Genomic DNA, 57,671 nt, shown 5'->3' with positions numbered 1-57,671 from the left:
TTGGCGCTAAAACCAGTGTATTTATCTACAATTCTACCTTCCTTATCAATCAGATATAAAGTAGGAATGCCAATAATCATAAAATCATTTAGTGTTTTGTTTTTATCCGGACTTACCACCTGGGTCCAGGGCATCTTTTCCTCATCCATCGCTTTTCTCCAGGCGGCCATATCAGTATCTACAGAGACACTCAATACCTCAAAACCTCGTTCCTTATACTGAGCATATAATTCCTTAATTTCTGGTATGGCTTTACGGCAGGGTCCGCACCAGCTTGCCCAGAAATCGACCAGCACGTATTTACCTTTGAAACTGTTGACGTCTATTTTATTCCCATTAGGATCATTGTAAACAATGTGTGGAATGGGACTTCCTGTTTTAAGCGCATTGCGAATGGCTGCCCTTTCCAGAAACTCTTTTTTTAACTGCTTTGCTTCTTCCAGTTGAGGATACTGTTCCATCAACTTGGAAAGTTCAGCGGAGAAAAATTCAGACTCTTTATCCGCTGGTAACATGCTCAGTAAATAAACCAAAGCCGGGTTATTCTGATTGGCATTGATCAATTGCTTTAATCTCCAGAGTTCAAATTGAGATTTTTGCATAATCAAACCATTTGTCCTCAGGTAAGTATACCAGATACTATCTTTTTTAATGTAATTTCTCGCAGCATACATTTCTCCAGTCAGCACATCCATTTCCTGATCACCCAGAAACTTTTGATATAGGGCTGTATTGATCAATTGTGTACGAGTTGATTTGCTGGCAACTTCAACAAAACCCGAATTCTTGCTTTTGGTTCTCGCAGTATCATACCCCCTTGCATGAATATTTACATCCTGGTCAGACCAAAAGCTAGCCGTTTGCCACTTTAGGATGTCAAGCTGGTATAAGCCAGACTTTGTTGATTTAACAGTTAAACTGAAACTACCATCTGCATTAACCTTTACAGAATCAATTGCTCGTTTTTCCTTTCCTATGCCCTTATATAACCAAACCCAATTGTATTTTTTGAAAGTCTCCGGATTTAAGATGTTGACTTTCCCTTTAACGGTAATGCCTTTATTAACCTGGCCTACAGTTGATATGGAGCAAAATACCAGCAATAAAACCAACATTGCATATGAGATCTTACTATTCTTGATGTCCAGCATATCAGTTCGTAAAAATAGACTTTAATTTATCATCCAGTTGTTTGCCAGCAGCACCAAGCCATCTGCCAATGACCCTACCTTCTTTATCCAGTAAAATTTGAGTAGGATACCCCTCAACACTATACAACTGAACAACATCTTGCTTCATAGACACTTCATTATTTAAAACATTGGTCCAGTTCAAGCCATCTTTTTCGATGGCTTCCTTCCACATCTGTTCAGCTTGTGCCTGTCCGCTTACTTTCTCACTTGCCACGCCAAGTATTTCAAATCCTTTTGCCGAATATGTTTTATAAAGTTCTTTTAAATGTGGATTAGCTGCGCGACAAGGGCCGCACCAACTTCCCCAGAAATCAAGCAATACATATTTACCTCTAAACTGCGACAAACTTACCAGCTTGCCATTTACATCAGGCTTGGTAAAATCGGGTGCTGGGCCCCCGGCATCCGCAACTTTTAACGCTTCAATTTTCGCGGCAATGCCCTTTGCATAGCGGGTATTTTTGTAAGTGGAAGATAGTGCATGATAAGCAGATTCCAATTCGGTAGTTGTATAGTCTTTGACTGTCATTGATAAATAATAAATACTCGCAAACGCATCAGGGTTTTCCTTAATGAATTTTTTCCTGGATGCTGAAATGGCTTTTCTGTTCTCCAGCATTTTCGGTCCAATTTGGTTCACAGCATCTTTAATGCCCATAATCCTAGATTCAACCATCTCTTTCTGCAAACTCGCCATTTGTTTAATCAGCGGCTCTTCAGCCTTGCGAAACGCTGTAAAGCTATCATTTAGCGCATCGCCAGTTACAGCAGCACGGTTAAGATCTAGTGCTGTCCCCGTGATGGTCAAGCGAGCCCCCTTGCTCAGTACAATATCCAGTGGTATAGGCGGCTGATACATACCCGTTTTACCACCCCCTAAATATAGGTTGCGGTCAACTCCTGTATTCATCGACGTGACAAACGGTTCGTCTCCGGCGGAGCCCGTCAATTCGAACTTGCCATCTTTCGCCTCCACTGTTATCGGCCCTTCAGTTCCTCTTAAAATAATTTTTTCGTTTCCTTGCCCTTCCAGACTTCCTTTAATGGTATAGTTTTGTGCCTGCGCGGAAAAAAATCCAGCAACCAGTACCATTGTAAGTGCGATTTTTTGTTTCATTATAGTTGATCTAAGTTTTGTTTTGTTCATTTTTAAAAGCATTTGAATCTTACAGACTCCATTTGTAAGTCATATCCTTGATTTTCCCGAAGCCTGTGTAAATACGTTCAGTAGCCTTATTAATGCTCCCATTGGTCGGGTCAATGGTATAGGCATAAACTTTACCGACCTTCGTGCCTGCATTCCAGGTACCGATGTACACCACCGTATTTGGCTTGGGTAACAACAGACTGGTTACTGCAGGGTTATAGTAAAATTTCTGAAGGCGTACACAGGTTACTTCTTCATTTACCGGCGCTTCCCATTCTGCTACAGCGCTTGAGCTTTGTTGGTACCTATGCAGGTATACCGTCTTTTCTGTACCCATTAAGGTATAATTTCCGCCAAATGCAGAATTAAGCGTACGTATCGGTGTAGACAATGGAATTCCCGTGATCGGGTATTTGCCAATTGCAATCTGAGTAACTGCTGCATTGGTAAAATTGCTGACCAGCAAGAAACGGTCAGTACTGTTTTTCATTACGGCATATTCATAACCCACATTCGGTGTTCCATTTCCACGTCCCCAATCAAATGCTTCAGGATCTAGGCCAACATTATTGACATCAAATGCGGCAGTCAATGCCTGGGTGGCAAAGCCCTGAACGGCCGTACCATTGGCTGGTATATTTAGAAATTTCTTATTCGTTTTATCATATACTACAGCGTCAAAACTGGCACCAAATGCCGTAGCCGACCATTCGGCCAGATCTCCATAACTGCCATTGTATGCAGCACCAAAGAAATTCACCCTGCTTGTTCCTGAGGTGTTGTAATTGGCCCCGTGCACCCTGTTGTTATATATGACTACCTCCTTTCTACCATTATTCGCCGAAAAAGTTTTAATTTCTCCGCCAGGAATAAAGTTCCAGAATAACTTATCAATTGGATAAAACACCTGAAAAGAAGATTTCTCTACCGCAACAAAGTCTCTGGCAGATGCAATCAATACCTCAGCAGTAGCCAATGTACTTGGCGAATGCATTAGTCCGCGAGGTTCTCCCAGTAATGGATAACCATTCGAATTTTGAAACATATCAGCGAAAGTCCGCGTTTGAACTATGTTTTTCTTCGTCCAATCGTCTACAATTAGTCCCACATCCGTATTCCCATTCTTCTCATAAAGCAACATCCAGCCATCTGAAAGTTGCTCATCCACTTGCACATCGAATTTCATGTATTCTTCTACCTGCGTACTCAGGTTTTTTACGCTTAAGATAACCACCCATCGCCCAGCTGGTTTTGAAATGGACTTACGAAATGTGATGTCATTGGAAATGGTATCCCGCGAATATACCTTTCCTCCAGTTGCCTGGTATATCGACCAGGTAAAAGCCAGTTTGCCCGACACCTGGGCGGTAGAGGTAACTTCTTCCTGATTAAAAAATATTCTGGGGCTAATGACCAGCTCGTCATATCGGTAAATAGAGTAGGCGCTGGAGATATTCCTTTTTGCCGTATCTATCAACACCTTATCTAAAGGTTTATACTCGTAATTCCCTTTATCCTTGTAACATGAAGTACCAAACAAACACACCCATAAAAGTAACCAAGCTATATTATTATAATTTTTCATAATGCTATCTTTAATTTTTATACTGCTTTAGTTTAATTATGGAAAGACGATCGGAATCAGATTTTCATCTAACAGATCTTTATTGTTGTTATTTATTTTGTACTGCTCAAGGGCAATCTTACACTGCATCTGCAATGCCTTCGCATGGACCTCAGTAATGGTGTTCGGAGCCAGATCAGGATTTACAAGTACAGTTCTATAAACCCCAAAATTTGATAAACCAGTTACCTGAATAACAAACTTATATTTCTCGGAACTGTAAGAACCAAAAAAGTTCTTGAGCGGTAAATTTGGTAAAACCGCATTGTCCCAATTATCTGGTTTTGTTACCGCATTCTTAAATGTAATTTTAAGCTTATTATATTCACTTGTACCCGATTGGAATAGATCGGATTGTCTGACACTAAACGACACTTTTAAATCCCTGTTTACAAATAAATCTTTGTTTGCTGGCTTATCTACAAAAAAAGCAAAGTTTCCTGAAGACTTTCCGGCAGGCACCTTATAACTTTTAAAGCTAAAATTTAAAAGCTTTGCATCGGCGTCAGTTGTGTTCAGCTCAAATGTGCGGTCGTAATTAACAGGATAACCTGCGATCCGATAATTGAAGACAATAGAATCTCTATTTGTCGGACTATACGCAAAATTATGCGTAACACTATCCTGAACACTTATAGTGGTACCCAGCCAAATGTTCAACAATGGCGATTCTTCTTCAAAATATTGCAAGTTGTTTTTTTTGCAACCTGATGTTGCCAATAACAACAGCAGGAAAATATATGTATATCTCATTTTGTAAATTTTAACGGTTACTATTACGGTTTCCGGCTTCATATTCAGCAACAGGCAATGGCAATATATAAGCCTTTATGTCTACCATATTTTTGTCCGTACCATTGATAATCGACCTGTTTAACCTTTTATACAGATAAAAAAGCTGCCCTTCACCAAAAAATTCTCTTCTAAATTCTTCGATATATGATGTAGTAGGATTTATAGGCTCAGTGCTTAGGGCTGGTAAACCTCTTGCCTGCCTCACCTTATTGATTGGCTCAATTATACCTTTTCCTTCCGCCAGGTTGCAGCCGGCAAGAATAAACTGCATTTCAGAAATTTTAATTACCACGCTTTTATTTCTGGAATATAGTTCCGAGATCGCTTGTGGCGCGTTGTACTTGCGTAGGTAGTAGTTGCTGGCTTTATCTCCCCCACCGACTTCAAAAAGATAGATATATCGGTAATCTATTGAACCGTCTGGATAATATGCATTTCGCGTAGCAGAGCTTAGGAAAAAAGTATTAATGATATTCGCATCCTTTGACAAATACGCAGTAGAATAGGTATAAAGACTATTGATATTCAAACCAAAAACATGCTCATGAGCTCCGGTCAAATCATTACCAGCTAGCAGGTTTGCCTGCGTAGCATAGCTGAACTTTCCAGATGAAATCACAGCATTTGCGGCCAACCTAGCTTTGTCGTACGCTCCCGTATTATAAAAAAGCCTTGCCAATAACGCTTCAACAGCATAATAGTTTAGATGCAATTGGCGATTCATCAAATAGCCAGTATCTTCAGCTTCCGTGACTGTTCTTCCGGTAAAAATTGGATCTGCTTTTAATAATGCTTTAGCCGCCTCCAGATCCTCACGGATAAAACCATAGGTGTCCCCAACAGTAGATTGTGCTGTCTGCTTTGCACTATATGCGGTTACATAAGGTATTGCCGGCTTACTCCTATCCACGAGGTAGGATACACCGAAAAGCCTGACTAACTCAAAATGTAAAAAAGCACGTAAAGCAAGCGCTTCACCTTTGATAATCGCAAAATTATCACCCGTAAAAATCGATTTTTTAGCATCAATTTCATTTAGGAGATTATTGACATTACTGATTCCCTGATAGAGGCCGTTCCAAACATTATTGATCCTGGCCTGTACATCAGTACTCTGATAATCATATTCGCCTTCTCCATTATAGGTTAAAGGAAACGACGACCACTCATGGGATAAAACACCGATCATACCATATTGCAATTCTTTGCCGTATAATTTCTCAGCTGTCATTAGCGTATAAACTCCAGCAAGTGCTTCCTTAAATCCAGATTCGGTTTTAAATAATTCTGAGGATTTAATTTGAGAATTAGGTTCAACATCCAACCATTTTTTGCAGGAAGACAGGATGATTCCTACAAAACATAGGAGTAATAAATATTTAAATTTTGTATTCATGTCCTTAAATTAAAATGTAGTTTGTAATGAGAAGGAGAATGTTCGTGCGAAGGGATAATCTGTACCACGTTCAATTTTAATTGTAGAAAGTACAAATACTTCATTCATGAGTAATGAACATTTTAAATTTTGAAGCCCGAAGCGCTTCAAATTTTTCCACTTGAAATCGTAATACACATTTACAGATGAAAGTGTAAGATCACTTTTGTTTTCGATGAATCTTGTGGTTGCACGGGTTTGACTCGGTCTGGTATTAATCTTCTTGAATGGAACGCGGTCGCCAACATTTAACCAGGTATTGTTAAACACCCTGGTATCTACATTATTCGCGATGTCTACATTTTCAATGCGATTTGCCAATGTTGAATTGTAGTAATCCTCACCAATAGCATATCTGAATGTTCCACTTAGCCCCCAGCCCCTGTATTCCATGTTGAGGCCAAAATTGCCTCTCAATGCAGGATCTGTAACTCCGGCAACGACCTGATCATTGGGATTCCATTCATATGTTTTAGTTCCATCTTTGGCCACATAAATTTCCCTTCCTGTTGCCGGATCTATACCCAATGATGGCACTGCCCATATTGATGACATTGACTGCCCTTCTTCAAAACGGGTTACCGGAGCATTTGAAGCATTGGCCAGCTGATCTTGTTCTTTATTTAATTGTTTAAGGCCTTCTGAAATTTTAGTAATTTTATTACTGTTGCGGGCGAATGATCCGAAAACTGAGATGTATGACTGCGTTTTTGTATCACGATATAACTGGTAACTTACCGTACCTTCAAAACCCACATTTTGCATTGACCCAAGATTCTCTTTGTAAGTGGTAAATCCAGTTGACGGTGGCAAAGTCAAATCAGTAAGCAGGTTATTCGTATTTGCCAGGTAATAATCAAATCTGATATTCAAACGTTTCATGACACTGATATCTATCCCAATGTTGTTGTCAATTTTTTCCTGCCAGCGAAGATTGTTATTCGCCAATGCAGATAAATAGGTACCGGAAATGTTATCGTAGGTACTATTGGTAAAGAAGGTGTAGGTTGCCATGGCCTGATATGGATTAAAGTTCTGACTACCCGTTGAGCCAATTGAGCCTCTTATTTTCAACATGTCAAATACATTCAGCTTTTTAATAAAACTTTCATGATGCAGGTTCCAGCCAAGACCGACAGACCAAAATGTTCCCCAACGATTATTTGCACCAAAAACAGAAGATGCATTTCTTCTTGCACTTAAATCCACTAAATAACGGTTATCGTAAGCATAGTTCGCAGAGGCCAGGATACCTACCTCCCTTTGAATATTCTCAGAACCACTCGGCACACCGTTAAGTGCATACTGGGCCGCAAATGTGATAAAGTCTACCCGATTATTTAAAAAGCCTTCAGCAGCCATACCATGGGTTAATGCTTGTGTAGAACCAAGGTTTCCACCACCCGTAACCAATAAAAGATGCTTACCCCACATCTTGTTCCAATTGGCAAAAACATCTGAGTTTAAAGTAGTGCTTTTGCCATCTGTCATATTGTAAGTGCCTCGTCTGTAAAAATTTTCTCCGGTCATCTCGTTAAATCGGGTATGATCTCCTGGATAAAATAATTCAGATGCATTGCGGTTTTGGGTAAAACCTACACGGCCCGTTATCCTTAAATCTTTAGACGGTTGCCATTCTGTATAGAAGTTTTCCGTAACTTCTGTATAGGTTGAAAAGTCCTTGGTATTCAGTGTAGCATTATAAAGTGGATTATAGTAATACGTGGTTGGACTAGTCGCGCTGGTAGTAAACTCACCTAGTATTTTATTAATCCTTCCATATTCATCAGTTGGGGCCCAGTAAGGGTTCAACCGCGTATATTCGCCGAATGTGCCGTATGGAGAATTTACAGATTTATTGAAGTTTAAGTTCAAAATATTTCTAAAAATCACCTTGCCGCTTCTGTACGACAGATTGATCGAACCACCAATATTGTCTCTTTTTGAATCTTTCATTACCCCAACAAGGTTGTTGTAGTTCAGGTCAATCCCGTAACGCATATTCGGATCTCCGCCTTCCAGGTAAAGGCCATGTTTAATCCCGAGTCCCACACGCAAAGGCTTTGAAAGCCAATACGTGTTTACCCCACGTGCAATGTCAGACTCAATAACATTGGCCTGCTCAGTCAGAAATTGCTGTGTTAAAGGTGAGGTCGAAGTATACCTCCCAGCATTTCTTTCCACCTGTAGTTTTTCGGAAGCATTAGTCAGGCTATAAGAAGTGAGATCCGGAACTTCAAGATTATAATTGCTGTTGTATGTAATCCGCAGCTTCCCTTCCTTCGGTGCAAGCGTTTCAATGACCAATACACCATTCGCCGCTTTTGAACCATAAATTGCCTTTGCAGATGCATCTCGCAAAATTGTAATAGAAGATACTCTGTTCATGTCCAGGTCATAGATCTTCTGTAAACTGGATTCAAAACCATCAAGTATAAACAAGGGCAAGTTTGGATTGCCTGAATAATCTCCCCTAACATCCTCCAACCCAGCCTGGCCCCGTAACTGAATATCAGGCAATAAATTTGGATTAGATCCTAAAGAAAGATTCTCAGCAATGACAAACGAAGGATCTAAATTCTGTAAACTCTGAAGAACGTTCTTGTTTCCCACCCGCTTCAAATCCTCACCAGTAAACGTGGAAGCGCTACCTGTAAAACTTTCTTTTGATCGTTTTGAATAACCGGTAACAACTACTTCATTCAGTTCATCAGTAGACTCTTTCAACACAACAATTAAAGGCAATTTTAAATCGGATTTCAGCGTAACCTCTTGTCGTTTAAAGCCAATACTCGAAAACACAAGCGTTACGCCTGACTTGTCAGGCGAAAGAATAAATTCTCCGGTATTGTTGGTTGTGGTTGCAATCTTAGGGTTGTCTTTAACTGAGACTTTGACACCCGGAATGGCTTTTTTACTCTCGTCAAGAACCTTTCCGATCACCTTGGGAAGGGCCTGGATTTGAGTTGCCTGTACCTGGCTATACAGCCGTTCAGGCATCCCCAGTAGCCCAAACAGCGCAAGGGTCAGGATGCTCCCGGTGATTCTTTTAGTAAATTTTTTATTCATATGTTGTTGGTTTAGGTTGCTTTTTCAAATGTTTATCTGATTTTCAATAAGCATAGCTCAGCCGGGGCACGTTTTTTAAAACATACAGACCAGATATTAGCTAATGGCTAAAATCAGTTGGTTTAAAACAGGTAAGTGGAAGTTGTTAGTTAAAGCAGATCATGACTTTATTGTCTTTGACAGCATATGAAAACACCATCTTTTCAGACATATCATTGAGTAAATCAGGAAGAGTAATCCCCTCGAATCGAGCGGTATAAGTTTTCGACGTACCAACTCCATTACAAGCTTCCAGTACCACGCCATATTCTTCCCTGAGTAAGGTCGCTAACCTTTGAAAGGTAATGTCATGAACATTGAGATTTAACAATACCACTTTATTAGAATCGATATTGTCCAATAGCTTACCTATTGCCACTCTGTTGATCATGAAATTTTGAAGTTTGGTCGATTTGACGAAAAGAGGTTTTTTCTCCCGATTTACAGTATCTGCCTGAGCTAAAACTGGATTTGGTTTGTTTCTGATGGTTTTTCTTTCATGATGAACTGTAATTTTAGTGTGAATACTTGCATGAAAAGTGTCCATGGAGATTTTGGCCTTCTGATCAACCTGCTCGATTTGCGGAAGCGCGTTGGCAACCTGAAGTTGCGCTGTCTTTGGTGCTTGCGTACCATACTGATAGACACCAAAAACTACAGCCAATACTGCTGCTGCCGAAGCCCACCACTTAAATGCGCCAGACCTTCCGGTTGCTATCACATGACCATCAAGATGTTGATCAACATGATCATCCCATTCGGTTTCCAAAAAATGCTCAAACTCGGTACGATTTCCCGGATCCAATAACCATTCCTCAACAGCCTTTGACTCCGTTGCAGAACATTGTTTCCCGAAATACCTAGTTAATAGCTTTTTGTCCACTTTTCAATTTTATTATACACTATACAGTTGAAACCATGCTTACACCTAAGGTAAAATAAAAAAAAACAATGTAGTTGTCCAAAACCCAAAGTTTTTCAATAGTTTTTTAACTACAGCAGATGAATTATTAATGTGGTTCTCTACTGTACTCTTGGAAATACCAAGCTCCTGCGCGATTTCTTTATTAGAATAACCTTGAATTCTACTCATCTTAAATACTCTGGCACGTTTTTCAGGCAAAGTCTCTAAAATTTCGTCTAATATACTTGTAAGGTCAGATAACGGTGTTTCAAAAACCTGCTGGTTATGCACTCCTGAAAGATCATTGTGCTTTTTAGCGATTATATTTCGTTGTATTCTATTATAAAGATCGTTTTTAGCGATGGTGATGATGTAATTTTTTAAAGGGACATTGGCATCCAGCTTTCCCTTGTTTTCCCAAACTTTAAGAAATGTTTGTTGCAGCGTATCATTGCAGTCTTCCGGATCGATATTAAACTTTGAAATGAAAGATAACAGTACAGGAGAATAGGCGTTAAAAAGTTTCACAAATGCGTCCTCATCCCCGTTGTTCAACCTGGTTATTAACTGCTTTTCGTTGATTAGACCCTTAGACATTCTCCTTCATTAAACTATTAAATACAATGTACCCGTTAATTAATGCCCGTTTAATTACCCCCCATTAATTAGTCCACTAAATTAGTAGATTAAATTGAGATGTTCACAATAAATGACAATTTAACGTTTAATTATGAATAATAAAAAATTTGGTCTTTTTCACAAGGGCTTACCTGGCCTGAGCCAATCCGTAATACGAAACATTGAGTTCCTGATTCGCCTGCTCTGCTTTTTCAATTGGTGCATAATCCGACAAGATGAGTGCCGTTCCTTTTTTTACACAAACATCATGTTCAAAATGAACCGAGGGCATGCCATCCTGTGTTTTTACTGTCCAGCCATCTTCCAATGTATAAATGTGTCTTGTGCCTAAATTGATCATCGGCTCAATCGCCAAAACCATATTTTCCTTCAACAACATCCCAGTTCCTTTACGCCCGTAATTTGGTACCTGCGGGTCCTCATGCATATCCCGGCCCAAGCCGTGACCAACCAGCTCTTTAACCACACCGTAACCTTCTTTTTCATTAAAAACCTGAATGGCGCTTGCAATATCCCCAATACGTTTACCTACTACAGCCTGCTTGATCCCCTCGTATAAAGACTGTTTGGTAACCGCAACCAATTTGAGCACTTTCGGGTCCACTTCTCCAATCACAAAGGTATAGGCATGATCGCCATGAAAACCATTTTTATAAGCACCTACATCCACAGAAATGATATCCCCATCACGTAAGGGCACATCATTCGGGAAACCATGTACCACAGCATCGTTCACTGAGGTGGTAATGTTGTACGGATAACCATGAAAATTTAAAAAGGAAGGAACAGCCTGATGATCTGCAATAAATTCGCCAGCAAGTTTGTCCAGATGCAGGGTTGTCATGCCCGGCTTGATCACCTTAGCCAACTCAGCAATAGTCGTACTTACCAGCAATGCGCTGATCTTCATCAATTCAATCTCTTCCTCTGTTTTATAAATAATCATGGTACAAAGGTAACAAGAGCTGGAAGAAATTAAAAGGGATTCTTTACTACAGCAATTCTTCCGGATCTGCCAGTAGCATTAAAAGCAGCAAGTTTGACTGTCCCTCTGACTTTAACAGGCCCGGTATACAATTTACTTTGCTTTGATGGTGCAGATCCATCTGTAGTATATCTGATACTGAATCCCGGAATTTGAAGATTAGCCAGGACACTTCCATTTTTAACAATGGCACCTGGGGTCGGAATCCGGTAATTGAAACCACCTGCATAATAACTCAAGCGGGGCAATTCTCTTTTTCCGATAACATTTAGAAATTCAGACCATGCTTTCTGATATGCTGTATCAAATTTAGCCGGATCATTTTCAATTGCCCATTGCGGATCCTTAGACCAGGCACGTTCAGCCAACCCAAGCAGTTTAGGTAAAATCAGGTATTCCATCAGTTCGGGTCCTTTAGCCGTCTCACTCCATAGCGCAGCCTGCAAACCAATAATATTTTGCTTCCCTTCTGCTGTCAGCCGCTGCTTGCTCGCCAGAAAATCAGCAGAAAGCAAATTCCCCATCCTATCCGTTTTCGTATTTTTAAAATAATCGTAAGGGATAAAACCAAAAACCTTATCCAGATCTACATAACCTCCCCAGTAATATCCCGGCTCGTCAAAATCTTTCTGATAAGCCATATCAAAATATAGGTTCGTAACGCAGGATAAAATCACTTTATATCCCTTATTTGCCAGTGTATAAGCCAAATCTTCAGCTCCCCAGCCCATCATGTTATTCCAGACATCAAGATGCAGGTCTTTGCCTAACATATCCTCATTAAATACAGTTTCCTTCCTGCCATCTTTCAAAACCTTACGAGTCCCAACCTCTTCCCAGGCCGTCATATATAGGCCATGCGACTTTAAAATATCATTTACCCGACTGTAATAATATACCCAAAGATCATCCGGAGTTTGTATTTCAGGATGTTTCGACATCAACAGCTTTACTGCCGGAGACTTTTCCCAAACACCAGCAGGTACTTCGTCGCCACCATAATGAATGGTTTTAAGCGGAACACCGGCTTCATCATACATCGCCTTAATCTCAGTAGTCAGGGTTTCAATAAAATTGTAAACCGAAGGAAGGGCTACATTCATCACATTGTCATTCCAATATTGAACGGAGCGATAAACGGAACTGTCGCCCGGTTCATGTAACAGATATTTTGGATCATTTCTGGACGCCATAGCCTTGATCGCAGCACGCGCATGACCTGGACTCTCAATTTCAGGAATAACCTGTATGTGCCGGTCTGCTGCATATTTTAAAATTTCGATATAATCTGCACGGGTATAATAACCACTTCCATAAGGATTGTCGGTATAGGGCCCTGAACCTAATGTTGGCTGAAGGTTATGCTCCTCACTCAGGTTATGTCCTCTTTTTCCAGAAACCCGGGTCAGTTCAGGCAACGCCGGAATCTCCAATCGCCAACCTTCATCGTCATTGAGGTGAAAGTGAAAAGTATTCAATTTATACAGGGCCATCAGGTCAAGTAATTTTAGTACCTGTTTTTTAGTTTGGAAATTTCTGGCCACATCCAGCATAAAGGCACGATAACCAAAACGGGGCTGATCAAAAACTTCAACACCTTGAACCCGCACTACGCGTTGTTTTTGCGCATACGCATCAGGAGAAATGAGGCTTTTTAACGATTGTATACCATAGAAAATACCGGTAGGCGTAGCTGCAGCAATACGGATCGATTCATTGCTCACCTGCAACTCATAAGCATTTTCCGGAAGATCTTTCAAAACCAATTGAATCTGACCCGCATGGAGGTTGTCACTTTGTGCTTTAACCAGGATGGCTGATAAGAACTGTTTTAACAAGCCGGCCTCGCGACCAAAAGAAGGATCTGCTAAAATTTTAACCTGGGCACTCAATGCAAAACTTTGCGCATTTTCCTGGTAACGCACTGGCGTAGGAAATATTTTCACTACAGGTTGTTGTGCGCTGATACCTGCATTTTGTGCATAGGTAATTTCCGGTGTTTGAAAAGGAATTTTATCAGCGGCATTACGCATGACTTGCTTCGTTTTGGTAGAAGGAATGGCAACTACAGCTGGCAAAACCTGATACTGATCCGGCGCAACGTCCCAGACCAGGTAAAATCCCGAAGGTGCGTCGGTTTTATTAACAACCCAGTCGCCCGATACAAATGTTGTTCGCAATGATTCCCCTACTTTTAATCCCTTAAAATCAGGCATCGGTTCCAAATAGAAAAAATCACCATTTACAGAAGTAATTTTTAAACCTCCCGAAGCGAGTTGTTTTTTGATGGGTCTGGCAAAATTAAAGTACAGTTTCCAACCCTGCGCAGGGAGCGTAAATGTATTGTGGCTTGAGATCGTCAATACAGACTTCGTTTGTGCGGATCCCAGGTAATTATTTTCAAGAATTTCCCACTGGATGCGAAGATCATTTATCGCTTTTTTTGCTTGTGCTGGTGAGCACAAAGGGCTCACCAGCAATATCGCAAATAAGGAGGCATATAGCGTTTTTATCATACTGTATTAAATAAGGATTATTGTTTATCCCACCAAACTCTGGAGGTCAACAAATCACCACCGGGTACAGAATTGTGTGCTTTATTGTAATTTTCGGTATTTGATCCCGCCTCAACCAGTGGATAAGGAAAGCGTCTTGGAATCGTTCCACCAGTAGAGTTTCCTGGATAAACGACAGGAGTTAAAACCGGAAAACCGGTCCTTCTCCAGTTTGCCCAGGCCTCATAAAAATCAAGCATGGTACTGGTCAAAATCCAATACTGTGTATTGATCTGTTCCAGACCTTTTGAAATGTCATAAGGGTTGGCAGTTAAATAATTCTCCGCAGCCTGCGTTGACACACCAGCAATTGGATCATATTGACTTAAATAAGTCATGGCTGCAACAACGCCATCGTGATAATGGGCTGCTGCACTTCCAGCAATGCCAAAACGTTGCGCGGCATCTGCCAATAGCAGTTCAGACTCGGCGTAAGTCAATATAAAAGTAGGGCCGGTTCTTTTGATCAAAGCCGGACTTGGGGAAGAGTAATCCACAAAAGCAGTAAAGCTAGGATCTAAGGTAATGCTTAAACCAGGAGTTACGCTTAAGTCCTTGCCATTTGGCATCCCTTTCTGTACCGCTGCATTGTAAACCAGGTTAGGATTCTGATCCTTAGTCTTATCGTCAAGATACAATTTCGTTACCGCAACAACGCTCAAACGTGGATCATTGCTCCCCTTTAACTTATCAATAAATGTTTTAGACCAGCGTGTATAAAAGTTTTCCTGGCCCCCATCGCCAAGCAAAATCTGGCTATTTCTGTTTAAAGTAGTCCTGCCCCCACCTTCGCTGCCCAATACAAAGGCATTATCACTGTTACTGGTCATGGTATTACCAATGGCTTTTTGAACATAAGTCTGCGCAGTGGTCGGATCGATTTTGCTCAGGCGCATGGCAATGCGCAGCAGCAATGTATTTCCAAAACGTTTCCATTTGGCAATGTCACCGCCATAAAACAGGTCGCCCGTCACTTTATCACCGGCAGGATCTAATTTACCTACCGCATCGCTTACCTCTTTCAATAAATCATTATAAATGTCCTGTTGCTTGTCATACACCGGAAAAAAAGCCTTATTGTAAAAGCCCTGTCCAGCCTGGAAATACGGCACATCACCATAAAGATCTGTAATGCGCTGGAAAATGAGTGCTTTGGTAATCCTGGCCACCTGCTGAACGTTGTTGTACTGTGGCTTGCTCCTGGTAGACTCGACCACGTCAACAATCGGACGGACCTGCTCCGGGTAAGCACCATCTCCTGCGGTTGGCGTGCTCCCAGAAAACCCCCAGTAAGCAGCCGTATAACTGGCATTTAACACATATTTATCTCCTGCATTCCAATAACCGATCACAGAAGAAAAGGCCTGCATCATGGTTGAGCAGTGAATTAAATTGGCCCGCCAGGTATCATAACTAAAATCCATACTTCCCGTATATCCCAATTGAGCGCTTGAAAGCACAAAGTTCGGATCAAAATTGGATGGATTGTAAGTGGAAGGATCAGTATTGATTTCTTCGAAGTTCTTTCTGCAACCCATGCTAATCAATAGGCAAACAGATAATATGAGGATGTATTTTGAAGTCTTTTTCATCTTAATGAGCTTAATCGTGTACACTGAATTAGAATTTAACACTTAGGTTCAAACCGAAGGTTCTGCTTGGTGGAACACCACCCAATTCCAGCCCCTTGGTTAGCGGACTATAGTCAGATTCAGGATCGATATTATCCGTTTTCTTACTGATGTAAAATAAGTTGCGACCGACAAAACTTAAGGTTGCGCCCTGGATCACATTATTGAACATTTTGCCAGGGAAAGTATAACCCAGCATCACCTGACGGAACTTGATGAAATCGGCATTTTGTACAAATACACTCGATACATTATTAGCCACTGCAGTATAATAGGTTGCTGCATTGGCACCTAAAGCATCCCGGTTCTCCAGCGTAGCCTTGTGCAAACCAAGGATATACCCGTAATAATCAGTAGCAGAAAAGATCTTGCCACCGAATTTCCCGTCAATCAGGAATGAAAAATTGAAGTTTTTATATTTAAATTCATTGTTCCAGCCGGCAACATATTTAGCATAAGCAGAACCGTAAGGTTTCAAATCACCCTGAAGTGGAGCACCAGTCGCATCTTTCAGAATATTGCCCTGATCGTCACGTTTATAATCTAAAGCCATTACCTGCGAGGCCGGCAAACCAACCACCATTTGAGTAAAGCCATTACCTGTTCTGGATGTGGCACCCGGTAAAGATTTCTGACCTTCGGCCAAAGCAACTACCGTATTGTTATTGATCGACCCATTCAGCGAGGTTGTCCATTGGAAGTTATCTGTTTTAACAGGCAGCCCCGAAATCAAGGCTTCTAAGCCCCTGTTTCTCAATTGCCCGATATTCAAAATCGCACCCACATACCCCGAAGTTACCGAAGTAGGGGCCTGAACAATCTCATCTTTGGAATTTTTATTATACCAGGTCAGGTCCAGACTCAGGCGATCCTTAAAAAAGCGCAGTTCCGTACCAATTTCAAATTCGGAGGCAATAGAAGAAACCAGGGCATCATTTGGAATGGCCTGGTTGGCAATTAAGCCAAGTGGCCTGCCGTTTAATGTCGCATTGTTAAAATTATAGGCCAGTTGTGTCTGGTAAGGGATCGTAGCCTGTCCAACCTGTGCAAAACCGGCCCTCAGTTTTCCAAAGCTCAGCCAGTCTTTACTCATCAGTTCAGAGAACACAAATGATCCGTTTATTGAAGGATATAGTGCATTCAAAGCATTGTCTTTACCTGGTGTTGCCAGTGTAGAAAACCAGTCGTTGCGGATAGATCCATTTAAAAACAGAAAGCTTTTATAACTTAAATCCAAGGTACCATAAATGGATAACACCTCACTGTTTGAAGGCAGATAAGTTGGTGTAGCCTGAGCAGTAGCATTCGTAATCACATATACATAGGGCACGGCAAATGTAGTTCCATTTAAAATGGTTTGTTCCGATTGTGTTTTGCGGAAACTACCTCCAATATTGGGCGTAATGGTTAGGTCATTCACTTTAAATGATTTCCCCAGGAGTACATCCGTATTTAAATCTGAGAATTTAGTGGTTGATTCAGACATCGATCCCAATGGACGATAGGCTGTTCCTGTTGGCACCACTGAAGTATAACGGTCCGTATAACCATCTCTTCCCGCGCGCCCCTGGATAAAGGCGCCGTTGTCAAAATTATAACGTAAACTGATTGATGATAAGAAACGTTCCCTTTTTGTATTGTTGATGAAATTATTTGCTGCAAACCATGGATTCGTCGCAAAGGTATTTCCAGAATATCCGTACTCAGAGCCATCGTCATTAACCCCCTTTTTCAAAGTCAGCACATCCACACTGGTCGGCAGAAGGGTCACGTTGTAACTGGAGTTACCAGCACCATCACTTACAAAAGGCCTGTTTTTTGCCTGCTCTAAAATGTAATTTGCCCTGGCATCAATGGTCAGGTGTGTATTGATGTTGTAATTCCCGTTCAGGTTAAACGATTGTCTGTTTAAACCTGATCCTGGCGTAATTGCCCTATTGGTCAGGTCACTGGCGGAGAAACGAATGGATCCACCATCAAAACTTTTATTTAAAGCCAGGGTATTGGTTGCCGTACCACCTGTTCTGAAAAAGTTATCGATGTTATTGCTTTGCGCAGTATATGGTCTTGCAACGCCATCAAATTGAATGACAGACGATCCATCTAATCTGGCACCCCAGCTCGACTGTCCGCTTGAGAATGCAGCCAGTTGATTAGCTGGTTTGATGCCATTTGCACCCTGACCATATACATATTGCCAATCCGTTGGATCAAACACTTTTTCCATGACATAATTGGAATTGAATTCGATGCTATTTCCTTTACCACTTTTTGTCGTGATTAAAATTACCCCTGCTTTTCCGCGATAACCGTATAAAGCCGATGCTGCTGCACCCTTTAATACAGAAATGGTTTCGATATCGTCCGGGTTGATATTGCCAATGGCATCACCCAGATCAGGGGCATTGTCATATTGATTTCCCTTTAAGCTGTTGGGCTGGCTTTCCATCGGAATACCATTGATGACATACAAAGGCTGGTTGGTTTGCGAAATACTGGATACCCCACGGATAATGACATTGCTGGATGCGCCAACGCCGCCAGCTACCGAACTTACGTTTAATCCGGCAACTTTACCAACCAATGAATTCATCACATTGTTATCCCTGGCCTGGGTCAGGCTCTCCCCTTTAACCTCAGTTACAGAATAACCCAGGGCCTTACGTTCCTTTTTTACGCCCAGGGCAGTCACCACCACCTCGCTAAGCAATTTTGAATCTTCGTCCAAAAGCACGCTCAGCGCTGCTGGAGAAGATATGGTAACTTCTTTCTTGTTGAATCCGAGATAACTAAATTCCAGCACATCACCCAGGTTTGCTTCAATCACAAATTGACCATTGGTATTGGTTGATGTTGCATTTTTGGTTCCTTTAACCAATACGCTCACACCAGAAATCGGTTGCCCAGTAGCGTCCCTTACATTGCCGCTGATTTTTATCGGCTTACCCAGTTCCGCGGTACCCAGGCTTAATGCTGGCATGACCTCCGCATTTTGAGCCACACCAATATAGTTTCCTACCAATTTAAATTGCAAACCAGTATAGCCTTTCAATTGGTTTAACAACGCTGGGAGCTGCTGCTTTTTGATATTTAAAGTGAGTGCAGGCAGTGCATTTAAAATCTGCTCATCGTACACAAAAGTGACGTTTGCCTGCTGCTCAATCTTTTTAAAAACTTGCTTCAGGCTTGCTTTAACTACCTTAAAATTCATTTCCTGGCCCTTGGTAGCCTTAGCTACCAGCAATGTGCTGAAGCACATTTGTATGCCGACAATAATTGTAGAAATGCGCATGCATTTTCGGAATATAGGCAAGACTTTGCCATAAAAATTTATCATATTTGTTCTGGGTTTAATTTGGTTTAAACTTGTAGCCTGCTGTTTATGGGTCTCAAGCATGTATGCAGAGGCTAGACATTTCCGGGGACACCTGGTGTTCCCGGTTCTTTCAATCGCTTAGCTGCTAAGCAAAATCTTCTTTATCGTGTTACGCTAATACTGTCATTGGCCATTTGATATTTAAAATGTTTGGTATAACCTAAAATCTGCATCACGGTATCCAAATGCTGATTACTTAACGTAATAGACACCGGCTCGCTGAGCAAAAACTTGTCTTCAACTGTTATTTTAGTATTGTATTTTTGCTCCAGAACTTTGAAAACGTTACCCAAAGTCTCCTGCTCAAAAACCAATTTACTTTTGCACCATACATTTACTGCAATTTCCCGGGTTGGAACTTTGATGAGTTTTTGATCAATATTTTGTAAAACAACCTCTTGTTTAGGCAATAACATCACGGCAGCTGTTTTCTTATCATCTTTTAGGGTGATACCAACCTTTCCAGTCACCACACTCACCTTCGTCATGCCTTCTTTTTGATAAGCCTGCACATCGAACGAAGTGCCCAGTACAGTGACATTCAGCTTCTCTGTTTTGACAACAAAGGGATGTTTATCGCGATGCTTGATCTCAAAATAAGCACGACCTTCTACCAACTCTACACTACGTGTTCCTGAAGCAAACTTTTTTGGGTACCTAAATACAGACCCCGCATTGAGCCAGACTTTCGAACTATCGGGCAACACAATCAAAAAGATTCTCTTTTCGGGCACACATACCATTTTTGGTTCAGCGGCTTGCTTATTGGCAAAAAACTGCCAGGTAAAAAAGACCGTACCAAGTACTGCTGCTGCTGAAATCCACCTCAGCAGGAGTCTTTTTGTTTGATGGCCCTTAACACCTCCGATATTTTCATCGTCCCGCATTTGCAATTGCAGCGCGCCTAAAATCCGCCTGCCTGTTTCTTCTTCGGTTTGCGGCGACGCTGTATTTACATATTCATCGGCTCCATCGTACGAGGTATCATACCATTGATTTAGTATTTCTTTTTCTTCCTCTGTGCAGTTACCCTGCAAATACTTTTGAGCCAGAAGCTGTAGTTCCTGTTTGTTCATGGTTAATTAACCTGGTTTAAATATATAGAGTATAAAAGCGCTGAAACACCCTTGATTTATTTTCAAATATTTTATCAAAGGCGCGCTACATGCTTTTATCCAGGAATAAACTTTCGGAAATCAGCATATAATTGGCCTGAACGGCTCAGGATCTGAACATCAGGAAAAGAAAAACCAGGTATCCGAATTTGGTCACCTCTTTAACACTGGCTTTGATGATTTTCATCGATTTTGTCAAATGTGCTTCAATGGTTTTTTTAGGAATATCGAGTTCCGCAGAGATGTCCTGCATCGAGCGGTCCTGTATCTTATTGTATTGAAAGATCAATCTCGTTTTCTCCGGCAGCTTTTCAGCAATAGAATTGATCATTTCAAGTAGAATCTTATTATCCAGGTCAATTTCTGTAGCAGCAACGAGGCTGAGGATCTGATCGGAATCTTCCTCCCTTACAAATTTCCTTTCCCTGGCCAGGTGACTAAAAACAGCATAACGTGTCATGGAAGACAGGTATTGGTTCAGGCACTGAATATTTAACACAGTGCGTTTCTTCCAGATTACCAGAAAAACTTCCTGAACGATTTCTTCCGCAGCGCAGGTATCTTTCAGTAACCGGTGGGCAACATAATACAATTTCTTCCAATAACGATTGTAGATTTCAGTAAAAGCAAGCTCATCCCCGTTTTTCAACAGGCAAAGTAAATCTTCGTCGTTTTTTGATTGAAAGCTGTGCAAGTTGGTTAGAATTAGAAAAACGAATTTAATATAAAAACTAAGAATTACCCCATGCTCCAACTAAATATATTAAATTGCCAAACAAATCCATGTCCCTTTTAGTTGTGTTTTTATGTCTACTATTGCTCCTGCAGGATACGTATTCTTCCTGGTCATCGCCCTCTCTTTCACCACCGCCTATTTCTGGCTTGCAGCGAAGAAAAAGGCCCGTGTTTTATTTGTTTTTTTAGCAGGATCAGCCCTAACCTTTGCCTTGTTGATGCCAGCCATGATCAGTTTACAGCTATTTGAAGCAGGCAATCAAATCATACGCATCGCCATAGTAGCCTGTTGGCTGTTTTTAATCGCTATTGTCATTGCCATTCAACGATCAAAAAAAGTGAACCTGGGCTGGTCAATTCTCATCAATCTTTTTTTAATGATTGGTGGATTGATGCTCGTAGGTTTAATGGCCGGCATGGGCTATTTTGTATACCTGCGCTTGTTTACCCATGAACGTGATGATGCCCCCATGTGGTCAGTATTCCTCTGCATATTCTTTCTCGGTGTGCTCATCCTGGCTATCGCTGGTCAGCTCTTAAACAGCGGAAAAAGAAACAAAGAAGGTAAAACAGAATTTAACAAACTGAAAGAAGCACTATTGATGCCTGAAATTGTTTTGTGGCTGGACTTATCCGGACAAAACTTAACCTCAGTACCTGCAGACGTGCTTAAATTCAGCAATCTGACCAACCTTGACCTGAGCAACAATCAAATCAACCAGCTGCCGAATGACCTGGCAAGATTGACACATCTGGCGACCATCAAATTGTCCGGAAATCCAATATCCGACCAGGAACGTAGCATCATCCGAAAAATGTTCCCGCCCGAAACACAAATTATTTTCAGGTCTTAACTCATCGTCCCTCAAAAATGAATGAAGTTTTCAATTTCTTAAACCAGCAGGACATCAATGCCCCAATACTCATCTTTTTGATGTTATTCAGTTGTGGCATTGCATTATTTCACACCTTAATCTTTAGTAGCTTATATAACCTATCCATCCGTCCAAAGTGGCTTTTCTTTGCCCTTAACCCCATACTTATAGGGCTCGGTTATTTATATCGACCGGGTTACTCCTTGTTGGCTTTTGCCTTCCTTTTTGCTTCTGTATTTTTATTTGGGCTCATTGGAATGATTTATTCCGGCATCATACAGTCCAGACAAGATAAAATAGATCAGAAAAAATTTGATGCCCGGTATCATGTTCCAAAGTCAAACAAACTTAAAAACCTGGCCATGAGCCTTGGTTTTCTGGCAATGATTGGTTTGGGAATCTGGCTACACTCAATAGGCAAACTATCTTTATTGCTGGTTATTATTCCTGTGCTGATTGTTCTGGATGCTATTTTTCTGCCTACCAGAAGAAGCAAATTTTATAAATTTCAAGCCATTTTACCCACTTCAAAGATGAATGGCATCGCTATGGGTCTGGTAGAAGTAGTCGGAGATCTGATCGAGATCAACCCGATACTATCTCCGCATTTCAATACACCTTGTATAGGATATGCCATCCGAATTGAAAAAAGAAGTCAGGATAGCGATGGAAAAACCACCTGGAGCACCATTTTAAGAGATTCTAAAACCGGCAATTTTAAAATCAAAGACGATACTGGTACGGTTATGGTTAATGGTGAAGGATTGGAATATTATTTTGACCGCGTGGATAAAGAAACCGAAAGTGGCGATAAACGTTATTATGAAACCTATCTTAAACACGATGATTATATTTTTTTAATTGGCAAGGCAAATAGTCTGAATGGCGACACCGTAATTGAGCGTGACGATTATCATAAAGTATTTGGAGCAGCCCTGCCACATGAGATCGCCATAAAAAACAAATTCGCACCACTTTACAAATCATTCTTTACCACTTTATTTTTCATCACCCTATTGATCATTTACATTGTTATAACTTAAAAAACCTATGACCGCACAAAATATCGCACTGATCATTGCCCTGATACTCATTATAGTTACTTTAAGCTATTTTATCGGCATCTATAACAAACTCGTCATGCTGAAGAACAACATTGAAAAAGCCTTCATGAATATTGACGTCATCCTTATGCAACGCGCGCAGGAAATACCAGAGCTGGTTAAGGTTGCCTCGAAATACATGAACTATGAGAAATCTATCCTGACGGATTTGACAAACCTGCGGACAGCATTTTTAAACGCAACGACCATCGACGAGAAAATCAAAAATGCAAGTGAGTTTAGTAAAGCCACCAAATCCCTCTTCGCAGTTTCAGAGCAATATCCTGAACTTGCTTCCAATAACAATTTTGTCGAATTGCAAAAACGCGTTTCCCAACTGGAAGATAAAATTGCCGATCGCAGGGAATTTTTCAATGACAGCGTAAACCTGTATAATATCGGGATTCAGGAATTCCCAAATTCTATACTGGCCGCATTAATTGGCTATAAACAACGCAACTTATTCAACGTATTACCTGAAGAGAAAGCTTACAATGGGGTTCAATTTTAACCAGTTTTTTGGTTACGAAAAAGTAATCAATCAAAACCCGGACCTTGTACTGATTTACGGCTTCGGCTCAATGATCTTTGGCATTATGGCCCTAACACTGCTCGCCATCATTTGTCGGAAGTTAAGTCTCATTGCATTTATAGATCATTTCCTGGCACCATTAATTTGCGCCTTCGGCCTATCCTTAATGATTGCCATCCTACCCACAGTGATTTTCAAGGTTGTAGCCAATGACCTATCCGGTGTAAAACTGGTTTACATCTGGATGGCCATTTTTCTGGGGATGGTATTTTTCTGCTTCCTCAACTATCCGATGATCAAAAAAAGAATGACAACAGGAGCTTAATGTAAAACGGCTGATCATTTCTGCAATGATCAGCCGTTTGATTTATTTTACCCGGGTAAACTTATAAGTTATCCCATAATAAGGTGTGTAATCCGGCCGAGGCCATCCCTCTTCTTTATAAAACTTACTAAAAAAATCCGTCGGAATATACTCATGGAAATAAATGAGCATATTGTCATCGTCCAGCTTTTCCAAGCCGACAAATACGTTTCCTTTCAGCAGCTTAGTGGCAGAGAAAAGCGTATTCACATCTTTTATGATGAAATAAGGGATATCGTAAGAAGTGAAAGTAGAATAATCTTCAAAATCACGTTCAATATGATCAAAAACTACAGCATGTGCTGGTCCGGTAAAAAAGTTTTTCAGGTTACCTTTTAAATAAGGAACAATTTTATCGGTATTGCCATCTTCTAGAAATTCCAGATAATCTGACGCATCAATTTTATTAGGTAAGGAACTGATGTAATCGGAATCGTCAAAAACCTGCGAAAACACATCCATATTGGTAATGCCAACCGGTTTCCATTTACCCAGCAAGTCCCCAAATTTCAATTGTGAGATGTTACAACTGAAGGTCTTAAAAGTACCGACATAATATAGATCAGGATCTACAGTTGGTGTTCCCAATTCAAAATAAGCCTTTTTAGCACCGTCGTTACCCAATGCCACAAATTCTATGGTCACACTACCGCTTCGGTCTCCCGCCTTAATTCTGACACTCTTAGCATTCCCCTCAACCGTAAAGTTTTTACCCAATACCGCAGTACTTTTGGCCAAAATTGAAAAAGGAATATCTATATCTTTGGAAGCCCGGAATCCAGAGCCAGTCACTTCTCCTTTTAAATCTACGGTTAGCTTCATTTTACCCAACAACGTCCCTACAGACTTCGAGAAAGAATACATGATTTTCTCTTTGACCTCTACGATGACAATAGTTTGTTTTTTTTCTCCATTCACATAGCCACCAACTGACGGCAAATCGATTTTGATTTCGCGTTCCGGACTTAGGTTGTTTTTAGGGGTGATGATAATTTTAGCCGTTGTTTGTCCGGGCTCAAATACAAAGTCACTAGCGGACAGTTGATAATCTTCATTCAGCACAGCTGATCCGGAAATTTTGGCTGGGACTACCAATTTTGTTGTTGGTGCAACCGATGCCCGCAACTCTACCTCCAGTGGCGAGGATGCTTTCATTACATATAATGAACGCCCAAAATTAAGCGAAGCTTTTGACAGGTCCTGATCTTTCTTTTTACATGAAAAAAGGAAGCAAAGAGAAAACAGGGCAGCAAATAAGTATATTGATCTTTTCATTAGATTTCTATTTAAATTCCGGTAGCATCATTGTACTCTTCCAGGCGTTTATTAATCACATCTCTATCTTCTGTTGTTAGCATAGGTGCTTTTGGCAAGAGAAACTCGCTATTTAACGTCCCTGTTTTCGGGGCCAGTTCCTGACCTTTACTACAGGAATGCAAAGTCGCAACAGTCATTAATGCAACAATTAACCAAACATTTCTTTTCATAAGTATATTTCCTTTAAGCCCATTCTGGCCTTTGTCATTTCTATTTTTCATTTTAATAGCCCTCATTTTGAATGATTAAACCTGGATTCAAATCCACATCCTTTTTATAGATCGGATAGGTATACAGGAACTTTTGGGTGGTATATTTCCTTCCCTCAAAAGGCACCCAAAACTCCGGACGCCCATTACGTTTCAGCTCAAACCAGCGATCCCCTTCCATATATAGCTCTTTTCTGCGTTCACATAATATGGCCGACATCAGTTTAGTTAAGGGTTTCCCAGTCGCATCAACTGTGATGAGTTGGGGATAAACATTCGGCAGGTTCAGTTCGGTATAAGCAACATAGTCTTTCGTGATCCGCCTGGCACGCAGGCTATTCAAATAATTTAAAGCCTGGGCATTGTCTCCTTTATGCGCATAAGCTTCTGCCAGAATCAGGCACATCTCTTCACTTTTAACACTGGCAATCAGATTTTTCGTATTGAATCTTTTCTTGTCAAAAACATTGGCATAGCGGATGTCATTACCTTTCTCGGCAAATGTACCAACCAGTTCCTTGCTCGCCGGTCGGGTAAGCATATCAATCTTAGCACTAGTCAGCACAAAAGCGCCATCTCTTGAATCAACCGTATAAGACCTGATGATCACATTTTCGGTGGGCATCAATTTCGCATTGATCATAGCAACATACTGATCCGCAGCAGTCATTGGATACGCCTTCAATACCTCATCTGCATATTTAATGGCATTGTCCCAATCCTGGGCCCAGAAATAGGTTTTAGCCATATAAGCCTTAACCACATTAGCGGTAAACAGGTAATCCTTATCCGTAACATTATAACTCAAAGCCTCTGTAAAACTCTTAGCAATGAAATCAACCGTAGCTCTTAGGTTGGCACGCGCTGGCTTCGCTTCCATATTAAATTCATCCACCAGGGGCAAGCCTAATGTAGATTCAGCCTTATTCTGTTCATAAGGTTGACAAAAACGCAACATCAGGTTGAAATAATTTACACCACGCATGGCATAAGCAGTACCTAGAATCTTTTTAGCAAGTTCCGAGTCCCGATCTTTCATATCGCTAATGATGATGTTGTAATCTTTGATCTTTTTAAAGGCCTCGGCATATTCATTCTGAATTGAATTGACCTTAAAACCCACATACACCGGCGCACCACTATTCACGGTATTCGATAAAGCAGCGTCCAGGTTATCAGAGAAAAACTCTCTAAGAATTACACTTTCAGAATTTCCAATGACCACCTCATCAGTTCCCTTATCTATCCCGTTCAATTGATTCTGTAACAGAATGCCATATTGCTCTGGTGTTTCCGGGATGACATTACCTTTGGGTTTCACATCCAGGTATTGCTTGCAAGAGCAAACAAATACCAGTAAGCACCATAATAAACCTATTTTTAAATTCTTCATCTTAATAAAATTAGAAACCAACATTAACACCAAAACTTACAGAACGTGATATCGGATAAGTTGCCCCCGGAGTTTCGGGATCCATACCATCATAATTCGTAAACGTAAAAAAATTGTTTAGGGATAGCGAAAAGCCTACGGTAGACAGGCTGACTTTCTTTAACATTTTTGCTGGCAGGCTGTAGCCTAAAATGATACTTCTGATCCTTAGGTAGGAAAGATCTTTCAAGAACGCCCCTCTTGTAATTTCAGAATCCATCGGATTATAATATCCAAAGTCATACTTCTGGCCAAATGCATCCCAGACTCTTGGATAAGTCCCGGAAGTATTGGTACTGGTCCAACGGTCTGCGGCGTTACGCCTTACATTTAGGTATTGCGCATACAAATCGTTCTGGTAGATTTGAGGACTCTCGTTCAATGTACCTCGTTTTGCTTTATCATAAGATACCGGTGGCACAATATACTCGAAGCTCTTCGCTCCCCAGGAATAAGCACCTCCGATATTCAGTGTAAACGCTTTATAACTGGCACCAATGTTAAAACCACCAGTATATGGCGCAATCGCTGTACCCAAATAGTATCTGTAATTGTCTGATTTATTCAAATCTGTTGAAGTATTAATCACCGCATCCGGACGAAGCTGGTATTGATAAAGTCCCGTCTCAGGGTCAATACCAGTATACATCCCGCTAAATACTGGACTTAAAGGGTACCCCTTCCAGGTATTGGAAAGACTCATACTCGCGTAAGGCGCATTAAACCTGGTCACTTTATTCAAGTTATAGGCAAAGTTAAGCGATAAATTAAGTTTAAAATCTTTAGTCAGGATAGGTTTCCCTCCTAATGTAAACTCCAGCCCTTTATTTTCCAGACTCGCGGTATTATACCTCTGATCAATAAACCCTGTAGTCGATAAAGTCTGTGCTTTAGTTACCAAATCATCGCTCTTACGGTAGTAAGCCTCAAACAGCCCTGTTATACGGTCATTGAAAAAACCAAAATCCAATGATCCCTTCACGTCATAGGTCTTTTCCCATCTTAACAATGGATTGGGTGCCCCAAGAACATCTCCAATCCGATACGTATTTCCATTGATGTTACGTACATCATTGGAATACCCCAAAACCAATTGCGGCGTAACGGCTTTACTGATGTTACCAGTATATCCTGTAGCCAAGCGCAGTGTTAAACGATTTATAGTCGGCTTTAAAGACTCCATGAAATGTTCCTGAGCGATGTGCCACCCAAAACCGGCAGACCAGGTTGGGTTAAATTGCTTATCGCTACCAAAATAGGAACTTCCATCAGCGCGAACCGATAAATTGAAAATGTATTTATCCTGGATGCCATATTCTGTAGCTGCATAGAAGGAGATGAACTTATCTTCTCCAAACAAATCTCCCGACGCACGGTCTATCGCCGCAAGATAGCTCTGCAACACGTCATAATCAATCAACTTATTGTCCGTGGGTGCCGGAAGTGGCGTATTTGTGTTTCCTGTGATCGGATCGTATCCGAATCTTTTGCTGTAAAATCCTTTAGTATTAGAACCACGCATTTCTGAACCCGCGTAAGCGGTGAAAGCATTATTTTGACCGAAATAGTCTTTATAAGAAAACTGTGCCCGCCCCATATATTCGGAAGAACTGTTATCCGTCTGATTGATACTGGCATATTGCTTTCTGGTATCCACATCCAACGACAAGCGGTTATCGAAAGCAGCCTTGGTATTTGCTCCATAAATTTCATTCACAGAATTGTTGGTGTACTTATAAGAAAACAAAGACTCAAAAGTGATTTGCTTCGTTATTTTCAAGTCAAGGCCCGTGGAAAGTAAAGTTTGATTTTTCTTACTGATGCTGCTGGTCTCGTTCATCTCCCTCACGATGTTAAATCCAACATCCGGAACCAAATTTCTGATAATGGTAGAAGTAGGATCATTCGCTCTGTTCAAAGAGTAATAGGTTTCATCAGCGCGATAGCTTCCATCGCTATTGTATACACTTTCATAAGGATTGACAAAATATGCATACTTGAAAGGATCTACGGAACCCAATGCTGGTGCTTTAGATTTCACACTGTAGTAGTCGATGCCGATTTTGATTTTCACCGCCTCAACTGGATTGATATCCAGGTTAGTCTTAAAGTTATAACGGTTATAGTCGTTGTTTTTAAGTAAGCCTGCATTATTGGTATAACCAAAAGAGGTGTAATAGGTATATTTATCTGCACCACCACTTAAAGACAAATGTTGGGTATTCGAAAATGAATTGCGGAAAAGCAAGTCATAGCCATTTTCATTGGATTGTGCATATTTTGCCAGTTCGGCATCTTGCTGGGCAGCAGTCATACCTGCATATTTACCCCTACCGGCACGGATTAAACCCGTAATCCCTATTACCGGAAATTTAATGCCCGGGTCTTTTTTAGACAATTCAAAATTTGGAGCAGAGAATTCATCCCACAAACCTTGTTCATAGGCTATTTTCTCCGAAGCGTTCATCAATCCTGCATCGCGTTGCGGAGAAGTTGAAGATGAAAAAAGGCTTGAATAATTTAAACGCATCTTACCCGGTTTACCACGTTTGGTAGTCACCACAATGACACCGCCAGCCGCTCTAGATCCATAAATCGCTGCAGCAGATGCGTCTTTCAAAATCGTGATGCTTTCAATGTCATTGGGATTGATCCCGGCAACACCAGTTAAAAAAACATTATCCAGACTTCCCGCTTTAATTTCACTGGACGAAGGGATATTGGGTGCATTGTCCTGAAGTGGAACACCGTCAATTACCCATAGGGGCTCAGCGTCTCCTGAAAGGGTATTGGTTCCACGAATTCTGATCTTTTGCGCCGTGCCGGGTTGTCCCGACTGCGCAGAAACCACGACTCCGGCAACCTGTCCTTTTAATAAATCATCCACATTTGGAAAAGGCTTATTGGCGAAAACTGTAGAGTCTAACACAGCATACGATCCGGCCATCATTTTCTTACTCGTTTTGTTATAGCCGGTAATTACCACATCGTTGGCTAAAATACTTTTAGAGATCATTTTAACATTGACGAATTTGGAATTGGCTTTAACCACAACCTCCTGGGTTTCCATACCTACAAAGGTAAAAACCAGCGTAGCCCCGCTTTCCGGGATACTGATGTTGAAATGACCTTCGCCATTGGTGGTAGCCACCACTTTATTTTGTGGTTTCAATACCACGTTAACGCCCGCCAGGGGGAGATTGTTCTCATCGACGACTCTACCCCGAAGATCCACCGCCTGAAATCGGGCAATTAAATCCTCCACAAAGCTGGGCTCTTTCTTTTTAACCAGCACTGTTTTATGATCCACGCTGAACTCCAGTGGCTGATTTTTGAAAATCTGATCCAGCACAGCTTTTAAGTCTGCATCTTTAACGCGAATACTCACAGTAGCCGCATGTTGCAAAATGGAATTGGTGACCACAAAGCTATAGCCGGTCTGATCACTGATCTGATCAAAAATGGTCAACAATTTAGCGTCCTTCACGGACAGCGAGATCTTTTGTGCATATGTTCCGGCACTGACCTGCATAATTACTGCGAATAAGAGCAGAGTGGTTAACTTCATAACTCTCCATATTTTATACTGCCCATGCGTTCCGCATAGCATTTGGGTGCAAATTTTGTACATTTGTTTAGGTTCGGTTTAGCTGTTTGCTTTGTATTTTCCAGATCGCGGCATCCAGCAATTATTGATATTTATATAAATGATGACCTTCCTGATGGACCAGTTCGATTGCTGTCGGACTGGTTTCATTTAGTCATTGGTCAGGTAGTTGTTATTTCATGATGGTCACCCTCCTTCCTGCTACCTTAAACTTAACTGCTTTTGAATAACTGAGCATATTCAGCACTTCGCTGATTTTGATGTTTCTTGAAATATTGCCACTAAATTTTTCCTCCGATACTGGCCCCTCGAAAACCACCTCTATGTTGTACCAACGGGCCAGGGTTATCATCACTTCGTCAATCTGCACTGCATTGAAACGGAAATAACCATTTTTCCAGGCCACAGCTTCTTTTAGGTTAGCAGGTTCAATCCTAAGGTGATGGTTGGCATCCAGAATTGCTTTCTGACCAGGCTTCAGGTTATCGCTAAGTCCTGTACCAGAGACGTGTACGCTGCCCTCCAAAAGGGTTGTAGTACTGATCCCGGTATCCGTATAACTGTTTATGTTAAAATGGGTACCCAATACTTCTACCTCTTGTCTGGCTGTTTTTACGATGAAAGGGTGCTTGCGGTCTTTGGCAACCTCAAAATAAGCCTCTCCCGTCAATTCCACTACCCTATTGCCTGCTGAATTGGAAAACGTTGCCGGAAATTTCAATGAACTGGCTGCGTTAAGCCAAACGTTAGTCCCGTCTGACAGGACCACCTGATAAGTTCCGCCTCTCGGGGTATTCAAACTCAGTGCTTCAGTGCTTTCCATTTCTTTTTTGGAAGCTGTATGTGGTACTGCCGTACCATCGTTGTAAGCAAATGAGGCCGCGCCAACAACAAGCCCGGTTTTCTGATCGCTTAAATCAATAGTCTGCCCGTTAGCTAAGGTTAATCTTGCGGTATTTTTGCCGGGCGCAATGTCATTGATGATCTGATTCGATCCGGATTGTCCCTTTCCAGACTCCGTATGGTAAAACCAGATGCCGGCGCTAAGTACAATGAAAAAAGAAGCAGCTACGGCCATACGTGGCCACAACGTCCTTTTAACAGGCTGTGCGGGAACTCCGGTAATGCGATTGAAAATCTCCTCCGAACGATTCCCCTCCAGATCCTTCATTTCATGATCGGGCATGGTATAATAACTGGCATCCACAATCTCCTGAATATCCTTTTGAAGACCAGTATTGGTCAACACCAATGCCCACTCTTCCTGTTCTTCAGCACTTGCAGTGCCATTCAAATACTGCTGGTACAAATATGCAATTCGTTGCTTTTCCATTTTTACTTAACCTGATGCCTTGGATGATTCCCTTCTATCAGCTGATTTATTACATAGACGTTCAAAGCCCAGGCTTCGGAGTAGTGACTTTAAAAATATTTTTTCTCAGCACCCAGGCCTATAAGAATCCAGTCATGATGGTCAGTGCAACAATCGCCAGATCGGTATTGTTGTGCATATAGGTCCGCAAAAAACGCAATGCCTGCTGCATGTGCGTTTTTACTGTTAAAGGCGAAATATTCAGTTTTAAAGCGACCTCTTCATATTTTAAACCCTCCTGCTTACAAAGCTGATAAACCAGTCGTTGCTGAGCCGGAAGTAAAAGGATCCCCCTTTCCAGCAATTGCCGGGTATCCTGTAATAAAATAGCTTCTTCAGTTTCATTGTGCGCCTCCGACCAGGACAACTTCCGGTCCGATCTTCGCTCGCGCTCCAGTCGCCGAAGGATATCCAGCGATTTGTTCCGCGATAAGGTGACCAAATATGCCTCCAGATGGTTAACCGTTTTCAGTTCTTCCCCCATCAGCCATATTTTAAGAAAAGTTTCCTGCACCACTTCCTCTGCCAGTTGAACAGACTTCAATAGGCGTAAAGAGAAATTATAAATTCTTTTATGATAGCAGGTATAAACCTGCCTGAATGCCTCCTGATCTCTTCTGGCAATTCTCCCCAATACTTCTGCTTCATTATGTAGGGATTCCACTGCCATTTAAATTAGTCCTGTCACTGAAAAATCAGCTTATTTTTTAAAGCAATAATAACTAAAAATTTCAAGACCATCCCCATTCAAATCCCGGCTGCAAGTCGGATCATCACGATCAACAGTAATATAGTCCCAAACTATTAAACTGAAGCCGCTTTTTTTGATCGGAACAATGGTAGGGTAAACCAAAACGTACAACCTTTACCGACTTTACTTTCCACTCCAATTTTACCATGATGCCTGTTGACAATGTCAGCGCTGATGTATAAACCTAAACCCAATCCGGATGCTTTGTGTTTATCGGCACGATAATACCGGTCGAACAGATAGGCGATTTTATCTTCCGGGATTCCTCCACCTTCATCGCTTACAGACAATTTAGCCATGTCATTTAACCTTTCCACATGGATGCGGATGATTTTAGATTCCGGCGCATATTTAATCGCATTATTGACAATATTCGTAATGACCTGTTCAACGCGGATCGCATCTGCATCGACCTGTATCGTTTCATCTCCGCTAATTTCAAACCGGACAGACTCAGGTTTAAGGCTACTCTGACAGCAATCTTCAACCAGACTAAACAAATTAAGCGCTGTTTTCTTCAATGGAACACCGCCATCATTGAGTTGTCCGGGATCCAGCAAATCTGTGATTAATCCACTCACTTTATCTGCGCTTCTTCCAGCCACATCAATCAGGTTCTGCATCTTTTCAGAGGCGTTGTGCTTCATTCTGTCCAGCAATTGCATAGAGGCCTTTAAAGAGGCCACTGGCGTTTTCAGTTCATGACTGGCAATATTGATCAGATCATCTTTTTTCTGCTGCAGCAATTTGAGCTCATGGATGTCTGTAGCCGTACCTATCCAAAGCAATACCTGCCCGGCCTCATCTTTAATGGGCTGCATATGGATTAAATACCAGCGGTACTCCCCGTTGGCACCCTTATTACGGATTTCATAATTTCCACTCTCTTCACATGCCAGTATCGCATGAAACTGATCCTGGTGATATTGCAGATCTTCAGGGTGTATCACCTGTTCCAGATCCAGATTAAGTTCCTCATTAAAGTCTATACCTGTGTACGCATACCACTGTTCATTGTAAAAATTAACTCTCCCATCAACCGTATTGGTCCAGGCTATTTGCGGAATTGCGTTTAGCAACAAGCGAAAACGTTTTTCATTTTCTTCCACTTCCAGCCTGATCTGTACCATATCCGTCACTTCGTACACAAAAACCAGCAAGCCATCAGTTTTACCTGCAGCATCGAAACGTGCCTGATAAATAAAGTTAAAATACCTGTCCTCCAAAACCCCTTCCGTATTGACCAGGGGAATCAACCATTCGTTCCCTTGGAAGTGTTTTCCAGTTTGGAATACTTCGCGCAGGATGGCCCATATTTGCTGTTCTCTAATCTCCGGAAAGCCTTCTAAAACCGTTTTGCCTAAAAGTTTACGTTCTGGAAAAAGCTGTTGAAAAGATGGGTTAACCAGTTCCAGTATAAAATCCGGTCCATCCAGAACACAAATTCCTGCAGGGGCCTGCATCAAAAATCGGCGTAAACGATCGCGCTGTTGTTCAATTTCAGACCAGTGACCAGAACCGTTCTCCCTCTCGCCCATGTTTTCCAGTTTACGATTCAACGCATCAAGATCTTCCTGGGTCTGTACCAGTTCATCCGTCACCGCCTCCAGTTCTTCGTTCGCGGCTTCCAGTTCTTCGTTGCCCAGTTCAATCCGTTCATTAGTTTCTGCCAATTGTTCTCCAAGTGGCGTTTCCATCACTGGCACCACCTGGTCCAAATGCTGAATCGGATCAATTTGATTGATCGGGTGCCAAATGAGCATGAAATGCATGAACACTTCCGCATCACCTACAGGTACAATTTCAATATGGAATTGCCCGGATAGGTCTTCAGAACCCGGGTATACATAGTCCGGAAATTTCATAACAGGAATCTGTATGGCTTGTCTATTCGTTTTAGCCAGCTTGAGGCTGTTGAGCAGCATCGCTAAATCTTCTTCATTTTCTCCAAAGACTTTTTCCATAGCCTGATGCATAGAAACACCTTCCAGCGACTGTTTGGCAATATCCTTATGGAATTTGTTTTGTGCGATAATGTCAAAATCAAGGTCTTTGACTTCAACAATAATCATAGGAAGTGTCGCGCAATTAAACACAGACCGAAATAACTGTTCTTTGGTTAAAATCATTAAGGTAGGAAGATTATAATTTTGCAAAGGTAAGCAACCTAAAGTAAAGGAAAAGTAAAACTATAATGGTTAACAAACAGTTAATACTGTAATATAAGCGACAAATGCTATATTAAACGTTTTCACCCAAAATAGTTTTCACCCGCAAATTAATTTATGATATGATGATGAAAAGACTACCTCTTCCATTATGGACCATTGCCACCCCCATTTTAGCCTGGATTGCTTACTTTGGAAATTCACTTAACCTGGGCAATTTTTATATTATTATTCTTGCCGCTGTGCTCATCGGAAGCGTTTTAGCAGCGGTACACCATGCCGAAGTAGTCGCCCACCGTGTTGGAGAACCTTTTGGAACACTGCTCCTTGCACTTGCCATTACCGTGATCGAAGTTGCATTGATTGTCTCCCTTATGCTCACAGGCGGACCAGAAACCGGTGCCCTGGCCCGTGATACCGTATTTGCAGCGGTCATGATTATACTCAATGGAATCATCGGGATTTGCCTGCTCACAGGCGGTATAAAATTTAAAGAACAAACCTTCAGCTTACAAGGCGTAAGTGCCGCACTGGTTACGCTAACCTCCATTTTGGTCTTGACCTTAATCCTGCCCAACTTTACGACCAGTAAATCAGGGCCGGAATACAGCCCGGTACAACTGATCTTTGTAGCCATCGTATGCCTCGTTTTATATGGTGCATTTGTACTCGTTCAGGCCATCAGGCACCGTGATTATTTTCTGCCACCTGATGCAGATGGCAATGAAGAAATCCATGCAGATCCCCCGACAGCCAAAGTAGCGCTATGGAGCGGAATTTTACTATTGGTTTGTTTAGGCATCGTTGTTCTGCTGGCTAAAGCACTTGCTCCGGATATAGAAGATGCCGTAATTCAGGCAGGAGCCCCAAAATCATTGGTTGGTGTAATTATCGCAGCAGTTGTGTTGCTACCAGAAGGACTGGCTGCCTATCGTGCAGCAAAAAAGAATAGGTTACAAACCAGTCTTAACCTGGCATTGGGCTCAGCCCTGGCCAGTATTGGTCTGACTATTCCTGCTGTTGCCATTGTATCCATCGTCACCGGAATGAGCATTACCCTCGGTATAGACACCAAGGACATGGTTTTATTGCTGCTTTCACAGTTTACCATTATGCTTTCGCTCGCTACCGGACGTACCAACCTATTACAGGGTGTTGTATTGCTGGTGATCTTTATGGTGTACCTGTTTACAATTGTAGCCCCCTAGCCTTACAGCTGGTCGCGCATTTGAAACCTTTTGGTATCGCCAGATCCTTCCATCTCATAGATCTGAAGATCAAAATAACTTGCGGCAGCAATTAAATGATCAAAAATATCGGCCATGATGTGCTCATAATCCACCCATTTGGTGGTTCCGGTAAACACATAAAGCTCCAGGGGTAAGCCTGTAGCTGTGGGTGCCAGTTGCCGCACCATCATGGTCATCTTTTTATGCGTGCCCGAATGGCTGGCCAGGTAGTTGTCAATGTATTTACGGAACAGACCCGCATTGGTCAGGTTCCTGCCGTTGATCAATAAACTTTTATCCACCCCATTACGTGCATTACTCCGATCAATGTCTTTCTGCCGGTGTTCAATATAGCTGGTCAGCGACTGGATTTTTTTAAATTCTTCAGCTTCCGCAGGTGTAATGAAACGAATGGTAGATTGTTTAATGTTGATGGCCCGTTTGATTCTGCGCCCTCCGGTTTCCTGCATGCCCCGCCAGTTCTGAAAGGAATCTGAAATGAGTGCATACGTTGGGATTGTGGTAATCGTTTTATCAAAATTCTGCACTTTTACCGTGGTCAGGTTAATCTGGATCACATCACCATCAGCACCATATTTTGCCATGGTGATCCAATCCCCAACCCGGACCATATCGTTCGAGGTTACCTGAATACTAGCCACGAAACCCATAATTGTATCTTTAAACATCAACAGCAATACTGCTGATATAGCCCCCATGGCAGTAAAAAAAGCAATCGGAGATTTCCCGGTTAAATTGGAAAAAATGATCACTGAACCAATGACAAAGCATACAATTCGAATCACCTGCAGATAGCTATCCAGGGGCTTCCCCCGGAAAGCAGGCTTTGTCCTCACCGAATCAACACTGGCCCGTATGACTGACATGATCATCCAGATGACAATGATCACCATAAATACATCGGCAAAGGTTTCCAAAGGCTTTACCCAATGTATAAAATCGGCAAATACAATGGGAATGCCTACTTTAATGATGATTAAGGGTGCAGCCAGGGCCAAAAAATGCGGAAACCGGTTTTCAAGCAGCTGCCGGAAAAACTCTATATCCGTTTTTTTGACCAGCCTGATCAATGAAATTCTTAAAATACGGCGTACCAGGTATTGAACAATATAGATCAATATCACTGTAAGCGTGCACAAAATGAATGCATTGACATATCTGGCTACCTCATCAGACAGTCCATATTCAACCAGGTATTTTTTAATTTCCATATGCAGTATTTTGAATTTCAGGTGACCAGGATGAGCCTGGTTTATTCGTAATAGCAGATGTAAGCTACATCAGCATCGCAACGCACTTCAAAGCTGCTGTTGGCAGCAACATCAAATTGCTCCCGGGCTTTGTACGCTTTAAACCCGGCATCGTCCAGTTTGGCATGCAACACCCCGGAAACCACAACCATTACTTCTGCAGAGGCAGTAGAAAAAGTATAATTTCCTTTTTTCATTACACCAACAGTGGCTTTACCTTTTTCGGTTTCCAGACCCAGGCTTTGTACATTACCTTCAAAATAGACATTGTGGGACACAACTTGATTACTCATGGTTCTTTTGTTTAAGATTAGATCTCAAATATATCAACTATCATGCTTTGGTCAATCTATAGCGCAGATTAAAATCTTCATTTTATAACTTGTACTTTAGATTTCTAAAATTAAAACAGATGAAGAGCATAATTTTAAAGGATTTTGGTAGTGTAGATAACCTGACGATAACGGACCTCCCCATCCCCTCCTTACAGGAAGGCGAAGTATTGATCCGGACAAAAGCGATCAGTATCAACCCAATAGATTTGAAAACGCGTGCCGGCCGGGGTGCTTCAGCAGCCTTCAAAGACACCGATCCGATCATCCTGGGCTGGGATGTCTCCGGTATCGTCGAAACTTCAAAATCCGATCTGTTTAAAACTGGTGATGCCGTATTTGGCATGGTTAATTTTCCGGGACAAGGCAAAGCTTATGCTGAATATGTTGCCGCTCCCGCCAGTCATCTGGCTTTGAAACCTGACAACATCAGTCATGAAGCAGCTGCAGCGTCCAGCCTCGCAGCGCTAACCGTTTGGCAAATCCTGAAAAGTTATGCTAAAATTAAAAAAGGCGACCGTGTCCTTATCCATGCAGCAGCAGGAGGTGTAGGTCATTATGCTGTTCAAATGGCAAAATATCTGGGTGCCCATGTAATCGGGACTTCATCCGCAGCCAAAAAAGATTTTGTGCTGAGTTTAGGTGCTGATGAACACATTGATTACCAGAAACAGCCTTTAGAAGAAGCGACAAAAGATATCGATTTTGTTCTGGATAGTCTCGGTGGCGAAAGCATCGACCATTCCCTGAATGTGATGAAAAAGGGTGGTACCATTGTGAGCATTCCTTCCGGATTAAATGAGCAGGTTGGTGAAAAGGCTGCCGCCAAAGGCATGCATGGCTTTGCAACCAAGGCCTATTCAAGCGGTACCGATATGCAGGAAATCGCTGAACTGCTGAAAAATGGCCAGGTGAAGTCACACATCTCTCAAACCTTTAAGCTGGAACAAATGCGCGAAGCCCATTTGTCATTGGAAACTGGAAAAACACAAGGAAAGATTGTCCTGACTTTTTAGATCCTTAACTTTGCCTTCGCATTCAAGGGGTTAATAGTTTTTAGGGTTAATATGCAGTCAGATATACAAGCGGACACTTCTTCTTCGAAGGTCCCTTTAACAATAGCAAGTTTCGTTACTTTTACTTTTTTAGGTTATTTCACAATTGGTCTGGCCCTGGCCGTTTTGCCAGTGTTCATCACCAGGCAACTGGGATTCAGTACCATGATTGCTGGTATTGCCATCAGTATACAATACATTACCACATTTCTTTCCCGGGGCTATGCCGGAGGAATTGTCGATAAAAAAGGGCCTAAGCCTGCAGTGATCATGGGTATGATCGGTTTCGCCGCAAGTGGAATACTGCTGTTTATCGCTTACCTCTTTAAAGATGTTCCTGCCCTGAGCTTAGGCATTTTAGTCGTTACCCGCTTAATGACGGGTTTTGCAGAGGGATTGATCGGCGCGAGTCCGGTAAACTGGGCCATCATTGTGGTGGGCGATCACCATACGGCAAAGGCCATATCTTATAATGGCATCGCCAATTACGGGGCCATCGCGGCCGGAGCCCCATTAGGGGTAATTTTAAGTAACAGCTTTGGTTTGGGCAGCATTGGTTTCGTGATTTTAGCCGTCGGCATTATCGGTTATTTTTATGCCAGGACAAAAGTTGCAGTTAAAGGAAACAGTACTGCGCCACGCCAGCCATTTCTTAAAGTATTGAAAACGGTATCTCCCTATGGTATTTGCCTGGCCCTGGGCGGACTCGGATTCGGTACCATTTCAACCTTCATCACGTTGTACTACACTTCTCTAAACTGGGATGGGGCGGTTTTATGCCTGTCTGTTTTTAGCGTACTCTTTATCCTGGGACGCCTATTTTTTGGCGGATCCATTGACAAGAACGGTGGTATGAAAACCGCAATATTATGCCTTGCACTTGAAACGGTAGGCTTATTAATTTTATGGTTAGCCAATACACCGCACCTGGCTTTAGTCGGTGCAGGAATTGCAGGTCTTGGATTCTCGCTGGTATTTCCGGCCCTGGGCGTTGAGGCCGTTAAGCGCGTACCGGCATCCAATAAAGGAGCAGCCCTGGGCGGCTATGGCTTGTTCATCGACATTTCCTTAGGTCTTACGGGGCCTTTGGTTGGTGGTGTGGCCAGCCATTTCGGCATGATGTATATTTTTCCATTTAGCATGGGCGCTGTATTCATAGGCTTTATTTTAGCTGGACTGCTTGCTTACCGGCAGCAGCCACTGAACGATTCCGACGTTCAGACATCACAACGATCAACAACGCAATAAAACTCCAGACCAACATCTGGGTGGTAGAAAAATCCCAGCCACCGAGCTTCCAGCTCAGAAGTCCAAAATAAGTACCTATGGCTGCACCAATAAAATAAGTGGTCATATATATGGTATTTAAACGGCTGTGGGCATGCTCATGTAAACTGTATATCCGCGTAAAATTGGTGATTTGGGTAGCCTGCACACCGATGTCCAGGAAAAAGATACTGATGATCAACGCCGCAATGGAAAAAGGAAGTAGCTTGATCAGTAAAACACTACCGATAATCATGGAGATGGTGATCAACAAAGACTTATACGTATTCCCCTTATCTGCCAGCTTACCAAAATAAGGAGCAACCAGTGCACCTCCAATAGCAATGAGGCCAAATAAGCCAATGGTTCCGGCTTGATAATTCAATGGCGCAGCACTTAAGTGAAAGGTTAAGGTAGTCCAGAAAGAGCAGAACACACCAAAAGTAAAAGCGCCTAACAAAGCAGATTGCCGCAATACACTGTATTCTTTAACCAAGGATAGCGTAGATTTTAAAAGACTGCCATAGCTGCCTTTAAATTTCGGTTTAACTTCGGGCAGGTACAACTTCATCAAAATAGCCATGGTCAATACCATCACTGCAGAGATTCCGTAAACATAACGCCAGCCCAGCCATTGGGCGATGAGTCCGCTAATTACCCGGGCCCCCAATATACCAACCAGAATCCCACTGAATACCTTGCCTACCGTTTTACCCCGATTGACGCTATCGAGGGTAGCCGCCATGGGCAGAATAATCTGTGCAGGGACAGAAAATAAACCGATAAAAAAGCTGAGCGCACATATCGCCCATAAGGAAGAAACATAGCTGACTAAAATTAAGCTGAGTACCAGAAGGCCGCACAACAATAAAATCAGGTTCTTCCGATTTAGTTTATCGCCTAAAGGCAGCAAAAAGAACATCCCCAGGCCATACCCAAATTGGGCCAGCATGGAAATACGCCCCACCTCACTTTCCGTGGCATGCACGGATAAGCCAATTTCTTTTAAAATGGGTTGGTTGTAATAAATATTGGCGACAATCACGCCTGCCGAAACTGCCATCAAGGGAATAATGGCCGGGTGCATTTTTTTCTGTTCCTGATTCAAAGTCATCTGTTGTTATTTCCCGTACAAACCTACAGTCAATCGCAGATTTCAAATTGTACATTTTAACGATATATTTGTAAAAACTAATTCATTGGAACGATTCATTCAACACGACCCGCTTTTCATCAGGCATTTCAAAACCTTGCATTGGCCGTTCCCCATGCACAACCACAACCATTTCGAATTGATGTTTTTGCATTCGGGTGCTGGTTTTCATGAGCTCAACGGCGAGCGGAAGCCCTATCTGGCACCATGTCTGTTTTTTCTGGCCCCTGCTGATTACCACATTTTTAACGTCGTAGAAGAAACAGAATTCAGCGTCTTGAAATTCAGCAACAGTTATCTTGCTGGCGGGAACAATACTTCAGTAAATCAGGACTGGAATAAGTTGTTAGATCAATTGCTTGCGATTAGTGCTGTACAAGGCGCTTCCCTGGTTAAACCCAGCAGCGATCTGGATAAAATTGAGCAATTGATGCGCTTAATCGTCCTGGAATGGCAGGAATCTTTTAGCGCAGCGAATGAAGTGGTGCTGTCTCTAATCCGCGCTGTTTTTGCGTTAATCAAAAAGAATGCCTTTAGTCAGCACTTACCAGAACGACTACAGCCCGGCAACCTGTTTCTTTCCATCATGGATTATGTCCATCGCCACATTCATCAACCAGAGCAGCTACGGTTGGATGCCTTATCCACTCATTTCAACTTTTCGGCGAACCACCTGAGCGCCCTGTTTAAAAAGCAAATGGGTGTTTCGATCAAAAGTTATATTGACGACTATAAGTTTAAACTCATTGAAAACAGGTTAAAATTCAGCGACCTGATGATCAAGGAGATCAGTCTTGAATTTGGTTTTTCCGATTTGAGCCATTTCAACAAGTTCTTAAAAACACATGGCAATTTGGGGCCAAAAATTATCCGGCAGCAGAATAACCTACTGCATTAACTTGCCGTATGCCCTATTCATGAAGCATTGTTTACAGAAAAATGCTAAATTGAGCCTAAATTGCCTACCCCATGGAAGCACATGACGTTAAAATATCCCGTAAGAAGCCGATTTTCCCGGTTTCTGCAGCCTTACAAAAATACCTGCGGACTTACCAACGGGAATCAAAATTACCCATCACCTACCATGATCTGCTCCAATTTGATGAATCTTATCCGATCATGGACAAATACGGAAAGGATTCGCTGTGGGAAGGGCCAATTTATGCCAATGACCGGATAGAAGACTTACACAACGGTCTTAAAGTCATCTATGCCAACCTGAAAGCCTCGGGTAACCTTCGTATTGTACAGCATAAGTACATCGATAAAATTGAATACTGCACTTTTGGAAATACCAATCCTTTTCGCATTCGGATCGTCAACCGTTTAAATGATGTGTACGATTACTTTTACGTAAAAAAAGCAGATGCTTCGCGCATCTATGGCTTAGAACTGGAGGAAATTCTTTCACCCAATCAAGTCAATTACCTGGTAGACCGTGAAACCTTAATTGAAGAGCACATTGCCGGAATCCCCGGCGATGTTTTTACCAAAACCTATCTGCACAACCCGGAGTATAACCCTACCCGTATTGCCAAAGAATTTGTAAAGTTTAATGAACGTTGCCTGATCATGTTGTTGGGCGATATGCGTGCTTACAACTTCGTAGTGCAGATTACGCCAGATTTTGACGACATCCAATTCAGGATCCGCGCCATAGACTTTGACCAGCAATTTTACGAAGGAAACATCAAGGTATACTTACCACAATTTTTTAAGGAGAACTTCCCTTATGTAAAGTTGTGTATGGAACACCTAACAGACAAAACCTATCTGCAATATCAACAGGAGGAGAAATCAGCTTTATTACACCGCGTAAGGAGTGAGCGTCACCGTCTGGCCGACCTACGCGATGTGTCGAATACAGAAATACTGACTACTCCGGAAAACATTGAACAACTCAAAGCCGGAATGGCTGCATATTTTGCAGATCCCGGCTATATGGAATGTCAAACCATGACGGACATGATTGAACTGAACATCAAGAACATCATCCGTCAGGTTAAACTGTAATTATTTTAAAGCGGCTTTGATTAGCGGTTCGTATTCGTCGGTTGATGCACTTGGCGCATGGCTGACGATAACCTTTCCATTTTTATCGATTAAAATGTAACGCGGAATTCCTGTAATCGCATAATCGGTTTGAAAATTATTGCTCAACCCTTTTGGCGCATACAGATCCAGTCCGTTCATTCCCTTTGTTTTTAGAAAATCTGTCCATTTGGTTCTGGATTTCTCCTCATCGATGGAAATGCTCATGAAAACGATATTGGTATTGTTTTTATATTTTTCACGAAGCGCGAGGAATTTAGGCAGGGACTGCATACAAGGAACACACCAGGTAGCCCAAACATCAATGGCCACAATTTTACCCCTAAGGTCAGCCAGCTTATGCATTTTCCCCGCAGCATCCGGCAATTCGAAATCAGGCGCAGTCATTCTTGCCGCTGCAGCAAGATATTTCTGTTCTTCTGCATTGATCGTTTCGATTACTTTTGGATCGGTGATTTTAGTTCTGGCCAGTACAATTGCTTGTCTGATTTCGTCATCCAAACCCAAGATCGACAGGTGATAAATGATCGCCTGTGCCACCTCCGCAGACATCACCCGTTCATTGCTGACATGGTTCAACAACCAGGTAATGCGCTTTGCCGAAGCATTGTCTGCAATCGCATAGTCGTTCCGGTCTGCACCCGCCCGGATTTGCATCAACTTATAATAATTTGCGGCCCCACCTCTGACAGCGATTTGCTTAAGCCCATTCCAGCCAATGCTGTTCAGATTAACCCGGTCCAGTACTCTGTAAAAAGCATCATCTGGCTTTACCGATTTTGCCCGTGCTAAATACCTGAGCCTCGATTCTACAGACCTCATGTCATTTAAAAACGAAGCAATTTCCTGCAGGTCTTTATCCCTCGTGGTTTTTAATATGTAGACTTTGTTCTCCTTATCCAGTGATTCAATTGCTTTAAAAAATATACTAGAAGTATCTCCCCCGTATTTCTTACTGAAATCCGTCCACCTGATGTAAAGTTCGGCAATCAAAAAGTTCTCCTTACTCCGCTTGCCGGCAACAGCCAATTCGTTACTCGCCGTTAAGGCATCAGAACTTACCATTGCCCCATTTTTTTGTTCGGGAAGCGTGATTTCTACCGTTTCATCCGGATACAGATAAAAGGGAATGTTACTGATCCAATAAACGAGTGGCTTTTTGGCATCAATCTCCAGGTTAAAACTCCCTGTTTCATCCAATTCAATCGATTTTTGCAGTACAGGGCCCTTGGCATCATAGGCATCAATGAAGAAACCTGCAGACTTTCCGTTCGCCCCAATCCTTTTCCCTTTAATGGTGAGTGCCTCAGCTTCAAAAACGAAACATAAAAAGGCTATGATTAATAATAAACAGTAAATACGCATCAGACACTTAATTTTTTAAGGGTAATTATTTGGACAGTTTGACCTCTTTTTACTTCCAGCTTCAGATCAGCTTTATTCAGGGTCTTTAACTCTTTTACAATGTCATTGAGTACCGCAGGAGCATTTCCATTGACCTTAAGGATCTGATCGTCATTTCTTAAACCAGCCAGATAGGCCTTTCCCATAGTATTTAAGTTGCTGACCACAAACTGCTCTGCCCCAAGCCATGACAAGCCCAGTCCCAGTTGGTATACAGGTACAAATGGATCGTTAAAAGTTCCATTAGGGCTCATTGAAACGACGGATTGCTGATTGTTAAACAGCATATTGAAACGGTCTAAAATACCCATACCCAATAAGCCAGCTTCCCTTTGGGCAGTCAATTGTGATTCGGGCTCTGCAGAAACAGAAGCCTGAGGATTGTTTAAAGTATAACCTCCCAATTTTACCCCTTTGATTTTTCCGGTCATGCTTTCGCTCTGATGGCCTGCCAGGTCAAGTGATTTGCTGCTCATTACCTGTTGCAAACCATCCTTTATTTTATACTTAAAATTGTAAAATCCGTTGACAGCTAATCCTGCACCAGCACCTGTGTCAAATAAATACTCCCCAATGTGACTTTCTCCCTCCGTGAATATATTCAATTTAATTTTCGGTGTCCCGCTGCTAAACCGCATCTTAAATTGCGCTGATTGCCCGGGTTTCCAATCTAAATTCCCACCATTGTAAATGTTGAGCTGATTCTGATCCAGGTCTACTTCTACCAACAGGTCCCGAAGCAGGTCCTGACCAATGATCCCCGCTACAGGCAAGCCAAAAATGCGCGTAAAGCCAGACATGTCAGAGGTAATGCCATTCACCGCTTTCACATTGACACCCCCCACCGTAAACACTGGATCAATAAAAGTCTGAAAACTACCGATTCCACTGGAAGAACCAACTTTTAATTTATCCGTTTCCGTTTTTAAGCCCAGCTCTGCGGCTGTTTTAGTGTCAACAACTGTAATGGCTGCACCAGTATCAAAAAGGAAATTCAGGTCGCGACTCCCATTTACTTTGACTTTAATAAACATCATTCCTGCAGAACGGGTAATGGTTACATGGATTGCGCTTGTAGGCTTAGCCAACTCATAAGCTACCGGATCCGGGTTTTCCAGCAATTGGTCAAAAATCCCCAATCGTTCTATTTCCAGGTATTCATTCAGCTTTACTTTTCCGACCAAAGCATTTCCACCTGCCATGGTAAGTTTTATACTGGCATATACCTTACCGTTTTTCTGTTCAATATCAGCAAATTTAACATCTTCAAATTTGGCTTGCGACAAGAGTTGGGGCACGACCTTGTCGGTCTGATCAGCAGGATACTTACCCACCCTAAACTGACTACTCAACAGAACCTTTAACGATTTATACTCACCCTTCTGCAATTTCTCGCCCAGCTGCTTCAGTACATATTCGATTTGCACCATGGGTTGTTCCTTACTCCATACAGCAGTGTACTGAAACAGGAAGAGCGCAGCAACAAATATTAGTTTTTTCATATGATTTATCATTCCTGACAATTATTTAGACATCTTTTCTGCAAGTTTCAGGGCTTCATAGGCATTCACAATGCCACCGCTTACTGAAATCTGGCCCAGTTCTTTGCCCGCAGCATTACCTTCCGGAACTTTGGTTACCGTTTGCATCAATATGGCTTTAAGCTGTACCGCTGTCAATTTCGGATAATACGATTTAATCAATGCAGCTATTGCTGCCACAATTGGCGATGCCATACTGGTACCATGAATTTTACCGTACATGCCTGCTACCGGAGTTATGGTCGTATAAATATTAAAACCCGGAGCAAATAAATCAACAGACTTTTTTCCATAATTAGAGAAGCCCATAATCTTACCCTTCAAATCAGTTGCTCCAACCGTGATCACATGCTTAGCTTCTTTACCATTTAAATAAAACTGCGTCGGATAAAAAGGTCTTACATCTGTATTTTGAGTCACATTACCTGCTCCCCTAACCATCAGCACGCCTTTTTTCTCTGCATATTGAATGGCTTCATCCACCATTTGCTTTTTAGGCGAAATGCTTTTTCCAAAACTCATATTGATGATATCCGCACCATTGTCAACCGCATAGCGGATGCCATTTGCCACATCCTCATCGTATTCATCACCAGCAGGCAAGACCACACGAATCATCATGATCTCCACATCATCGACAATCCCGGTTGCGCCAATATCGTTGTGACGATTGGCGGCAATGATCCCCGCCACTGCAGTTCCATGATCCACTGATGCAAAATTCAGGAAACCATTGCCATAAAAACGACCTTCACGATTAGGCAAACCTTCATAAATCAAGGCCCTGTAGTCTCCCTGAGCACTTTCCAGGTAGTCCTGATAATTGCGTTCCGCAGATTTTGTCATGCTGCGTTTTAAAGACTGGATCAGTTTACTTACTGAATCTGTCGGTTTCCATTCCTGGCCTCGTCCCAGATTGTTCAGACTCATCATCAACAAGTTTTCTGCTTTTTCTGCTGCAGGAGGCTGGTATTGGTCAATGTCTGCTATAGTAGGAAAATGACCTGCACCGTTTTTCTCCATACCCGATTGAATGTTATCCAGCGCCTTCATCGTACCCGGAAGTCTTCTTAAATTTTCTTCAGCCACCCCCAGGTAAGATTCTTTTCTGGCCAGATTGAAATATTTTTTTTCGTCTGGAGTTAATTTAGCAGTGTCCTTTCCTTTATACCATTGTGAAAGCCGATAATACTCACGATCAGCCTCTTTAACGCTTTTCATGACATTCTTTTTCGGGTCTTTGTTACCTAAAAAATTCCAGCCATGTATGTCATCGACATAACCGTTATGATCATCATCAATGCCATTTCCGGCAATTTCTTTGGGATTGGTCCATATTTTCCCTTGCAAATCGGGGTGGTTCAAAGCAATTCCTACATCCATAATGGCAACCAGGACTTTTTTCTTTGGTGTTTTACCTTTTAACAGCGCTTCGTAGGCTTTATTTACACCTGTTCCATAAATGCCTTCTTTGTCGTACGACATCAGGTGCCAGGATTCAGGAGTATCATCGGCCTTACCAGGCGTCATTGTTCCTTTTCTAAGCGTTGGTGCCTGGGCATAAACCAATGCGGGGGCGATCAGGCCAAGCAGGAATACAAATTTTATTAATTTCATCAGGGTTTAATTTGAGCAGCTAGTTTTAAAGCTTCGTATACATTGACAATTCCTGCACTTACTGATTCTTCTGCAAGTGACTTTCCTTTTGCAGCAGGCACAACTGGTTTTGTGACAGATTGCATCAGGACATCCTTCAATTGGACGGCGGTAAGATTTGGATAATAAGAAAGCATCAGGGCTGCAGCACCTGCAACAACCGGTGAGGCCATACTGGTACCTTCTTTAAAAGCATATTTCCCGCCAGCAACTGAGGAATAGATTTTAACACCTGGTGCAAAGACATCTACTGATTTCAGACCATAATTGCTAAAACCAGCCTTATTGCCCGTCATATCCGTAGCACCAACGGTAATTACGTTTTTAGCTACAGTTCCATCTGCTAAAAACTGGCTCGGATAAAAAGGCGTCACATCGATGTTGGCACCATCGTTTCCAGCTCCTCTAACCAGCAATACATTTTTTTGTGCAGCATATTTTATGGCATCGTCTACCAGTTTCTTTTGCGGAGACAGGTATTTGCCAAAACTCATGTTGATGATTTTAGCGCCGTTGTCTACTGCATACCTGATGGCATTGGCAATGTCCTGATCGTATTCATCCCCACCAGCAAGTAATACCCTTAAGCCCATAATTTCGGCGCTCGGGGCAATCCCCTGTAATTCGCCATCTGGCTGAGGTGTTGCAGCAATAATTCCTGCAACATGGGTACCATGATCTGGCGAACCCACATTCAGGTTGCTGTTGCCATAGTGATTACCTGTTGTATTTGGTTGTCCGGCATAGATCACCTCACGGTAATTCCTTGCAGCAATCAGCCATGCATTTGGATAATCTTCTTCAAAACCATTCTTTAGAAAATCCACTGAGTTGTAAAGTTTAGTTGCTGAACTGGTATTGTCCATTCCCGAAGCACTTCCACGAGTTTGCAAGTACCATAAGGCCAGATTAAATCCCGGATCATTCTTAGGAGGAACAATGGCATATACATCAGCAAACGTTACCGCTCTATCTTTGATCTGGGCTGTAAGTGCATCCAGTACTCTTTTAATATCTTTTAACAAATTAACCCGCATCGAAGAATTGGGATCTTTTTTATACAAGGCAGAATATTTTCTAACCAGATCAAGGTATGCCCTTTCATTTCCTTTCAGTAAGGTAGTATCTCGACCTTTGTAAAATTTGGTTAAACGCACATATTCACGGTCAGCTTCCAGATTTCCTTCCTCCACATTGACATCTGCTTTTTTTCCACCCAGGAAATTCCAGCCGTGTACATCATCGATATAGCCGTTCTTATCATCGTCCATTCCGTTACCCGGAATTTCCTTTTTGTTCGTCCAAAGGACTCCTTTTAAAGCTGGGTGATTGGTATCTATACCGACATCCAAAACGGCTACAATCACCTTACTTGCTGTTTTTCCTTTCAGCAATTCTTGGTAAGCTTGTTTTGCCTGGATACCGTAAACGGTATCTTTTGCAAAACCTTTTAAATACCAGTCTTTAGGGGTTAAGTCTGCTTTAACCTGCTGTCTTTCTTTTGTTTCGGCTTTCACTTTCAGTCCGCTAGCTACCTGCGCCTGAACAAGCGCAGGTAGGCAAAACAGACCAATGTATATCAGGGATCCTCTCATCGCTCGTATAGCTTAGATTACACCTGCATTTCCTATTGCCTGCAAGTCAATGTTGTATTTCGTTTTATAATAATTGACAATGAAATTGTATTTCTTCTTGATCAATCCTGCAGTATCATTAGTTGGGCTTAATATTGATGCATCAAGCTCCGCCTTTGTTTTAGAAGTGATTAATCCAACATAAGACAAGAAGTCTTTATTTAGTTTATTATCCCCAATGGCTACTACATAATTCACATACCCCAATGCATAGTAATTTGTAAATGTGGCTGCAGTTGTATAATTCGTAACTGCAGCGAAATCGGCTGGTACATCCAATTTTCCCCGGCTTAATATAAAATTGAAAAACTCAGCATGTAAACTATTCACATAAGTCTTCTTTTGTGGGTCAGTCATGCTATCAAAAGCCGCCGAAAAGTTGTTCAGTGTCATTTGATTAAAATTCGACAATACATTGTAGTTACTTGTAGGGGAAGCTTTAAGTCTTAGTTTCTGCCCCAATAGCACTTTAAAGGGCAAATTATTTTTTAAAAATTCATCAGAATAATAATTTAGCCAGTTCCTTTTAATAAAGTTTAGAACCTTACCTACGTAGGCCTCATCAGCCTCATCAACAAGATAAGATTCGTTAAAGCCTCCCGCCCCATAAACAGGATTCGCGGCAAAGTCTATGGCACTAAATTTATACAGAAAATAGCTTCCATATTTTTTATTTAGGTCTACCAGTTCCGGATCGTAATCATGATTACCTTGAGGCAATTGATATTGAATGGTTATTTCAGAAGGCTCAAGGGCAGCTTCCTTTTTCTTACAACCGGTGAGCGATAAACCAAATAGTATAATCAGGGTTAAATAATTTAAGATCTTCATCGTATCTAATGTTAAGATTATGGATTTTGAACAAGACTAGGATTGCGCTTTAATGCTTCTGCGGGTACATCCAGGGTATAACGACTATCATTCTGATTAAGCGTTACCGTTTGTACCACACCCGTTACCACCTGAATGGTATGGGTCATTTCGGACATTCCCCAACGACGTAAATCAAACCAGCGATGATCCTCTAAGCAAAGTTCACGTCTGCGTTCAGCTTTATAAAAAGTAAATAGGGCCTGGGGATCCGTTATAGTAATTGGTGCATAATTTGCTATTTTTATTCGATTAGAACGTAAATAATTGATATCAGCTAAAGCTTTGGTAAGGGCTGATCCATCACCTGCAATGGCTTTTTGAATATAAGCCTCGGCACGGTTCAGATAAGCTTCTGCCGTTCTGAAAGCTTTTCCATTACTGATTGTTGTATTTGCCGTAGAATACTTAGCAGAACCTGATTTATAACTCACAATTGCGCTTCCATCAATAAATGCAGTATTTCTAAAGCTATAAGTTAATCGCAGATCGGCTACCTCATAAGTATTAATGAAAGACTCAGAAACTGTAAATCCGGCTTTCGCTGCTACTCCTGCCGCTCCAGCCAAAGGCATTACAGTGAGCTCTGAGGAACTTCCATATCCCCATATTACCTCGGGGGAGGTCGCACCATAGGAAATTGGAAAAAGTGTCCCAATAACGGAGTTATATTGCTGAAGTGTAGGTTTCGCCTGTATAACCAGGTCTGAATACTTCAAACTTTCATCCCAGTTGCCCATATAAAGATAAACCCTGGATAACAATAGCTTAGCAGCCGTGGCATTAAATTTATAGACGTGATTGCTTTGCCCATTGGCATCCAATAGCGGCACTGCGGTCAACAAATCTTTTTCTATTTGTGCATACACTTCCTTAACGGTTGCTCTTGGCATCGGAGCATCCGAAACATCAGCGGTTAAGAGTATAGGGACACCTAAATCTGTTGTAGGATTTGTTGCAGTGCTGTAATAAGGTTTACCAAAAAGGTTAACCAATACAAAATAATAATAAGATCTTAAAGCTAAAGCCTGACCACGTAAATTGTCTTTCTCTGCTTGTGTTCCTTCTACCCCTTCCACATAATCCAAAACGACATTACAACCTTTAATTCTGTTATAATAATTGTACCAGGTATTATTCCCCGTTGGAGCCACCTCCACCAATTTGTCGATCATCTTTCGATCCCAGGTAAATACCGGGGCGTACTTATTCAAACCAGTAACAATGGTTGCATTCGCATTATAGTTCGATTGAATGTCATCTGTTAATAAATCTAGATAATCATTCAACGGTGCTGTTGTAGTTAAAGCGTAGGCTTCACCGGTCATCAACTGATTTAATGCTGCAGTGGTCGTAGGGCGAACCAAGTCTTGACTACTTTCTTCCAGAAAGCCTTTTTTGCAGGAAACGGCGTTTATTGTTAAGCAAATAAGCGCAAGTATTTTAAAATATTTTTTCATAATCTGCTTATTATAAACCGATGTTTAGTGATAATGAATAGGTGCGGGGAATAGGCAAGCTATTTCCGTTAACTTCTGGATCCTGACCATTTAAGCGTTTATCCGCGACGTAAAAAAGGTTGGTTGCAGAGAACATGAGCTGACATGATTTAAATCCATATTTTTGAATTTGTTTAGCAGGCACGATATAGCCTAGCGAAACATTTCTCAAACGTGCAAAACTGGCATCAACAACCCGGGCAGTAGAGTAATCATACATCGTTCTTAAATATGGTGTTTGAGAAGTTCCAGGAATTGACATGCTTGTGGAGGAAATGGGACCCGCGCTTGGTAGTGAAGGAATATTCGTGTACACTTCATCTCCAGGCTGACGCCACCTGTTTACCAATTCTCCGGAAAGATTCTGGAATGGATATGGTGCAGAACTTGCTGAAGTCGCTGTTGGATACAAAGCAGCCAATCTTTTCACATTTCCTGTGCTGATATATACGAAAGTGTTCAATGTAAACGATTTATATCTGAAGTTATTGGTCAATCCTCCAGTGAATTTTGGATCCAATTGGCCTGAATAGACCATTCCTTTAGTGATATCTGTTGCAGCCCCAGGATTTTTGCCAACGTCCAGTCCGTTAAATATCGGATTTCCATTGTTTGGATCCAGACCTGCGAAATCGAAAGAAAAAATAGCAGATGAAGGATAACCTTCTTTATACAAACCTCCAGAAGCTGCTGTTTGCCAATCATTCAATGAAACAGCACCTGAACGGAGTACATTTGTCGTTGTTTTCGAAGTATTGAAGCCAATATTCCAATTAAAATCAGCATTTCTGATTGCACCAATATTTATCGACACCTCAAAACCTTTGTTATTTACATTCCCAGCGTTGATCGGCATGGTTAATAATCCATATTCCAGCGGAATGGTTTTTTGAACAATTACATCGTAACCTTTCTTAATGAAATAATCAAAAGTCCCTGAAATGCGATTGCGAAAAAAAGCAAAGTCTAAACCGATATTGGTTGTTTTGTTCCTTTCCCACCTAAGGTCTTTATAAGCTAAACTTTTGATATAAAGTGCGGGATCTCCAGATACTGGATTGATGGATGTACCATCTGTTGGTATCCGGGCTACCAGATCCGGGCTAAAGTTTTCAGCGACATTACCCTGGAAACCATAACTCAACCTGGCCGATAATTGGTTCAGCCAGGAAAAGTTATCAAACCATTTTTCTTCGGCAATGTTCCATTTTCCACCGAGAGACCAGATTGGCAAAAACCTGTGATTGGAGTATTGACCAAAACGGTTAGATGCATCGGTACGGATATTCGCATTCAATACATATTTCTGATTAAAATTATAAGTAGCTGTACCGAAATAAGACAAGTAGTTAGATAGTCTATCCGTAATTACCGGAATCATGTTTGCATACAATGTATTAGGTAACGCCCCACCTACTCCAGTATAACTTAATGGAATCTGCACAAAAGATTGGCCACGATCTGGTAAATATCCGTAGTTAGTTTGATTTAAGCCATCATATTTTGAACTTCTGATTTCCTGACCAACCATTACGCTTAATCCGTCTTTACCCGATCGTAGCCGCTTGCTGTAAGCCAAACTATTTCGAAATGTAACCGATTGATTGCTTACTGAAAATGCATTGTACACACCACCAACTGGAAGCGGTGAGGAAAGATAAGCTACAGAGCCAGGTACAGCTGTCCCATATTCATAACCACGCGTAGTAGTGATGTAATTTGATAGCTCCGTAGCGTAGGTAGTGGCTAGCGTTTGGTTATATCCGAAACCCAACAAAGATTGGAATGTGAAATCCTTGAGGAATTTATATTCAAGGTTCGCAGCCATATTAATGGTATTCATTTTATTCGTATTCCCCGTTTGGGACAATTCGTTTAAAACATTGTATTTGTAAGACCCAGATCGTGTATTGGGTGCAGCATAAAAATATGGAGTGCCATCTTCATTAAATGCAGAGATTGTTCTACTGGTATTAAAAGCATAATTGAAAGGATCAACCTGATAAAAGCCTTGGGTATTGCTTTTTGACCCATTCAACTTCATTCCTATACGCAAGTTATCGGTTAAACTACTGTTGATATTTACAGATGCAGTATACCTTTTTTGCTCATTACCTTTGGTATTTCCCCTATCATTCATATAGCCCAAAGAGCCATAATAAGTTGTTTGATCTGACCCACCTGAAATACTCAAACTGTGTGTCTGGCTAAAAGGAGCTTGAAATAATAAATCAAACCAATCGGTGTTGTTCGTTTCTAATTTATTTACCCTTGAAACAAACTGGTCTTGTGTAATGGTCTTGTCAAACAAATTGGCAAGTAAGCCTTCGTAGGAAATTGGATCAGGAGTTACTGCAAATTGTAAACCCCGCGCATATATTTCTTTAGATACATCAATTCTCTCTTTAGAATTCATCAGGTTAAACTGACCATAATTTGGTTTTTGAGCAGTGGTTAAATTGGTCGAATAACCAATGGTTGGCTTACCTGACTTACCTTTCTTCGTGGTAATCACAATTACACCATTGGCTGCTTTGACACCATAAATCGCTGTAGATGAAGCATCTTTCAACACGGTAATATCCTCAATATCATCCACGTTCAAGAAAGCAACAGTGCTTCCTACCAGATTTTTAATCGCATCATTAGACGTCTGTGAACTAATTGAGTTCAATTGCTGGTAATCGAAAGGAATAGGATCTTCCTGGATAATACCATCAACCACCCATACGGGCTCCTGACTACCCAATAAGGTTGACGTTCCCCTAACCCTTACTTTAGGTTTTGAACCTACTAAACCTGAAGAATTGGTCACAGCAACCCCAGCCAATTGTCCCTGCAATAATTTATCGATCTGATTGGTTCCTGCAATTTTGATATCTTCCAGTTTCACTGTAGCTGTAGCGCCCACCAAATCTCGTCTGGAAATGTTCTGATAACCCGTAACCACCACCTCATTCATCATGCTGTTGTCTTCCTGCATGGTTACGTTTCTGGTCACCAGCTTCACATCCCCAACTGCTGTTAGCGGCAATGTATGCGGTTTCATCCCAATAAAGCTGAATTTAATGGTAGCACCTTTATCTACCGAGATCACATACTCCCCATTACTGTTGGAAGTTGTTCCCGTTTTGGATTGGGGTTCTACAATGTTCACCCCTGGAATGGGTAAACCTTTATCATCGGTTACTTTCCCTGAAACCTTGATTTTCAATGTCGGGCTACCAATCTGCGTAACCGGCAGACTGATGACCACTACATTTTTTTCGATACTGAACTTCATTCCTGTTCCTTCCAGGATGAGGTTAAGCACTTCACTGATTGTTTTGTCCTTTACTGAGAGCGTTACCGAGGCGAATTTGTTCAATTCATCTTCGTTGTAAAAGAACTCCATGCTGGTTTGCTTTTGCAAAGCCTGTACAGCAGCAGATCTTTTGGCATTTTTAAGGTTTAAGGAAACCTTTTGAGTTTGTGCATGGGCTGTCAAACTGATTACACTGCATACAAGTGCAAGTAAAAAACAGCTAAGCCACGCTTTTGGTAAAATTCTCATCATTCTTGCTTAGGTTGTTGGTTAACGATTGATATATTATTGGTTTTTAGGGATTTCTTTGATGTAAATGGTCTGGTTCCTGACCTCAATATTTACAGAATTGGTTTTTTCTATGATGCTGAGCAGGGTTCCGACCTCGTTGTATTTTCTTAACTTTCCGCCGAAGTGCACTTGTTTTAGCCTTTCGGATTCAAACACAATATTGTAGTCGTACCAGCGGCCCAATTGTTCCATCACGTCTTTCAATTCGCTGCTCTGGAAAATCATCCAGCCATCTTTCCAGGCCACATCCGCTTCTACGTCAATGTTTTCTTTACTGAGGTTTGCAGATTGTACATTGAAAGTCGCTTGCTGGTCGGGCAATAGATCCAGGCTTTTACTACCTGCGTTGATTTGCACATGTCCTTCAACAAGGGTTGTTTTGATGTTTTTTGAATAAGTATTCACGTTAAATGAGGTACCCAATACTTTGATGGCCATGCTGCCAGAATGCACGATGAAAGGCACTTCTTTATTTTTACTCACTTTAAAATAAGCCTCACCACCCTCCAGATAAACTTCCCTGGTCGTTGCGCCGTTAAAGTTCACCGGGAAGCGCAGTTTACTTTCTGCGTTTACCCATACCTGGGTTCCATCAGCAAGAACCAGTTTATATTCGCCACCTCTAGGCACCCTGAGTTCATTGAATTGTGTTGACGCTTGTATTGTTTGGTTGGCGGTATATTTTAAGGCGGTTGAATCCAGGTTTTCTACATTTGCACCCTGTACATTTTTAAGTTTGCTGAGCGCAGTCTGCTGATTCAAGCCCAGCTCTTCTCCATTAGCCAATACCAGCGTTGCCCGTTTGTGATCCGTAGCGGCTAGTTTAGAAAAATCATTTGCAGTAGTACCAGGTTGTTTATTGCTCCAGTAATAAAGGGCGGCAATGGCGAAAACTGGAATGAGCGCTGCCGCAGCATACCTGATCCAGGAAGGATACAGTTTCTTTGTTAGCGGTTGTAGATTCAGCTCTTTCCAGGCCTGATCTTCATCGACCTGGTTCATGAGGTTTACGGATCTGAACAGCAAGCCGTCATTTTCCAGGTTGTCGATCAATTCAAGTTCTTCAGGAGAGAGCGTCTCCAAAAGCATTTTCATGCGGGCAGAATCCAGCGAGATGCCTTTTTCTTTTGCACGTAAGATTTGTTCCCAATTTGTTTGATTTGACTCCATAATAGGTGATTGTTACTATTATGTTATCAAAAAATCAATTTAGGGTGACAGCAGGAAGAAATTTTATTTAATTATTTCAGAAAACAGGATAGAAAATACAATTACACTCAATGGATCGTCAGCAACCTGGGCTTTTAAGGCAGCATAAGCACGTTTCATTTGGGTTTTTACGGTGTTCACAGAAATGTCGTATTTTTCTGCGATTTGTGCATAAGACAAGCCATCCACTACATATGCCAGAAATACTTTTTTGCGATCTGCAGGTAATTGATCCACCATTTGCATCACGCGGATATCGATGTGTTCTCTTTGTAATAGTTCTTCTTCGTTATCCTGATAAACCTCATCCAATTCTGCTTCTGTAAAGATCTGTAGCTTGTCTTGTTCTTTTTTATCTCTTTTTAGGTACAGCAGACTCAGGTTGCGAACAGCCCCGGAAGCATATGACCGGAAAGAGGCTTGAATGTTGACCTCATTTCGTCTTTGCCAGAGGTTCATGAAAAATTCCTGCACCAGGTCTTTGGCCACATCTTCATCTTTTACGATCTGGAAAGATGTAAGACACAGGAATTTGTAGTTCGCTTTGAAAAAGGCCTCAAATTCAGAGATATCAAGTGGGCTGTTCATTTGACATACAATATTAGTGAATTTTCTTGCCTTTGATTAAGAATTAAGAAATCTCTACCATAAAAAGACTGAGATAAGCGTTGATCTTACCGAGGATTTGGGATTTTTATTGGAGGCTTTAGTAACGTATATGCCAAGATTGATATGGACCTGATATGCCCCGTATTTGGAAGCACTTTTCTTTCGAATTAGTCGAAGGAGAGTCGGACGAGAGTCGAACAAAAGCCGACGTAGTTAATAGCATGGTATCACGTGCATAAGGGGTGCAATTCAGGGCCGAAAAAATTTGATTGTTGAGCTGGAAACGGGTTATTTTCAGTTTAAAATCAACTGCGAATAGCCTAT

The 57,671-nt window shown here is 41.7% G+C and carries 42 protein-coding genes (1 of these 42 running past the window's edge); 9 read left to right on the top strand and 33 right to left on the bottom strand.

From position 1 onward, the window contains the following. The 14 genes from IM797_RS08645 to IM797_RS08580 form a co-directional block, all read right to left on the bottom strand. On the bottom strand, positions 1–1,115 hold the 5' portion of the coding sequence (locus IM797_RS08645) for a TlpA disulfide reductase family protein (protein ID WP_194126721.1). It extends 34 nt beyond the left edge of the window; 1,115 of the gene's 1,149 nt are visible here — the first part of the coding sequence; the start codon lies at positions 1,113–1,115; its stop codon lies beyond the left edge, outside the window. Positions 1,116–1,152: 37 nt separating this feature from the next. After that, positions 1,153–2,310, bottom strand: coding sequence for a TlpA disulfide reductase family protein (locus IM797_RS08640; RefSeq protein WP_194126720.1), 1,158 nt, complete (start codon positions 2,308–2,310; stop codon positions 1,153–1,155). Positions 2,311–2,359: 49 nt separating this feature from the next. Continuing rightward, positions 2,360–3,925: a PKD-like family lipoprotein gene (locus IM797_RS08635; RefSeq protein ID WP_194126719.1), complete on the bottom strand. Its 1,566-nt coding sequence runs from the start codon at positions 3,923–3,925 to the stop codon at positions 2,360–2,362. A gap of 36 nt (positions 3,926–3,961) precedes the next feature. Continuing rightward, positions 3,962–4,717, bottom strand: a complete 756-nt coding sequence (locus IM797_RS08630) for a DUF4843 domain-containing protein (protein ID WP_194126718.1) — start codon at positions 4,715–4,717, stop codon at positions 3,962–3,964. A 10-nt stretch (positions 4,718–4,727) separates the two neighbouring features. Further along, positions 4,728–6,155, bottom strand: a complete 1,428-nt coding sequence (locus tag IM797_RS08625; RefSeq protein WP_194126717.1) for a RagB/SusD family nutrient uptake outer membrane protein — start codon at positions 6,153–6,155, stop codon at positions 4,728–4,730. Positions 6,156–6,164: 9 nt separating this feature from the next. After that, positions 6,165–9,263: a SusC/RagA family TonB-linked outer membrane protein gene (locus IM797_RS08620; RefSeq protein WP_194126716.1), complete on the bottom strand. Its 3,099-nt coding sequence runs from the start codon at positions 9,261–9,263 to the stop codon at positions 6,165–6,167. A 145-nt stretch (positions 9,264–9,408) separates the two neighbouring features. After that, positions 9,409–10,185, bottom strand: a complete 777-nt coding sequence (locus IM797_RS08615; RefSeq protein WP_194126715.1) for a hypothetical protein — start codon at positions 10,183–10,185, stop codon at positions 9,409–9,411. Positions 10,186–10,230: 45 nt separating this feature from the next. Beyond that, positions 10,231–10,803: a sigma-70 family RNA polymerase sigma factor gene (locus tag IM797_RS08610; RefSeq protein ID WP_194126714.1), complete on the bottom strand. Its 573-nt coding sequence runs from the start codon at positions 10,801–10,803 to the stop codon at positions 10,231–10,233. Positions 10,804–10,972: 169 nt separating this feature from the next. Beyond that, positions 10,973–11,791 carry a type I methionyl aminopeptidase gene (gene map, locus IM797_RS08605; protein ID WP_194126713.1) on the bottom strand — a complete coding sequence of 273 codons (819 nt, stop codon included), beginning with the start codon at positions 11,789–11,791 and terminating at the stop codon, positions 10,973–10,975. 29 nt (positions 11,792–11,820) lie between these two features. Next, positions 11,821–14,346 (bottom strand): family 20 glycosylhydrolase, encoded by a 2,526-nt coding sequence (locus IM797_RS08600; RefSeq protein WP_194126712.1) that lies wholly within the window; start codon positions 14,344–14,346, stop codon positions 11,821–11,823. 17 nt (positions 14,347–14,363) lie between these two features. Then, positions 14,364–15,977, bottom strand: coding sequence for a SusD/RagB family nutrient-binding outer membrane lipoprotein (locus tag IM797_RS08595; protein WP_194126711.1), 1,614 nt, complete (start codon positions 15,975–15,977; stop codon positions 14,364–14,366). Positions 15,978–16,005: 28 nt separating this feature from the next. Continuing rightward, on the bottom strand, positions 16,006–19,353 hold the full coding sequence (locus tag IM797_RS08590; RefSeq protein WP_194126710.1) for a SusC/RagA family TonB-linked outer membrane protein: 3,348 nt from the start codon (positions 19,351–19,353) through the stop codon (positions 16,006–16,008). A 140-nt stretch (positions 19,354–19,493) separates the two neighbouring features. Next, complete coding sequence (locus IM797_RS08585; RefSeq protein ID WP_194126709.1) at positions 19,494–20,468, bottom strand: FecR family protein; 975 nt, start codon at positions 20,466–20,468, stop codon at positions 19,494–19,496. Positions 20,469–20,613: 145 nt separating this feature from the next. Then, a complete protein-coding gene (locus tag IM797_RS08580; protein ID WP_194126708.1) occupies positions 20,614–21,201 on the bottom strand; it encodes an RNA polymerase sigma factor in 588 nt (195 codons plus the stop codon). A 112-nt stretch (positions 21,202–21,313) separates the two neighbouring features. Here IM797_RS08580 and IM797_RS08575 point away from each other — a divergent pair, with 112 nt between their 5' ends. From IM797_RS08575 to IM797_RS08560, 4 genes are read left to right on the top strand one after another with little or no spacing between them, the layout of a single operon-like run. Then, positions 21,314–22,096: a hypothetical protein gene (locus IM797_RS08575; protein ID WP_194126707.1), complete on the top strand. Its 783-nt coding sequence runs from the start codon at positions 21,314–21,316 to the stop codon at positions 22,094–22,096. A 17-nt stretch (positions 22,097–22,113) separates the two neighbouring features. Next, the gene (locus IM797_RS08570; protein ID WP_194126706.1) at positions 22,114–23,160 is read left to right on the top strand and encodes a hypothetical protein; all 1,047 of its coding nucleotides are present in this window, start codon (positions 22,114–22,116) and stop codon (positions 23,158–23,160) included. Between the two features lie 7 nt (positions 23,161–23,167). Next, a complete protein-coding gene (locus IM797_RS08565) occupies positions 23,168–23,731 on the top strand; it encodes a LemA family protein (RefSeq protein WP_194126705.1) in 564 nt (187 codons plus the stop codon). Beyond that, complete coding sequence (locus tag IM797_RS08560; protein WP_194126704.1) at positions 23,715–24,077, top strand: hypothetical protein; 363 nt, start codon at positions 23,715–23,717, stop codon at positions 24,075–24,077. The genes IM797_RS08565 and IM797_RS08560 overlap by 17 nt, the downstream gene beginning before the upstream one ends. Positions 24,078–24,119: 42 nt before the next feature. Here IM797_RS08560 and IM797_RS08555 read toward each other — a convergent pair whose 3' ends face one another. The 7 genes from IM797_RS08555 to IM797_RS08525 all read right to left on the bottom strand — a co-directional run bounded on the left by IM797_RS08555 (position 24,120) and on the right by IM797_RS08525 (position 34,876). After that, positions 24,120–25,391: a hypothetical protein gene (locus tag IM797_RS08555; RefSeq protein WP_194126703.1), complete on the bottom strand. Its 1,272-nt coding sequence runs from the start codon at positions 25,389–25,391 to the stop codon at positions 24,120–24,122. An 11-nt stretch (positions 25,392–25,402) separates the two neighbouring features. Then, entirely contained in the window at positions 25,403–25,654 is a 252-nt protein-coding gene (locus IM797_RS08550; RefSeq protein WP_194126702.1) for a hypothetical protein, read from the bottom strand. A 1-nt stretch (position 25,655) separates the two neighbouring features. Further along, a complete protein-coding gene (locus tag IM797_RS08545) occupies positions 25,656–27,035 on the bottom strand; it encodes a RagB/SusD family nutrient uptake outer membrane protein (protein ID WP_194126701.1) in 1,380 nt (459 codons plus the stop codon). Positions 27,036–27,045: 10 nt separating this feature from the next. Beyond that, positions 27,046–30,642, bottom strand: a complete 3,597-nt coding sequence (locus IM797_RS08540; RefSeq protein ID WP_194126700.1) for a SusC/RagA family TonB-linked outer membrane protein — start codon at positions 30,640–30,642, stop codon at positions 27,046–27,048. A gap of 211 nt (positions 30,643–30,853) precedes the next feature. Further along, the gene (locus IM797_RS08535) at positions 30,854–32,014 is read right to left on the bottom strand and encodes a FecR family protein (protein ID WP_194126699.1); all 1,161 of its coding nucleotides are present in this window, start codon (positions 32,012–32,014) and stop codon (positions 30,854–30,856) included. A 118-nt stretch (positions 32,015–32,132) separates the two neighbouring features. Further along, positions 32,133–32,723 carry an RNA polymerase sigma factor gene (locus IM797_RS08530; RefSeq protein ID WP_194126698.1) on the bottom strand — a complete coding sequence of 197 codons (591 nt, stop codon included), beginning with the start codon at positions 32,721–32,723 and terminating at the stop codon, positions 32,133–32,135. A gap of 134 nt (positions 32,724–32,857) precedes the next feature. Next, positions 32,858–34,876, bottom strand: a complete 2,019-nt coding sequence (locus IM797_RS08525) for an ATP-binding protein (RefSeq protein WP_194126697.1) — start codon at positions 34,874–34,876, stop codon at positions 32,858–32,860. Between the two features lie 218 nt (positions 34,877–35,094). Here IM797_RS08525 and IM797_RS08520 point away from each other — a divergent pair, with 218 nt between their 5' ends. Then, entirely contained in the window at positions 35,095–36,180 is a 1,086-nt protein-coding gene (locus IM797_RS08520; protein WP_228098771.1) for a calcium:proton antiporter, read from the top strand. Between the two features lie 2 nt (positions 36,181–36,182). Here the strand turns inward: IM797_RS08520 and IM797_RS08515 are convergent, their stop codons facing one another. Beyond that, complete coding sequence (locus tag IM797_RS08515; RefSeq protein WP_194126696.1) at positions 36,183–37,433, bottom strand: mechanosensitive ion channel family protein; 1,251 nt, start codon at positions 37,431–37,433, stop codon at positions 36,183–36,185. Between the two features lie 41 nt (positions 37,434–37,474). Then, on the bottom strand, positions 37,475–37,765 hold the full coding sequence (locus tag IM797_RS08510) for a pyrimidine/purine nucleoside phosphorylase (protein WP_194126695.1): 291 nt from the start codon (positions 37,763–37,765) through the stop codon (positions 37,475–37,477). 119 nt (positions 37,766–37,884) lie between these two features. Between IM797_RS08510 and IM797_RS08505 the strand changes: the two genes are divergently transcribed. Together IM797_RS08505 and IM797_RS08500 are read left to right on the top strand one after the other, a co-directional pair. Then, positions 37,885–38,820 carry an NADP-dependent oxidoreductase gene (locus IM797_RS08505; RefSeq protein WP_194126694.1) on the top strand — a complete coding sequence of 312 codons (936 nt, stop codon included), beginning with the start codon at positions 37,885–37,887 and terminating at the stop codon, positions 38,818–38,820. Positions 38,821–38,871: 51 nt separating this feature from the next. Next, the gene (locus IM797_RS08500; RefSeq protein WP_194126693.1) at positions 38,872–40,107 is read left to right on the top strand and encodes an MFS transporter; all 1,236 of its coding nucleotides are present in this window, start codon (positions 38,872–38,874) and stop codon (positions 40,105–40,107) included. On the opposite strand, the gene IM797_RS08495 is transcribed toward IM797_RS08500, so the two are convergent. Then, a complete protein-coding gene (locus IM797_RS08495) occupies positions 40,022–41,239 on the bottom strand; it encodes an MFS transporter (RefSeq protein ID WP_194126692.1) in 1,218 nt (405 codons plus the stop codon). The genes IM797_RS08500 and IM797_RS08495 overlap by 86 nt on opposite strands. A gap of 85 nt (positions 41,240–41,324) precedes the next feature. On the opposite strand from IM797_RS08495, the gene IM797_RS08490 reads away from it, so the two are divergent. Continuing rightward, complete coding sequence (locus tag IM797_RS08490) at positions 41,325–42,176, top strand: AraC family transcriptional regulator (RefSeq protein ID WP_194126691.1); 852 nt, start codon at positions 41,325–41,327, stop codon at positions 42,174–42,176. Positions 42,177–42,247: 71 nt separating this feature from the next. Further along, positions 42,248–43,291, top strand: coding sequence for a hypothetical protein (locus IM797_RS08485; RefSeq protein ID WP_194126690.1), 1,044 nt, complete (start codon positions 42,248–42,250; stop codon positions 43,289–43,291). On the opposite strand, the gene IM797_RS08480 is transcribed toward IM797_RS08485, so the two are convergent. From IM797_RS08480 to IM797_RS08440, 9 genes are all read right to left on the bottom strand, one after another. Continuing rightward, positions 43,292–44,695, bottom strand: coding sequence for a TlpA disulfide reductase family protein (locus IM797_RS08480; RefSeq protein WP_194126689.1), 1,404 nt, complete (start codon positions 44,693–44,695; stop codon positions 43,292–43,294). After that, positions 44,695–46,236, bottom strand: coding sequence for an aspartyl protease family protein (locus IM797_RS08475; RefSeq protein ID WP_194126688.1), 1,542 nt, complete (start codon positions 46,234–46,236; stop codon positions 44,695–44,697). The genes IM797_RS08480 and IM797_RS08475 overlap by 1 nt, the downstream gene beginning before the upstream one ends. A 21-nt stretch (positions 46,237–46,257) precedes the next feature. Next, entirely contained in the window at positions 46,258–47,892 is a 1,635-nt protein-coding gene (locus tag IM797_RS08470) for a S8 family serine peptidase (RefSeq protein WP_194126687.1), read from the bottom strand. Further along, positions 47,892–49,526 (bottom strand): S8 family serine peptidase, encoded by a 1,635-nt coding sequence (locus IM797_RS08465; protein ID WP_194126686.1) that lies wholly within the window; start codon positions 49,524–49,526, stop codon positions 47,892–47,894. Before IM797_RS08465 ends, IM797_RS08470 begins: the two co-directional genes overlap by 1 nt. A 12-nt stretch (positions 49,527–49,538) precedes the next feature. Beyond that, positions 49,539–50,396 (bottom strand): putative zinc-binding metallopeptidase, encoded by an 858-nt coding sequence (locus IM797_RS08460; RefSeq protein ID WP_194126685.1) that lies wholly within the window; start codon positions 50,394–50,396, stop codon positions 49,539–49,541. A 17-nt stretch (positions 50,397–50,413) separates the two neighbouring features. Continuing rightward, a complete protein-coding gene (locus IM797_RS08455) occupies positions 50,414–51,895 on the bottom strand; it encodes a RagB/SusD family nutrient uptake outer membrane protein (protein WP_194126684.1) in 1,482 nt (493 codons plus the stop codon). Between the two features lie 10 nt (positions 51,896–51,905). Further along, positions 51,906–55,490, bottom strand: coding sequence for a SusC/RagA family TonB-linked outer membrane protein (locus IM797_RS08450; RefSeq protein WP_194126683.1), 3,585 nt, complete (start codon positions 55,488–55,490; stop codon positions 51,906–51,908). Between the two features lie 33 nt (positions 55,491–55,523). Continuing rightward, positions 55,524–56,699 (bottom strand): FecR family protein, encoded by a 1,176-nt coding sequence (locus tag IM797_RS08445; protein ID WP_194126682.1) that lies wholly within the window; start codon positions 56,697–56,699, stop codon positions 55,524–55,526. A gap of 63 nt (positions 56,700–56,762) precedes the next feature. Further along, a complete protein-coding gene (locus tag IM797_RS08440) occupies positions 56,763–57,326 on the bottom strand; it encodes an RNA polymerase sigma-70 factor (protein WP_194126681.1) in 564 nt (187 codons plus the stop codon). Positions 57,327–57,671 lie beyond the last annotated feature (345 nt).

Origin of the sequence: Pedobacter sp. MC2016-24, assembly GCF_015223055.1 — a bacterium.
In the GTDB taxonomy this organism is placed as follows: Bacteria; Bacteroidota; Bacteroidia; order Sphingobacteriales; family Sphingobacteriaceae; genus Pedobacter.
The sequence above is the reverse complement of the archived record's forward strand: the minus strand, read 5'-3'. Positions and strand labels throughout refer to the sequence as shown.

Excerpts from the sequence above, each read along its gene's own strand:
- IM797_RS08620 (WP_194126716.1), bottom strand. The coding sequence starts at position 9,263 with ATGAATAAAAAATTTACTAAAAGAATCACCGGGAGCATCCTGACCCTT.
- IM797_RS08545 (WP_194126701.1), bottom strand. The coding sequence starts at position 27,035 with ATGAAGAATTTAAAAATAGGTTTATTATGGTGCTTACTGGTATTTGTT.
- IM797_RS08460 (WP_194126685.1), bottom strand. The coding sequence starts at position 50,396 with ATGAAGATCTTAAATTATTTAACCCTGATTATACTATTTGGTTTATCG.
- IM797_RS08635 (WP_194126719.1), bottom strand. The coding sequence starts at position 3,925 with ATGAAAAATTATAATAATATAGCTTGGTTACTTTTATGGGTGTGTTTG.
- IM797_RS08575 (WP_194126707.1), top strand. The coding sequence starts at position 21,314 with ATGTCTACTATTGCTCCTGCAGGATACGTATTCTTCCTGGTCATCGCC.
- IM797_RS08495 (WP_194126692.1), bottom strand. The coding sequence starts at position 41,239 with ATGACTTTGAATCAGGAACAGAAAAAAATGCACCCGGCCATTATTCCC.
- IM797_RS08640 (WP_194126720.1), bottom strand. The coding sequence starts at position 2,310 with ATGAAACAAAAAATCGCACTTACAATGGTACTGGTTGCTGGATTTTTT.
- IM797_RS08440 (WP_194126681.1), bottom strand. The coding sequence starts at position 57,326 with ATGAACAGCCCACTTGATATCTCTGAATTTGAGGCCTTTTTCAAAGCG.
- IM797_RS08595 (WP_194126711.1), bottom strand. The coding sequence starts at position 15,977 with ATGAAAAAGACTTCAAAATACATCCTCATATTATCTGTTTGCCTATTG.
- IM797_RS08465 (WP_194126686.1), bottom strand. The coding sequence starts at position 49,526 with ATGAGAGGATCCCTGATATACATTGGTCTGTTTTGCCTACCTGCGCTT.
- IM797_RS08555 (WP_194126703.1), bottom strand. The coding sequence starts at position 25,391 with ATGAAAAGATCAATATACTTATTTGCTGCCCTGTTTTCTCTTTGCTTC.
- IM797_RS08500 (WP_194126693.1), top strand. The coding sequence starts at position 38,872 with ATGCAGTCAGATATACAAGCGGACACTTCTTCTTCGAAGGTCCCTTTA.
- IM797_RS08610 (WP_194126714.1), bottom strand. The coding sequence starts at position 10,803 with ATGTCTAAGGGTCTAATCAACGAAAAGCAGTTAATAACCAGGTTGAAC.
- IM797_RS08565 (WP_194126705.1), top strand. The coding sequence starts at position 23,168 with ATGACCGCACAAAATATCGCACTGATCATTGCCCTGATACTCATTATA.
- IM797_RS08560 (WP_194126704.1), top strand. The coding sequence starts at position 23,715 with ATGGGGTTCAATTTTAACCAGTTTTTTGGTTACGAAAAAGTAATCAAT.
- IM797_RS08525 (WP_194126697.1), bottom strand. The coding sequence starts at position 34,876 with ATGATTATTGTTGAAGTCAAAGACCTTGATTTTGACATTATCGCACAA.
- IM797_RS08585 (WP_194126709.1), bottom strand. The coding sequence starts at position 20,468 with ATGAACAAACAGGAACTACAGCTTCTGGCTCAAAAGTATTTGCAGGGT.
- IM797_RS08520 (WP_228098771.1), top strand. The coding sequence starts at position 35,095 with ATGATGATGAAAAGACTACCTCTTCCATTATGGACCATTGCCACCCCC.
- IM797_RS08630 (WP_194126718.1), bottom strand. The coding sequence starts at position 4,717 with ATGAGATATACATATATTTTCCTGCTGTTGTTATTGGCAACATCAGGT.
- IM797_RS08540 (WP_194126700.1), bottom strand. The coding sequence starts at position 30,642 with ATGAAGTTAACCACTCTGCTCTTATTCGCAGTAATTATGCAGGTCAGT.
- IM797_RS08475 (WP_194126688.1), bottom strand. The coding sequence starts at position 46,236 with ATGAAAAAACTAATATTTGTTGCTGCGCTCTTCCTGTTTCAGTACACT.
- IM797_RS08530 (WP_194126698.1), bottom strand. The coding sequence starts at position 32,723 with ATGGCAGTGGAATCCCTACATAATGAAGCAGAAGTATTGGGGAGAATT.
- IM797_RS08450 (WP_194126683.1), bottom strand. The coding sequence starts at position 55,490 with ATGATGAGAATTTTACCAAAAGCGTGGCTTAGCTGTTTTTTACTTGCA.
- IM797_RS08550 (WP_194126702.1), bottom strand. The coding sequence starts at position 25,654 with ATGAAAAATAGAAATGACAAAGGCCAGAATGGGCTTAAAGGAAATATA.
- IM797_RS08590 (WP_194126710.1), bottom strand. The coding sequence starts at position 19,353 with ATGATAAATTTTTATGGCAAAGTCTTGCCTATATTCCGAAAATGCATG.
- IM797_RS08510 (WP_194126695.1), bottom strand. The coding sequence starts at position 37,765 with ATGAGTAATCAAGTTGTGTCCCACAATGTCTATTTTGAAGGTAATGTA.
- IM797_RS08445 (WP_194126682.1), bottom strand. The coding sequence starts at position 56,699 with ATGGAGTCAAATCAAACAAATTGGGAACAAATCTTACGTGCAAAAGAA.
- IM797_RS08625 (WP_194126717.1), bottom strand. The coding sequence starts at position 6,155 with ATGAATACAAAATTTAAATATTTATTACTCCTATGTTTTGTAGGAATC.
- IM797_RS08470 (WP_194126687.1), bottom strand. The coding sequence starts at position 47,892 with ATGAAATTAATAAAATTTGTATTCCTGCTTGGCCTGATCGCCCCCGCA.
- IM797_RS08515 (WP_194126696.1), bottom strand. The coding sequence starts at position 37,433 with ATGGAAATTAAAAAATACCTGGTTGAATATGGACTGTCTGATGAGGTA.
- IM797_RS08600 (WP_194126712.1), bottom strand. The coding sequence starts at position 14,346 with ATGATAAAAACGCTATATGCCTCCTTATTTGCGATATTGCTGGTGAGC.
- IM797_RS08455 (WP_194126684.1), bottom strand. The coding sequence starts at position 51,895 with ATGAAAAAATATTTTAAAATACTTGCGCTTATTTGCTTAACAATAAAC.
- IM797_RS08485 (WP_194126690.1), top strand. The coding sequence starts at position 42,248 with ATGGAAGCACATGACGTTAAAATATCCCGTAAGAAGCCGATTTTCCCG.
- map (WP_194126713.1), bottom strand. The coding sequence starts at position 11,791 with ATGATTATTTATAAAACAGAGGAAGAGATTGAATTGATGAAGATCAGC.
- IM797_RS08535 (WP_194126699.1), bottom strand. The coding sequence starts at position 32,014 with ATGGAAAAGCAACGAATTGCATATTTGTACCAGCAGTATTTGAATGGC.
- IM797_RS08480 (WP_194126689.1), bottom strand. The coding sequence starts at position 44,695 with ATGCGTATTTACTGTTTATTATTAATCATAGCCTTTTTATGTTTCGTT.
- IM797_RS08570 (WP_194126706.1), top strand. The coding sequence starts at position 22,114 with ATGAATGAAGTTTTCAATTTCTTAAACCAGCAGGACATCAATGCCCCA.
- IM797_RS08505 (WP_194126694.1), top strand. The coding sequence starts at position 37,885 with ATGAAGAGCATAATTTTAAAGGATTTTGGTAGTGTAGATAACCTGACG.